At 61.1% G+C, this 57671-nt stretch carries 53 protein-coding genes (2 of these 53 cut by a window edge); 9 read left to right on the top strand and 44 right to left on the bottom strand.

From position 1 onward, the window contains the following. The 8 genes in view from AC0969_RS11260 to AC0969_RS11225 are tightly spaced (at most 59 nt apart) and all read right to left on the bottom strand, a layout consistent with a single transcriptional unit that may run on beyond the window. Positions 1-505 carry the 5' portion of a VOC family protein gene (locus AC0969_RS11260; RefSeq protein WP_479624234.1) on the bottom strand. Its footprint begins 437 nt before the window's first position, so the window shows 505 of its 942 coding nt (coding positions 1-505); its start codon is at positions 503-505; its stop codon lies off the left edge, out of view. Positions 506-564: 59 nt separating this feature from the next. Continuing rightward, on the bottom strand, positions 565-2877 hold the full coding sequence (locus AC0969_RS11255) for a beta-glucosidase (RefSeq protein ID WP_479624233.1): 2313 nt from the start codon (positions 2875-2877) through the stop codon (positions 565-567). A gap of 37 nt (positions 2878-2914) precedes the next feature. Further along, positions 2915-4072, bottom strand: coding sequence for an alpha/beta hydrolase family protein (locus tag AC0969_RS11250; RefSeq protein WP_479624232.1), 1158 nt, complete (start codon positions 4070-4072; stop codon positions 2915-2917). A 22-nt stretch (positions 4073-4094) separates the two neighbouring features. Next, on the bottom strand, positions 4095-5273 hold the full coding sequence (locus tag AC0969_RS11245; RefSeq protein WP_479624231.1) for an MFS transporter: 1179 nt from the start codon (positions 5271-5273) through the stop codon (positions 4095-4097). Then, on the bottom strand, positions 5270-7615 hold the full coding sequence (locus AC0969_RS11240; protein WP_479624230.1) for an efflux RND transporter permease subunit: 2346 nt from the start codon (positions 7613-7615) through the stop codon (positions 5270-5272). Before AC0969_RS11240 ends, AC0969_RS11245 begins: the two co-directional genes overlap by 4 nt. Before the next feature lie 41 nt (positions 7616-7656). Further along, positions 7657-8730 (bottom strand): WD40/YVTN/BNR-like repeat-containing protein, encoded by a 1074-nt coding sequence (locus tag AC0969_RS11235; RefSeq protein ID WP_479624229.1) that lies wholly within the window; start codon positions 8728-8730, stop codon positions 7657-7659. Between the two features lie 13 nt (positions 8731-8743). After that, the gene (locus tag AC0969_RS11230; protein ID WP_479624228.1) at positions 8744-10108 is read right to left on the bottom strand and encodes a DUF1329 domain-containing protein; all 1365 of its coding nucleotides are present in this window, start codon (positions 10106-10108) and stop codon (positions 8744-8746) included. 30 nt (positions 10109-10138) lie between these two features. Beyond that, positions 10139-11851 carry a DUF1302 domain-containing protein gene (locus AC0969_RS11225; protein ID WP_479624227.1) on the bottom strand — a complete coding sequence of 571 codons (1713 nt, stop codon included), beginning with the start codon at positions 11849-11851 and terminating at the stop codon, positions 10139-10141. Between the two features lie 150 nt (positions 11852-12001). Here AC0969_RS11225 and AC0969_RS11220 point away from each other — a divergent pair, with 150 nt between their 5' ends. Together AC0969_RS11220 and AC0969_RS11215 are read left to right on the top strand one after the other, a co-directional pair. After that, the gene (locus AC0969_RS11220; RefSeq protein ID WP_479624226.1) at positions 12002-12910 is read left to right on the top strand and encodes a LysR family transcriptional regulator; all 909 of its coding nucleotides are present in this window, start codon (positions 12002-12004) and stop codon (positions 12908-12910) included. A 74-nt stretch (positions 12911-12984) separates the two neighbouring features. Next, positions 12985-13470 carry an acyl-CoA thioesterase gene (locus AC0969_RS11215; protein ID WP_479624225.1) on the top strand — a complete coding sequence of 162 codons (486 nt, stop codon included), beginning with the start codon at positions 12985-12987 and terminating at the stop codon, positions 13468-13470. Positions 13471-13528: 58 nt separating this feature from the next. On the opposite strand, the gene AC0969_RS11210 is transcribed toward AC0969_RS11215, so the two are convergent. From AC0969_RS11210 to AC0969_RS11185, 6 genes are all read right to left on the bottom strand, one after another. Further along, complete coding sequence (locus AC0969_RS11210) at positions 13529-14068, bottom strand: NYN domain-containing protein (RefSeq protein WP_479624224.1); 540 nt, start codon at positions 14066-14068, stop codon at positions 13529-13531. Positions 14069-14079: 11 nt separating this feature from the next. Next, positions 14080-14472, bottom strand: coding sequence for an SMU1112c/YaeR family gloxylase I-like metalloprotein (gloA2, locus tag AC0969_RS11205; RefSeq protein ID WP_479624293.1), 393 nt, complete (start codon positions 14470-14472; stop codon positions 14080-14082). Beyond that, positions 14472-15869 (bottom strand): type II toxin-antitoxin system HipA family toxin, encoded by a 1398-nt coding sequence (locus AC0969_RS11200; protein WP_479624223.1) that lies wholly within the window; start codon positions 15867-15869, stop codon positions 14472-14474. Before AC0969_RS11200 ends, gloA2 begins: the two co-directional genes overlap by 1 nt. Then, entirely contained in the window at positions 15869-16177 is a 309-nt protein-coding gene (locus tag AC0969_RS11195; RefSeq protein ID WP_479624222.1) for a helix-turn-helix domain-containing protein, read from the bottom strand. Before AC0969_RS11195 ends, AC0969_RS11200 begins: the two co-directional genes overlap by 1 nt. Positions 16178-16258: 81 nt before the next feature. Next, entirely contained in the window at positions 16259-17002 is a 744-nt protein-coding gene (locus AC0969_RS11190) for a LytR/AlgR family response regulator transcription factor (protein WP_479624221.1), read from the bottom strand. Next, the gene (locus AC0969_RS11185; RefSeq protein ID WP_479624220.1) at positions 16999-18024 is read right to left on the bottom strand and encodes a sensor histidine kinase; all 1026 of its coding nucleotides are present in this window, start codon (positions 18022-18024) and stop codon (positions 16999-17001) included. Before AC0969_RS11185 ends, AC0969_RS11190 begins: the two co-directional genes overlap by 4 nt. A 65-nt stretch (positions 18025-18089) precedes the next feature. Between AC0969_RS11185 and argH the strand changes: the two genes are divergently transcribed. Continuing rightward, complete coding sequence (argH, locus tag AC0969_RS11180; RefSeq protein WP_479624219.1) at positions 18090-19508, top strand: argininosuccinate lyase; 1419 nt, start codon at positions 18090-18092, stop codon at positions 19506-19508. 29 nt (positions 19509-19537) lie between these two features. On the opposite strand, the gene AC0969_RS11175 is transcribed toward argH, so the two are convergent. Together AC0969_RS11175 and AC0969_RS11170 are read right to left on the bottom strand one after the other, a co-directional pair. Continuing rightward, positions 19538-20656, bottom strand: a complete 1119-nt coding sequence (locus tag AC0969_RS11175; RefSeq protein WP_479624218.1) for a J domain-containing protein — start codon at positions 20654-20656, stop codon at positions 19538-19540. 17 nt (positions 20657-20673) lie between these two features. After that, positions 20674-21912: a glycosyltransferase gene (locus AC0969_RS11170; protein ID WP_479624217.1), complete on the bottom strand. Its 1239-nt coding sequence runs from the start codon at positions 21910-21912 to the stop codon at positions 20674-20676. Positions 21913-21987: 75 nt separating this feature from the next. Between AC0969_RS11170 and AC0969_RS11165 the strand changes: the two genes are divergently transcribed. The 5 genes from AC0969_RS11165 to AC0969_RS11145 all read left to right on the top strand — a co-directional run bounded on the left by AC0969_RS11165 (position 21988) and on the right by AC0969_RS11145 (position 27742). Then, positions 21988-23118 carry a right-handed parallel beta-helix repeat-containing protein gene (locus AC0969_RS11165; protein WP_479624216.1) on the top strand — a complete coding sequence of 377 codons (1131 nt, stop codon included), beginning with the start codon at positions 21988-21990 and terminating at the stop codon, positions 23116-23118. 27 nt (positions 23119-23145) lie between these two features. Beyond that, complete coding sequence (locus AC0969_RS11160) at positions 23146-24825, top strand: asparagine synthetase B family protein (RefSeq protein WP_479624215.1); 1680 nt, start codon at positions 23146-23148, stop codon at positions 24823-24825. A gap of 708 nt (positions 24826-25533) precedes the next feature. Then, on the top strand, positions 25534-26292 hold the full coding sequence (locus AC0969_RS11155) for a HupE/UreJ family protein (protein WP_479624214.1): 759 nt from the start codon (positions 25534-25536) through the stop codon (positions 26290-26292). A 42-nt stretch (positions 26293-26334) separates the two neighbouring features. Continuing rightward, entirely contained in the window at positions 26335-26685 is a 351-nt protein-coding gene (locus tag AC0969_RS11150) for a DUF6488 family protein (RefSeq protein WP_479624213.1), read from the top strand. A gap of 16 nt (positions 26686-26701) precedes the next feature. Further along, positions 26702-27742, top strand: a complete 1041-nt coding sequence (locus tag AC0969_RS11145; RefSeq protein ID WP_479624212.1) for a DMT family transporter — start codon at positions 26702-26704, stop codon at positions 27740-27742. 450 nt (positions 27743-28192) lie between these two features. On the opposite strand, the gene hisD is transcribed toward AC0969_RS11145, so the two are convergent. The 28 genes from hisD to AC0969_RS11005 all read right to left on the bottom strand — a co-directional run bounded on the left by hisD (position 28193) and on the right by AC0969_RS11005 (position 56827). Then, complete coding sequence (gene hisD, locus AC0969_RS11140; protein WP_479624211.1) at positions 28193-29515, bottom strand: histidinol dehydrogenase; 1323 nt, start codon at positions 29513-29515, stop codon at positions 28193-28195. Between the two features lie 5 nt (positions 29516-29520). After that, complete coding sequence (gene hisG / locus AC0969_RS11135; protein ID WP_479624210.1) at positions 29521-30171, bottom strand: ATP phosphoribosyltransferase; 651 nt, start codon at positions 30169-30171, stop codon at positions 29521-29523. Then, on the bottom strand, positions 30168-31448 hold the full coding sequence (murA, locus tag AC0969_RS11130; protein ID WP_479624209.1) for a UDP-N-acetylglucosamine 1-carboxyvinyltransferase: 1281 nt from the start codon (positions 31446-31448) through the stop codon (positions 30168-30170). The genes hisG and murA overlap by 4 nt, the downstream gene beginning before the upstream one ends. Positions 31449-31492: 44 nt before the next feature. Next, positions 31493-31735, bottom strand: a complete 243-nt coding sequence (locus AC0969_RS11125) for a BolA family protein (protein ID WP_479624208.1) — start codon at positions 31733-31735, stop codon at positions 31493-31495. A gap of 6 nt (positions 31736-31741) precedes the next feature. Further along, positions 31742-32497, bottom strand: a complete 756-nt coding sequence (locus AC0969_RS11120; protein ID WP_479624207.1) for an ABC transporter permease — start codon at positions 32495-32497, stop codon at positions 31742-31744. Continuing rightward, positions 32494-33432, bottom strand: coding sequence for an ABC transporter ATP-binding protein (locus AC0969_RS11115; RefSeq protein WP_479624206.1), 939 nt, complete (start codon positions 33430-33432; stop codon positions 32494-32496). Before AC0969_RS11115 ends, AC0969_RS11120 begins: the two co-directional genes overlap by 4 nt. Positions 33433-33489: 57 nt before the next feature. Continuing rightward, positions 33490-33759 carry an STAS domain-containing protein gene (locus AC0969_RS11110; RefSeq protein WP_479624205.1) on the bottom strand — a complete coding sequence of 90 codons (270 nt, stop codon included), beginning with the start codon at positions 33757-33759 and terminating at the stop codon, positions 33490-33492. 3 nt (positions 33760-33762) lie between these two features. Continuing rightward, positions 33763-34395 (bottom strand): MlaC/ttg2D family ABC transporter substrate-binding protein, encoded by a 633-nt coding sequence (locus AC0969_RS11105; protein ID WP_479624204.1) that lies wholly within the window; start codon positions 34393-34395, stop codon positions 33763-33765. A 78-nt stretch (positions 34396-34473) separates the two neighbouring features. After that, positions 34474-35190 (bottom strand): MlaA family lipoprotein, encoded by a 717-nt coding sequence (locus AC0969_RS11100; protein WP_479624203.1) that lies wholly within the window; start codon positions 35188-35190, stop codon positions 34474-34476. A gap of 20 nt (positions 35191-35210) precedes the next feature. After that, a complete protein-coding gene (gene mlaD / locus AC0969_RS11095; protein WP_479624202.1) occupies positions 35211-35696 on the bottom strand; it encodes an outer membrane lipid asymmetry maintenance protein MlaD in 486 nt (161 codons plus the stop codon). A gap of 8 nt (positions 35697-35704) precedes the next feature. Continuing rightward, complete coding sequence (gene mlaE / locus AC0969_RS11090; protein ID WP_479624201.1) at positions 35705-36487, bottom strand: lipid asymmetry maintenance ABC transporter permease subunit MlaE; 783 nt, start codon at positions 36485-36487, stop codon at positions 35705-35707. Then, positions 36484-37320: an ABC transporter ATP-binding protein gene (locus tag AC0969_RS11085; protein WP_479624200.1), complete on the bottom strand. Its 837-nt coding sequence runs from the start codon at positions 37318-37320 to the stop codon at positions 36484-36486. The genes mlaE and AC0969_RS11085 overlap by 4 nt, the downstream gene beginning before the upstream one ends. Before the next feature lie 307 nt (positions 37321-37627). After that, positions 37628-39106, bottom strand: coding sequence for a glutamate synthase subunit beta (locus AC0969_RS11080; RefSeq protein WP_479624199.1), 1479 nt, complete (start codon positions 39104-39106; stop codon positions 37628-37630). Positions 39107-39121: 15 nt separating this feature from the next. Continuing rightward, positions 39122-43852, bottom strand: coding sequence for a glutamate synthase-related protein (locus tag AC0969_RS11075; protein ID WP_479624198.1), 4731 nt, complete (start codon positions 43850-43852; stop codon positions 39122-39124). A 180-nt stretch (positions 43853-44032) separates the two neighbouring features. After that, the gene (locus AC0969_RS11070; RefSeq protein ID WP_479624197.1) at positions 44033-44731 is read right to left on the bottom strand and encodes a transposase; all 699 of its coding nucleotides are present in this window, start codon (positions 44729-44731) and stop codon (positions 44033-44035) included. Between the two features lie 51 nt (positions 44732-44782). Then, the gene (locus AC0969_RS11065) at positions 44783-45649 is read right to left on the bottom strand and encodes a class I SAM-dependent methyltransferase (RefSeq protein ID WP_479624196.1); all 867 of its coding nucleotides are present in this window, start codon (positions 45647-45649) and stop codon (positions 44783-44785) included. Beyond that, the gene (locus AC0969_RS11060) at positions 45630-46196 is read right to left on the bottom strand and encodes a DUF1415 domain-containing protein (protein WP_479624195.1); all 567 of its coding nucleotides are present in this window, start codon (positions 46194-46196) and stop codon (positions 45630-45632) included. The genes AC0969_RS11065 and AC0969_RS11060 overlap by 20 nt, the downstream gene beginning before the upstream one ends. A 13-nt stretch (positions 46197-46209) precedes the next feature. Further along, positions 46210-47340: a deoxyguanosinetriphosphate triphosphohydrolase gene (locus AC0969_RS11055; protein ID WP_479624194.1), complete on the bottom strand. Its 1131-nt coding sequence runs from the start codon at positions 47338-47340 to the stop codon at positions 46210-46212. 80 nt (positions 47341-47420) lie between these two features. Further along, positions 47421-48542 (bottom strand): 3-dehydroquinate synthase, encoded by a 1122-nt coding sequence (aroB, locus tag AC0969_RS11050; protein ID WP_479624193.1) that lies wholly within the window; start codon positions 48540-48542, stop codon positions 47421-47423. Between the two features lie 219 nt (positions 48543-48761). Then, positions 48762-49058, bottom strand: coding sequence for a type II toxin-antitoxin system RelE/ParE family toxin (locus tag AC0969_RS11045; RefSeq protein ID WP_479624192.1), 297 nt, complete (start codon positions 49056-49058; stop codon positions 48762-48764). After that, positions 49055-49255 carry a type II toxin-antitoxin system RelB family antitoxin gene (relB, locus tag AC0969_RS11040; RefSeq protein ID WP_479624191.1) on the bottom strand — a complete coding sequence of 67 codons (201 nt, stop codon included), beginning with the start codon at positions 49253-49255 and terminating at the stop codon, positions 49055-49057. The genes AC0969_RS11045 and relB overlap by 4 nt, the downstream gene beginning before the upstream one ends. A gap of 40 nt (positions 49256-49295) precedes the next feature. Then, positions 49296-49808, bottom strand: coding sequence for a shikimate kinase (locus tag AC0969_RS11035; RefSeq protein WP_479624190.1), 513 nt, complete (start codon positions 49806-49808; stop codon positions 49296-49298). Between the two features lies 1 nt (position 49809). Next, positions 49810-51609: a hypothetical protein gene (locus AC0969_RS11030; RefSeq protein ID WP_479624189.1), complete on the bottom strand. Its 1800-nt coding sequence runs from the start codon at positions 51607-51609 to the stop codon at positions 49810-49812. A gap of 156 nt (positions 51610-51765) precedes the next feature. Continuing rightward, entirely contained in the window at positions 51766-53886 is a 2121-nt protein-coding gene (locus AC0969_RS11025) for a type IV pilus secretin PilQ (RefSeq protein ID WP_479624188.1), read from the bottom strand. A gap of 26 nt (positions 53887-53912) precedes the next feature. Then, entirely contained in the window at positions 53913-54458 is a 546-nt protein-coding gene (locus tag AC0969_RS11020; RefSeq protein WP_479624187.1) for a pilus assembly protein PilP, read from the bottom strand. Continuing rightward, positions 54455-55126, bottom strand: a complete 672-nt coding sequence (locus tag AC0969_RS11015; RefSeq protein ID WP_479624186.1) for a type IV pilus inner membrane component PilO — start codon at positions 55124-55126, stop codon at positions 54455-54457. Before AC0969_RS11015 ends, AC0969_RS11020 begins: the two co-directional genes overlap by 4 nt. A gap of 10 nt (positions 55127-55136) precedes the next feature. Beyond that, a complete protein-coding gene (locus AC0969_RS11010; protein WP_479624185.1) occupies positions 55137-55751 on the bottom strand; it encodes a PilN domain-containing protein in 615 nt (204 codons plus the stop codon). Then, positions 55748-56827, bottom strand: a complete 1080-nt coding sequence (locus AC0969_RS11005) for a pilus assembly protein PilM (RefSeq protein ID WP_479624184.1) — start codon at positions 56825-56827, stop codon at positions 55748-55750. Before AC0969_RS11005 ends, AC0969_RS11010 begins: the two co-directional genes overlap by 4 nt. Before the next feature lie 222 nt (positions 56828-57049). On the opposite strand from AC0969_RS11005, the gene AC0969_RS11000 reads away from it, so the two are divergent. Next, positions 57050-57671, top strand: partial view of a penicillin-binding protein 1A gene (locus AC0969_RS11000; protein ID WP_479624183.1) — the beginning only. It continues 1763 nt past the right edge of the window; 622 of the gene's 2385 nt are visible here — the first part of the coding sequence; its start codon is at positions 57050-57052; the stop codon falls past the right edge of the window.

Below are 57671 nucleotides of genomic sequence, written 5' to 3'. Positions count from 1 at the left end.
CGGCCTTGGCCGCGTCGGGCACAAAATAGACCACGTGCGACAAGGAGCGCGGCAAGGCCTGCATGGTCGGCGAAATACCCACCTGGTTGGCCGGGCGCTGCGGTGCCGCACCCGGTGCATTGACGGTTTCAGCGGGCAGCTGGATAGGCCGACGCACCGTGACCTGAAATGCCAGGGCGAAGCCCATGTCGTCGGTGCAGCGCAATACACCATCGCTGCGACGGACCGCTCGGTCACGGGACAGCTCGGCATCGATGGCATCCAGGGTAGCCGTATCGACAACGCCGTACACGGTTTCGCGTAGCTTGCTAGCGGTACCCAGCGCTGCGGGCAGGCTGGCATCGCTCTCGTGGCGCAATACGATGGCGGTGCCGTCCAGTGCCTCGAAGCGGCCACCTTGCTCCGTAAGGTCCACGGGTGTCAACCCGTAGTCCGTGAGGTATTGGCTACAGGAGGCGATGTCGTCCACTCCAAAAACGAGGGTGTCAGGTCCGATGATGTTCATGTTGATTGCGAGGTCCAGATTAAATGGGGAAAAGAGGTTCGGAAAAATGTGCCTGCCATTCAGCGGGCGTGATCGACCTTGATCGACTCGAGAGTCAGTGATGTCTTAACGGCATTGGCATCGCGCGACGAGCCACCCACGGTGATGGTGGCAACGCCTGCCGGCACGATCCAGCCTTGGTCCCAGATGGCGACACGCGATGGCGGCAGCGTCAGCGTCACGGGGGTCGAAGCACCCGCCGCCAGCGTCACACGCTTGAAACCGGCCAACCGCTGGGGCGGCGTCCCGGCAATGGGCGGCAGGGTCACGTACACCTGCGCAACTTCGCTGCCCTCGACACTGCCGGTGTTCTTCAGCGTGAAGTCCAGCGTTACCTCACCATTGCTCGCACGCTTCGCCGTCAGGCCGCTGTAGCTAAAACCGGTATACGACAGGCCGTGGCCGAAGGGGAACAAAGGCTCGATCGCCTTGGCATCAAACCATCGGTAACCCATCTTCAGGCCCTCGCTGTACACCACGTTGAGGTCGGTCTTAGAAATGGCCTTTTGCGGCAAGTCGGCTTCGGCTTTGGGGAAGGTGATAGGCAATTTACCGGACGGATTGACCGCACCGGTCAGCACATTGGCGATGGCTTCCCCTCCCTTCACCCCGGGGTACCAAGCTTGGAGCACGGCATGTGTATTGCCAAGCCAAGGCATGGTGACGGCCGTGCCGGTTTCGAGCACTACCACCGTACGCTTGGCAACACTGGCCACGGCGGCAATGAGCGCGTTCTGGTCGTAAGCCTGGTTCGCAGGGTCGGCTGCGTTGTTGGGCAATGAAAGGTCTGACAGGTCCACCGCTTCGAGCAGAAACTGTGTCCCGAACACAACCGCCACGTCAGCGGCTGCCGCAGCGGCCTTCGCTGCAGCGGTGTCGGTCCCATCGAGATAAGTAATGGTGGCACCTGGCAGACGTGCACGCAGAGCCAGTAGCGGCGAGGACTTCTGCCAGGGGGCACACAGGCTGAAAGTATGGATCACTGGGTCCAGTGCGCCGGGCGTCAGGCATGCAACGGCAGGCTGGCTATTGTCGTCACGCAACGGCGCTTTGGCCGAGCCACCACCGCCCATCACGGCGACATCCGCGTGGCCGCCAATCACCACCACTTTGGTAATGGCTGAGGACTTCAGGGGTAACACTGGCGTCGTATCACCGGTTGCTGTGGTATTTTTTAGCAGCACCATGCTGCGTTCAGCGGACTTCAGTGCAACCACGTCACCAGCAGCGGTGTCGATCGTGCCAGGAACATCCGACGGGGGGCTGTCCATCAAGCCGATCCGGTAAAGGGTGCGCAGCTTGCGGCGCACCATATCGTCGAGTCGGGCTTGGCTGACCGTCTTATCGGTCTCGATAGCCTTGAGGAGCAATTTGGCGAAGTAAGAGTTGCAGGGGAGAAAAGAGGGCAACGAGGCGCATTCATCGGCCGAGCCAGGCTGCTCTTCGTCGAGGCCCGCATTGGCGGCGGCCACGGTGTTGTTGACGGCGAAGAACCAGTCCGACTGCACCACGCCCTTGAACCCCCAATCGTCTTTCAAAGTATGGGTCAATAAGGTCTTGCTTTCGCAAGATTTCTCGTTGTTAAGCAGGTTGTAGGCACACATTACGCTGCCAGGTTGCGAACGCACCGTGGCCATCTCGAAACCCTGCAAGTAGAGCTCGTGCAGCGTGCGCTGGTCTATGACAGAGTTGGAAGTGAACCGATTGGCCTCCTGCTGGTTTCCCGCGAAGTGCTTTAGCGTCGAGATCACCTTCTGCGCTTGCGTGGCATCGGTTCGCGCCACCATGAGCTCGCCAGCCAGCACCGGGTCTTCACCGAGATACTCAAAAGTTCTGCCGTTACGCGGTTCGCGCGCCAGATTCAGGCCGCCACCTAATACGCCAGCAATACCCAACGTGCGCGCTTCCTTGGCAATCAGCGTGGAGAAGTCGGCCATCAGTTGTGTGTCCCAACTGGCCGCCATGCCCAAGGTACTCGGCAGCGCGGTAGCGTTGACACCATCAATACCGACCCCCGAACCGGAATCTTGGTATCTGACTTCGGGAATACCCAAGCGCGCGATGCCCGGAACCCGTCCTGATGCCGTTCCGCCAAAGAAGGCCGGTAAACCCGCGCCATGGACCAATTGAATTTTTTCCGCCAGTGTCATCTTGGCAAGTAGCGCGTCCGCCTTGTTTTCAAACTCCTGATCGGCGCTGGTTACAGCCGAGGTGTCGCCTCCTCCACCACAGGCGATCAATGTGGCGGCGGTCAGCAGGCTGATGGCGAGCAGGCCGACCAAGACAGGCTTACTGCGTGACGTTTCGTTATGGGTAGTTGTAGTTTTTTTCAAGTTTTTCTCCTAATGGTGAGGGCAGGCGGGGCGCCTTTCAGGCAACCCGCCCGCCGAGCGTCTCGGCCACCCAGTCGGCGATATAGGCACCAGCGTTGGCGCTGTTGTCGAAGCTGCTGTGCTGCACCCCGCCCTCGCGGTCGGTGAATATCTTGAGTTCGCGTTTGGGGCTGTTCACCAACTGGTCATAGGTGGCATGCGCCCACTTCAGCGGAATCTGCGAATCCTTTTCGCCATGGGTCACCAGGAATGGCACCTTGATACGGTCCAGGATGCCGTCCAGGTGCACGTCTTGTGCGATGCGCATGAAGTCGTCGGTGTCCTTGGCCCCCCAGACCCAGCAGACATGCGCCCAGTAGTGCGGAACCGGCAGATTGCCTTCCTTGTCCAGGCGCTTGGCCTGCACGTCGCGCCAATCATGGTTAGCGCCCCAGACCACGCCCATCGCAAAGCGCGGCTCGAAAGCCACGGCACGCGGGCAGTAGTAGCCGCCCAGCGACACGCCTTCCATGCCTATGCGTTTCGGGTCCACGTCAGGCCGGGTTTCTAGCCAGTCCACCACACGGCTGGCCCAATGTTCGCTATCAAAACGCGCGGTCAGCCCGCGCAAACGCAGTGCATCGCCGGTACCGGGTTGGTCGAGGATCAGCGAGGAAACACCCCGCTTGGCCAGCCAGCCCGGCAGGCCTACCATGTACTTCATCTCCTTGGTCGAATCCAGGCCGTTGACTTGCAATAGCAAGGGCGCCGGACCCGTGGTTTTTTCCGCACGCACCAGCAAGCCCGAGAGAAAACTGTCGCCGTAGGGGATTTGTACCCGCTCGCAGTTGTCGCCCGCCAGAGCAATGCCTTTGGCGAATATTTCCTCGAAGCGCTGGTACAGCGCAATCCGCCCTGGCGCGCCGTGGGCTTGCAGGCGTTCGCAGGTCAGCAGGTAATTGGCTGCGCGTTTGTACTTTTCCCCAGCGGAGAACATGCGGCCTGCGGCCTCGTCTTCTTCGGCCAAGCTGCACAGCTTCTCAGCCATGTTTTGCCAGGTCTCGCGGAAGGCGGCAGAGCCTGCGGCATCGGGTTGTTTGGCAGCCTCTTGCAGGGGCTTGCACATGACCTCGATTTCACCGATGCGCGCACCCATCTCCAGAGATAGGTTGACGGACAGATCCCAAACGTAATTGGTAGGAAAGTAACGGAACATAACTGCTTTCTCAGGGTAAAAATCAATGGACCGCAGCGGGGGTAGACACGGGCTGCACCACGCCGGCAGAAAGCCGGGCCGCACGGCGATAGCACAGCCAAGACATCGCGCACACCAGCAGTGCGGCCGTACCAATGGACGGTGTGCCAAAACCCGCCACCAGCACACCGCCCACCACCGGGCCAATCGCCGCGCCGCTCATCAGCATGGCGGGTGTCAACGCCACCGCACGGCCACTGGCATCGTGACGCGACAGCCAGCCGAAGACGAAGGTGTGGGTGAAGATCATCGGCGTCACAAACAAGGCGGTGGCCACCGCATACAGCGCAAAACCACTGCCCCAGGCCAGTGCCAGTGCCAGGGTGACCTGCACCAGTACGCCACTTGTGGCTGCTTTGAAAACCGGCCAGCGCCGCTCGGTCAGCGCCGCCAGCACCGGCGGCAGAAGGTTGACAAAACCCAGCACCACCAAGACCACCAGTACCCGGTCGCCAAAACCCCGCTCGGTGCCGATGCGCTCGGCAAAGCTAAACACCATCGACTGCGTAACGGCCATCAGCGTCAAGCCGGCAATCGCCCACCAGACCGGCGCGGCAATAGGCTGGACCTCTCGCGGCACGGGCTTGGCGCTACCGTCCGCCGTTGTGGGCCGGGGAAAAGCCAGCGCCGTGCCCAGCGTGGCACAGGCCATCAAGGCCGCAAACATGGCGAATAGGGCCACGCCGCCGTGCTGCGTCACCAGGCTCTGGGCCAGCCCAATGAACACGATGCCAGACACGCCCAGCCCCATGCTGACGATGGCAAACAGGCGGTGCGGCCGGGCGCTGCGGCCTATGGTGCCGTGCACAAAAGACAAGCCCATACCCGCGCCCAACCCGGCCACGGCGTGCAGCGCCGTCATCGCGCCCACATGGGTGGTCTGGGTGATTGCAGAAAAGGCTACAAAGGCGATCGCATAGCCCAGTGGCGCGGCCCGCCAGGGTGCATGCCGGTGAAAGCGTGGCGCAAACACCAGGCTGGCCAGCACCGCCGCCGCCAGATAGGCCGTGACCATCGCCCCTGCCTGCGGTGGACTCAGGTGGTACTGGCCTATCAATGCGGTACCCACCCACACGGGCAGCGCTACCAAGTCCACCATGCCGGCCACATGGGCCAATAGCAGAATGGCCCGGCCCTGCCAATGCTCGGTATTTGTTGTCATGCGGTTGTCTCCGTAGCTGCCGTCTGCGCGGCGGGTTTGAGTAGGAAGTGCGCCAGTGCGGGCAGCAGGATCAGCGCACCCAGCATGTTCCAGAGGAACATGAAGGCCAGCAGCAAACCCATGTCGGCCTGGAACTTGATGGGGCTGGCCACCCAGGTGATGACGCCAATCGCCAGCGTCACGCCGGTCAGCATCACCACCTTGCCGGTGAACAGCAGCGCCTGGTAATAGGCCTGCGACAGGCTGGCCCCGGCGCGCAACTGCGCGAGGGTGACGCTGAGGATGTACAGCGCGTAGTCCACGCCTATGCCCACGCCCAAGGCAATCACCGGCAGCGTGGCCACCTTGACCCCCATGCCGAAGGCCACCATCAAGGCTTCGGCCAGAAATGAGGTCAGCACCAGCGGCAGCACCGCCACCACCACCGCACGCCAGGAGCGAAAGGTGATGAAGCACAGCACCACCACAGCGCCATACACCATCAGCAGCATCTGGTGCCAGGCATGCTTGACCACGATGTTGGTCGCCGCCTCAATACCGGCATTGCCCGCAGCCAGCAGAAACTGCAGGTCCGGCGTGTCGTTTTCATGGGCGAAGGCAGCCACATGCCCAACCACGCGGGTCAGGGTGTCGGCCTTGTGGTCGCGTAGGTAGACGTACATCGTCAGCAGGCCGCAGCTGTCGTTGTACAGCCCGCGCGGTGCGCCAGCCGTTACGGTGTTGAGCATGTCCTGGTTGTTCAGGAACTCGTACCACTTGGGGTTGCCCTCGCTTAGCCCGGTCAGCACGCGGCGGTTCAGCAGCGCCAGGGTGTTGGTGGACTCCACGCCGTCCAACTGGCGCAGCTGCCATTCCAGCGCATCCACCTTGTTCAGCGTCTCGTACTGGGAGCACTGGCCTTCGGGCGTTTTGACCATCACCGCCAGCACGTCGCTGCCCGCGCCAAAGGCGCTGTTGATGAAGGCCACGTCGCGGTTGTAGCGGCTGTCGGCACGAAGCTCGGGGGCACCCGGGTCCAGGTCGCCAATCTTCAACTGCAACGACACCAGCGCACCGGCTACGCCCAGCAGCACGCCGCCCGCCACGGCCGCCGTAGCCCAGCGACGCTGGGTAAAGCGGTCCAGCCAGACCCAGAGCGGGCTGCGCGCCGCACCGCTGGCATCCGCCGATTCGGCCCGCAGGCTGCGCTGTGCGGCCGCAGGGCTGACGCCGGTGTAGCTAAGCAGAATCGGCAGCAAGATCAGGTTGGTGAAGATCAGCGCCGCCACACCCAAGCTGGCCGCCAAAGCCAGCTCGCGGATGGCCTGGATGTCAATCACAAGCAGCACTGCAAACCCCACGGCATCGGCCAGCAGGGCTGTCAGCCCGGCCAAAAACAGGCGGCGGAAGGTAAAGCGCGCAGCCACCAGGCTGGGCATGCCACGGCCTATGTCCTGCATGATGCCGTTCATCTTTTGTGCGCCGTGGCTCATGCCGATGGCAAACACCAGAAAGGGCACCAGGATGGAATACGGGTCCAGCTGCTGGCCCAGCAGCGGCAGCAGGCCCAGTTGCCACACCACCGCCACCATGGATGCGGCCACCACCAGCGCGGTGGAACGAACGCAGCGGGTGTAGGCAAACACCATCACGCTAGCAATCGCCACCGCCAAGGCAAAGAACACCAGCACCGCCTGCACGCCGTCGATCAGGTCGCCCACGATCTTGGCAAAGCCGGTGATGTGGACCGCCACCCCTTGTGCGCTGTACTTGGTACGAAGCACTTCCAGGCGCTGGGACAGCGCGCGGTAGTCGATTGCGTTGCCCTCGGCATCGCGCGCCAGCAGCGGCACAAACAGCACGCTTGAGCGCCGGTCCAGCGCCACGGTCTGGCCGATCTCGCCCGAGCGTTCGATATTCGCCTCCAGCCGTTGCAGGCTGGCCGCGCCGCCGTCATAGCCGTCGGGAATCACCGGGCCGCCCTCTAGGCCGTCTTCGGTTACACCAACCCAGCGGGTGGATGGCGTCCACAGCGACTTCATGCCCACGCGGTCCACGCCGGGCAGCAGAAATACCTCGTCGCTGATCTTGCGCAGGGTTTCCAGATAGGCCGCATCAAAAATACGGCCCTGGGGGTTGGCCACCGCAATGCGCACGGCGTTGCCCAGGCCGCGCAGCTCGCTCTGGTGTTGTAGGTAGTTTTGTACGTAAGGGTGGTGGCCGGGAATGGATTTCTCGAAACTGGCGTTCAACTCCAGCCGGGTCGCCTGCCAACCCAGCAGCAAGGTCACCAAGGCGCAGACGCAGACCACCCACACGCGGTGGTTGAACAGCAACCGCTCCACCAGCGAGCCAGACTGCATATCAAAGCCTGCCTGTGTGGGTGCTAAAGATGGAGGTGCCATCATGGTGCAGCCCCCACAGCGACGGCCATCGCCCCACGCACCGTGAGCGCCAGCAGGCGACCATCGGCCAGGGGCAATACGCCCGCTGGCGACGGAAGTGCCGCGCCAGGCAATAGGCTTAACACCCCGCCACGCAATGTAAATAGCTGCCCACTTTGGTTAGCCAACACAGCCCCCTGCCCCGGACGCAATGCCGACGCAGTGAATGAAATGGGCGCAGCCGCCGCCAGAGCCGACCAGGTAGCACCCGCGTCGGTGGAACGCCACGCATTTCCGCGCAGGCCAGCCAGCACGATCTCGCCAGGGCTGGGCAGTTCGGCTGTAAAGAAGCTGCCTTTGTAGGGCGTGGCCAGGCGCGTGAAGTGCTGACCAGCATCTTGCGATTGCAATACCAGGCCCTGCTCGCCCGCAATCACCACGGTGCTGCCCTGGGCGCGCACGGTGTACAGATGCAGAGCCTTGGGGTTGTCCAGTTGCTGGCCCCAGGGCTTCCAGCTGCGGCCGCCGTCTTCGGTGATGAAAGCCAGGTTGTAGGCACCCACCACGATGCCGCGCTGCACGTCAAAGAAATGTAGGTCCAGCAAAGGCTTGTCCGCGCCATCGGCCACCAGACGCTGCGCGTTCTTCACCGCCGCCGCGTTGCCACGTGCCTGGGCCTCGTCCAGCACCAACTGGGCCGCCTGCTTGCCGTCCAGCTGGCGCACCCAGGTCTCGCCACCGTCCACCGTTGCCAGCACCACGCCGCTGTGGCCCGTGGCCCAGCCGTGCTGCGCATCCACAAAGCGCACGGCGGTCAGGGTCACGCTGGTGGGAACCTGGACCTGGCGCCAGTGGGCTGCCGCGTCGTCCGACAGCAGCACAATGCCACGCTCGCCCACTGCCACCACGCGCGGGCCTGCCAGGGCCGCGCCCAACAGCACCGCGTGTGCTGCCTGCGGGCTGGCCAAGGCAGGACGGTCCAGCGCACTGCCTACCGGTGCGGCCCAGGCTGCGGGCAGTGCCAGCGCAGCAGCGCACACAAGCACGGCACGCAGCAAGCCCGATCCCGGTCGCTTCAAGGAAATAAAAAGCATGTTGTCCTGCACCTCAGCGAACGCTGTCGCCAGCCATAGCATCGGGCGAGAAGGTGGCGTCGGCGTAGCGCGGCTGTAGCGTGTATTGCGCCGACTTGCCGTTGTACAGGTCACCCACATAGGCGGTGCCCGATAGCAGATCGTTAAAGCCGAAAGCCCCGGTCACCGTGCCCGGCAGATCGGGCGCCACAAAGGTGGCGGTCCAGATGCTCTTCCACAACTGGCCGGTGGAGTCCCAGCGGTCGGCCAGCACACAGGCCCAGGTGTCTTCATCGCAGTAGTAGCGGCTCTTGGCGGCCGGGTGGCGCTGGCCGGTCCGCAGGCTGGCATCCACCACCCACACGCGGTGCAGTTCCCAGCGCATGAAGTCGGGGTTGACACCGTTTTTGCCCAGCACCTCGGCATCGGTCTTGGGTTGCAGCAGGCGATTGCCGTTGTAGGGGATGAACATCTCCTTCTTGCCTGCCAGCTTGAAGTCAAAGCGGTCCAGCTTGCCCGACCAGGTCTGCACCTCGTCAAAGCTCATCAGCCCGGCAGTAACCGGCGACGGTGTGTCGCAGCAGGGGTTGGGCAGCTTGCGTACGCGGCGCTGCCCGGTCAGGTAGACCCAGGACTGGGTTTTCGCCGGATCAATCTGGTCGCGGCCGACGATGGCTTCGCCCGCGCGTATCGGTGGCCCCACGTTGACCAAGCGGATCAGCTGGGTCTCAGGTGCCTTGGCGAACGACTCCAGCGTGACATCGGGGTAGTAGTACGGGATCTGGAAGTCGATGACACCATCGGTGGTCATCACCGGCTTGCCCTCGGCCGTGATCTGGTACTGGGTGACCTTGGACTGGAAGGAGGTGCCGCGCCAGCGCAGGATGTGGTTCCACATCACCTCGGCACCCAGCTTGGGCAGGGGAAATGGAATGCCGCCCACCACATCAGCCGGTACATCGCCCTGTAGCTTGCCACGGGTGGCGTTCTTTAACGTGTTGTCGTAGACCCACTGCGGGGCAGCGGCGGTGCGGTGCGTCTTGTAGACATCGACGCGGTAGTCGGGGTACTTCTTCAGCAAAGCCATGACACCGTCGCTGAGCTTGTCGGCGTATTGGTCGGCGTTCTTGCCGGTGATGCTGGTCAAGGGCTTTTCGTCCTTGAACGGATCGCCACGGCGACCGGCCGCCTTGTCACCGGCAATGGAGGTGGCTATACCGCCGGTCCAGGCGGGAATGCTGCCGTCCTTATTGGCAGATTTTTCAGCGCCCAGCGGGGTCAATTCGGTCTTCAGTTTTGCGGCTTCTTCTGCGCTAACGGCAGCCCAAGTGGGCAGGCTGGTGGCAGCGCCTATTAACAGCCCACAGGCAGCCAGCAGGTTATGGTGGGGGTTTTTCATGGTGTCTCCGGTAATTCCAATGCGCGGGGGTCAGAACGTGCGGCGCAGGTTCAATGAGATGAAGTCGCGGTCGCCCAGCGGGTTGCCGTCGCTGAACTGGCTGGTGCTGTAGTCGTGGAAGGGCTTGCTGGTGCCGATGTAGCGGGTGTAGTTCAGCCCGAACTGCCAGGTATTGCGCAAGTTGCCCTCGATGCCGATGTTGGCGCTGCCCGTGCCCTTGGGGCCCCAAGCGGTGACACTGGAACGGCCAGACACCGTGTAGCGCAGGCCCACGGGCACGCTGATGTCCACGCCGTCCAACACCTGCCGGTAGGCCGGGGTGTAGACCAGTTGCACGATGCTGGCATCGCGGGTGCGGCCCTTGTCCATCTCTTTGTCCGGGTCGTTCTTGTGCAGCACACGGTTCCAGGCCAACTCAGCCACCAGACCGCTTTCCTTGGCCACAAAGTTCGGGCCAAAGCTGGCAATGGTGGACAGGTTGATGTGCGCAGTACGCCCCGTGGGGTAGGCCGGCCGGGATGCACCGCTGGGGCCAAAGTACAGGGCGTTGTTCACGTTCAGCGGCATGTTGTCGCGCAGCGAGGCTTCGGCGGACAGGTTGAAGTCGCCCACAGAACGCGTCACGCTGGTACCCACCACATCGATATCACTGCCGAATACATAGAACCAGCGGCTGTCCGTGGTGGGCGCACCGGGGTTCAGGCGGGAGTAGAGCTGGCCGGTCTTGTCGTGGTACCGCGCGTAATAAAAGCCCAGGTCGGTCTCGTCCAGCCGCCACTTGGCCTGCAAGCCAAACTGCCCACTGTTGCGTGGTTTTTCGTCGCTACCCGGCGATGCCACATAGTTGCCACCCACGCCGGGCACCGACAGCGGTATGCCGACATATTCCGGCCCGGTGGCCCCCCAGGGAATGTTGGCGGTAGAAAAGTAGCTGCCGGCAGCCGGCACGCGAGTCTGCTTCCACTGGAACTGCACATAGCCGCCCAGGCTGAAGTTGGGCGCCACCTGCCACTGGCCCGACAGTTGCGGCACGGGAATGGCGATTTCCTTGAACTGCGCGTTCGGCGACGACAGCAGCTTGGACACGTCCATCGGCCCCTGCGCAGCGGCAATGCCGTTGTCGCCAAAGAACAGGCTTTCGCCGTACAGCAAGGTGTGCTGGCCCAACCTGCCGCTGAGCTTGCCGCCGTTGGCCAAGGTGGTGCTGCCAAACACAAACGCATCCATCAGCTCCGCCTTGCGGCCGGATTCCTTGCGGGTGTTGTCGGAAAACTGGTTGTAGGGCGACTGGCCATTGGTCCGATCGTTAGGCGCATCGGTGCCGCCCTGGTAGGCCCGGTCGTACCAGCCCGCAGCGCTCACCCGCATGCCAAAGCGGCCCTGGTACACGGCATCGAACTCGGACAGCAGATCCACCCGCTCCGACGCAAAGCCGCGCTTGCTGAAGTTCTGGTCGCCCGCATTGAAGTTCAAAGCCTGCGGCGCGCCCTGGGCACTGAAAGACTGTGCCAGCGCCGGGTCCGCATTGCGCAGCCGGTACATGGTGCTGGCCTTGACCGTGTTGTCAAAGCGCAGGCTCAGGTCCGGATTGCTGCTGTCCAGCTCCATCGCCTGGGCGCCAGACACAGCCACCAGCGCAGCGCAGGCTATGGCCGTAAGCGCCATCCGCTGGGTCTGAGAATAAGGGGAATAGGGGCGCGTGGCCCGGGCGGACGCAGTCCGGCTCCATAGACGTGGGTGCATTGTTTGTCTCCGTTTTATTGTCTTGCGGCGGCTGCACACTGCGGTGTGCCCCGACCTGGAAACGCAATGTACGCAGGGCTAAAGCATTCGTAAAATGGATTCTTTCGATTCCACACATCCACGCCACCAATACCAAGGGTTACCCCGAGCATGCGATTCAACAAACTCGACCTCAACCTGCTGGTGGCACTGAACGCCTTGCTGACCGAGCGCAACATCAGCCGTGCGGCTGTGCGCCTGCATCTCAGCCAGCCCGCCATGAGCAATGCGTTGGCACGCTTGCGGGCTTATTTCGAAGATGAATTGCTGGTGCCGTCGGGGCGCCAGCTGATCTGGACACCGCGCGCCGAAGCGCTGGTGGAGCCGGTACGCGAGGTACTGATGCGGATCGACAGCACGATTGCAGCGCAGCCCCGTTTTGACCCGGCCACCGCCTCGCGGGCCTTCACCCTGCTGGTGTCGGACTTCACCACCACGGTCTTCGTACCGGCTTTGCTGGAGCGGCTGTACCACGAGGCACCAGGCGTGCGCATTGACCTGCGTATGCAATACACCAACCCCGCTGAAATGCTGGAGCAAGGCGACGCCGACCTGCTGATCATTCCGGCCCAATACGCCTCGCCCGACCACCCATCCCAGCCCCTGTTCGAAGAGAACTACGTGTGCGTCACCTGGACCGGCAACCGGCATATCCAGGACAGCCTGAGCTTTGAAGACTACCTGGCCGCCGGCCATGTGCTGGCCAACTTTTCCGGTGCCGCGCAGACACCGGCATTTGACGGCTGGTTTCTGGAGCGCTTCGGCATCACCCGCCGGGTCGAAGTCACGGCCCCGACTCTGGCCGCCCTACCCAGCCTGGTGGTGGGCACCGACCGCATCGCCACCGTGCACCGCCGGCTGGCCGAGCGGGTGCGCCACCTGCTGCCCATCCGCATCTGGGAGCCGCCGCTGGAAATACCCAAGTTGGTCCAGATGCTGCAATGGCACAAATACCGCAACAACGACCTGGCGCTGGCCTGGCTGCGCACCTGCGCGCTCGAAGTGGGCGCGCAAATCTAGCTGCACCGGGCCAACTTGGTACGGCTAGTGCACCCGCTAAGATGTCAGACAACTTAAAAGAAAGAAAACCCCCGATGGACTTCCCCCTGCACCAACTCAGCATGACGGTCTTGATGACCCCCGACATGGCCAATTTCTCCGGCAATGTGCACGGCGGCGCGGTGCTCAAGCTGCTCGACCAGGTAGCCTACGCCTGCGCCAGCCGCTATGCCGGGCGCTACGTGGTGACGGTCAGCGTGGACCAGGTGATGTTTTTGCAGCCCATCCACGTGGGCGAGCTGGTGACGTTTTTGGCCAGCATCAACCATGCGGGCACCTCGTCGATGGAGGTAGGCATCAAGGTGGTGGCCGAAAACATCCGCGACCATGCGGTGCGCCATGTGAATAGCTGCTTTTTCACGATGGTGGCGGTAGACGACAACCGCAAGCCCGCCCCCGTGCCGCCCTTGCTACCCACCACGCCAGATGCAAAACGCCGCTTCGAGCAGGCCGTGCTGCGCAAGAACCTGCGCAACGAGTTGCGCAGCCGTTTCAAGGCCATCAAAGATAAATTTGAATGAAATAAGGCTATAGCGCATATACCACCTGCGCTAGAAGCTATTTATTTAATAGCAAATACTAGCGATCAATGCTGCTGCCCATATCGTCCAGCCACAGCACACGGTCGGCGTAGCACTGCAAGTCGGCCGACAAGGTGGCCTGCGCGCCGTTGATCCAGACCTCTTTGCGCAGGTCGGACTTGAGGTAGGAGATGGCGTCTTCAAAGTCGCCATCGCCCGCCGACAAAATGACCCGGTCGTAAATGCCCTGGGCGGCCAGCTTGATCATCAGGGTGGCAATGGCCACGTCCACACCTTTTTGCACCGTGCGGTCAAACCGCGTGCCGCAGGACGGGCACTGGTTGTGCTGCTCTTTGAGCTTGTACAGCTGCACGCGCATCTGCGGGCCCTTGGGCGGGGCGGACTTGATCCAGGTGTGGAAGGCGTTTTGCGCCTCGGCGTTGGGGTCGCCGGTGGAGTTGAGGTAGTAGCTCTCGTACAGCGGGCCGCCGTTGGCCCGCACCAGCTCGTTCTTCAGCTTCAGGTAGTCAAAGCCGTTGGGGCGCGAGCGGCCAAAGTTGTACAGGTAGGCGGCATCAACGATCCAGACAGTTTTCATGGGGGTAGGGGTCAAGAGGTCACTTCATAGAGTTCTAAAGGCAAGCCGTCGGGGTCGGCAAAAAAGGTGAAGCGGCCGCCGGTAAATGCATCTATCCGCACGGGTTCTACCGCCACGCCATCGGCTTGCAAGCTGGCAATATTGGCATCCAGATCGGCCACCGCAAACGCCAAATGGCGCAAGCCGCAGGCTTCGGGCCGGGACGGGCGCGGCGGCGGTGTAGGGAACGAAAACAACTCGATCTGCGAGCCATCTGCCAGTGCCAAGTCCAGCTTGTAAGACTGGCGTTCCACCCGCAGATTTTCAGCGATCACCCGCAGGCCCAGGATGCGGGTGTAGAAATCTTTGGAGCGGGCGTAATCGGCGCAGATGATGGCTGCATGGTGGAGGCGGGCGAGGTGCATCATGGCTTGGAGCTTACCGCGCCTGCATCTACTTCACGCAAAAACTGGGTGGCGTGCTTGCGCACCCCGGCCTGCACTGCGTCCCACACGCGCGGGGAGAAGTCGGGGGGCAACAGTGTTTGCACCTGCGCCAGGGCCGCATCCACGCGCCGCACCATGCCTTGCATCTGCGGCCACACCCTCGGCGCGCCACAGCTTTGCGCCAGGGCGTACCAATGCCGCACGCGGATTTCACCCAGCTTGTAGTGCTTGGTTTTGGCCCGTAGCGCCATCGCCAGCGTGGCTTTGTGCTCGGACACTAAATTCGGCCCCTCACCGAGGATGGGCCAGGCAGACAGCACGTCGTACAGCGCGGTCAGGCCAAACGTGCCACCTCGGCGGTGCGACAGCGAAAAGTTTTTAGCATGCCCGTCGGTGGCGGCCAGCAGCCAGAAGGCGAGCTGGGTTAACGCGAAATGGGCGCAGTCGTCTGCCGCTTCAGCACTGCCCGCCAGCACGTCCAAGCAGTTGCGCATTGAGGGGCCACCGTCGGATTCGTACTTCCTCAAAGGCGATGTTCCAGTAGCCTGGCACATATCTTCCTGGGGCAGCCGGGCGATCCAAGCGCCTGCGGGCGGGGTAAAACCGGGGCGGTTGTGCTGGTTATCTCCCAGGTTTTTCCCCAAGTTTTGCCAGCGCCGGTCAAAGCGCTCGACCACCAAGGCTTTTTGGGTGCCAAACCGGGCCATCTCGGTGGTGGCCACGCGCAAACCCAGCGCCGCCACGATCTGCGCGCACAGCCATTCGTTCTCTATCGAATCGCGCATGTCGGCCTGCATATTGCCCACCAGGCCCAGGGGCAGTTTCAGGATATGGGTGGTGGGCGTGGCGCCCAGCGGGCGCTGCCATATTCCGCCAAATCGCAGCAAGGCGGTTTTCTCCTGCGCCCCGGCAATGGAGATGCGAAAGTCGCCATCGTCCTGGTGCTGGCCCAGAGGTGCATCGGTGGTGGCGGTACGCAAGATACGTTCGACATCGGACTCGGTGAGCGGCTCGCACTCCACCCGGTTCCAATCCTGGGGCTGCACGCCCTCGGGCAATATTTGCACCGCCCCCACGCAGTCGCGGCCAATGGCGGCCAGCAGGTCAAAGGCCTGGGTAGACTTGGTTTTGAAGCGCGACACCAGGCGCTTGCGGATGTCCTGGCTGTCGGGCAGCAGATTCTCAAAGTAATTGGCTACCGCCGCGCCCCGATGCTCGCCATTGCCCTCGGTAAACGGCAGCGACAAGGACAGGGCCCGCCCCCAGACGGTGCGGGGCCAGAGGTCGTCGTACTGGAAGGTCTGCACCCCGTTGCGCGAGGTGGACCACACGCCTACATAGCGGCCATTCATCCAAATGTGCAGAGCGGCGGCCATTACCAGTCGCCGTCTTGGGTCGGCACGATAGATTGAGGCAGCGCCTCACCGACAAAAAGCGCTTTCGCTACCAAAGCATCGCTAGCCGCCAAAGGCATTTCTTCCAACCCCATGCGCACACCCAGGGCGGAAAAAACCCGCAGCAGCTGCTCGACGCTGATGGACAGCGGGTCCCCTTCTATGCGGGCCACGCGGGCCTGGCTCAAGCCCAGCTGAGCGCCCAGATCTGCCTGGCTAAACCCTTTGGCACGGCGAAGTGCCCGCAGGTGGGTCGATAGCTGTGAAGGGGTTTGGATTGCATAGGCCATTCCGCAGCATATGCCATATCAGGCATTTATTCAATATATGCCGAATTACGCATAAAGGCACAAAATGCTTGATTTGGCATATTACGCTGCCATCGCCTCCCGCACCGCCGCCAATTGCCGCCGCGACACCATCAGCGGCTCGTCCAGGCCTTGCAGGCGCACCGCCCAACCTTCGCCTTCCTCGGGGTCAAAGTGTTTTTCCAATGCCCGCAAGGCCCGCCGGGATACCAGCGCGTTGCGGTGGATGCGGATAAGCACGTTTGCAAAACGCTGCTCCAAATCGCCCAAGGCACCGTCCAGGATGTAGTTTTTAGTGGCGGTGCGCACAGTGATGTACTTCAGCTCGGCCTTCAGGTACAGCACGCTGGGCAGCGGCACGCGTTCGGTACGGCCCCGGTCGTGGATCAGCAAAAATTCAGCAGTCAAATCGGTCTCTAGCGCAATATTAGTATGCACATTCCGCTCTACTTTTTGTAGCGATTGCTGCAACCGCTCCAGCCGCACGGGTTTGGTCAAATAGTCCACCGCCTCCACCTCGAACGCCTGCAACGCATACCCGGCATGGGCGGTCACAAACACCACAGCGGGCGGGGGGGTTAGGCCGCGCAGCAGTTGGGCCAGGTGCACGCCGTCCATGCCGGGCATGTGGATGTCGAGCAGCACCACGTCAAAGCGTTGGGTGTGCAGCAGCGCCAGTGCTTGCTCGGCATTGGCGGCCTCCCCCGCAACGATGGCCGCTGGGGCCGTGCAGTCGCCCAGCAAGGTGCGCAGGCGGGAGCGAGCCAGGGCCTCGTCGTCCACCACCAGCACGCGCAAGGTCTTCATGCCGGCACCTCGATACGGACGTGGAAACTGCCGTTTTTCAACCCGGCCTGGAACTGGCTTTGCATGTCGTGCAGCAACTTCAGGCGGTCGCGCACGTTGTCTAGCGCCAAGCCGTGGCCGGGTGCGCCCTGGCCGCCGGGCACGGTGTTGGTGATTTTGATGACCACGGTGCTGCCCCGGCGCTCGGTAGAAATATGCAAATCTGCCCCGCTGGCACTGGGCTCCACGCCGTGCTTCACCGCGTTTTCAACCAGCGGCTGCAACAGTAGCGGTGGCAACTGGGCCGTGGCCGCGCGCGGGTCCAGCGCCCAGTGAATCCGCAGGCGCTCGCCAAAGCGCACCTGCTCGATGGACAGGTAGCGCTCGGCCAGCGTGGTCTCTTGGGCCAGCGTGACGGACTCGCCCTGGTCTACCAGCGCGTGGCGAAACAGGTCGCTCAAATCCTCCAGCAAAGCCTCGGCCTTGGCCGGTTCGGCGCGCACCAGGGCGATGGCGCTGTTCAAGGTGTTAAACAAAAAATGCGGGCGGATGCGGGCCTGCAATTCGCCCAGCCGGGCCGTGGTGGCTGCCGGGGTGCGGGCCTGGGCACGCAGCACCAGGCCCGCCACCACCAGGGCCGACAACCAAGCCCCCGCTGCCGCGCTGGCCAGCCAGGGCACGGGGTCGAGCAAACCAATCAAGGCCAGCATGGCGCACCCATACACGCCCGCCAAGCCGCCCAGCACCACACCGCACACGTTTTGCAGCCGCAGCGAAAGGCGCGCCAGCGGCTGCTTCAAGCTGCACGCCGCCAGCAACCACACCAGCACGGCAGGCAGAGCACCACCGGTCCACAGCGCCAGCCGGGTCAGCCAGTCCCAGGTGTTTTGCGCGCCAAACAGCGCCGCCACGGCCACCGCCACCTCCACAAACAGCACCGCGCGCAGGATCACCCCCGCCTGGCAGGCATCAAACACCAGCGCAGCGCGGGACGGCGGGGCGGCCAAAGGATGGAAGCCCGATAAAATTTGCGACTCTTGCATACCGGCCGATTATTGGGGAAGTTCATCCCCGCTGGTATGCCACTCCTTTTCCCATCTGGTATCCCATGACTTCCTCCTCCATCGCCCATAACCAACTCGACAAAAAATCCGAAGCCTGGTCGGCGCTGTTCTCCGAGCCCATGAGCGACCTGGTCAAGCGCTACACCTCCAGCGTGTTTTTTGACAAGCGCCTGTGGCAGGCCGACATCGCCGGCAGCCTGGCCCACGCCGAAATGCTGGCCGCACAAAACATCATTGCCGCGCAGGACCACGCCGATATCCAACGCGGCCTGGCGCAGATCAGCGCAGACATTGCATCCGGCAACTTCGAGTGGAAGCTGGACTTGGAAGACGTACATCTGAATATCGAAGCCCGCCTGACCCAACTGGTGGGCGATGCGGGCAAGCGCCTGCACACCGGCCGCAGCCGCAACGACCAGGTGGCCACCGACGTGCGCCTGTGGCTGCGCAGCGAAATGGACCTAATCCAAGGGCTGTTGACCGACTTGCAACTGGCGCTGGTCAGCTTGGCCGACAAAAACGTGGAAGTGGTGATGCCCGGCTTCACCCACCTGCAAGTGGCCCAACCGGTGAGCTTTGGCCACCACATGCTGGCCTATGTGGAAATGTTCGCCCGCGATGCCGAGCGCATGCTGGACGTACGCAAACGCGTCAACCGCCTGCCGCTGGGCAGTGCCGCCCTGGCTGGCACCAGCTACCCGCTGGACCGCGAGCGCGTGGCCGCCACTTTGGGCATGGAGGGCGTTTGCCAAAACAGCCTGGATGCCGTCAGCGACCGCGACTTCGCCATCGAATTCACCGCCGCCGCCAGCATCGCCATGGTGCACATCAGCCGCCTGAGCGAAGAGCTGGTGCTGTGGATGAGCCAGAGCTTTGGTTTCATCGACATTGCCGACCGCTTTTGCACCGGCTCCAGCATCATGCCGCAGAAGAAAAACCCCGACGTGCCCGAACTGGCGCGTGGCAAAACCGGCCGCGTGGTCGGCCACCTGATGGGCCTGATCACCCTGATGAAGGGCCAGCCCCTGGCCTACAACAAGGACAACCAGGAGGACAAAGAGCCGCTGTTCGACACCGTGGACACGCTCAAAGACACGCTGCGCATCTTTGCCGAAATGGTCGGTGGCATCACCGTCAAGCCCGAGGCGATGGAACGCGCCGCGCTGCGCGGCTACGCCACCGCCACCGATCTGGCCGATTACATGGTCAAGAAAGGCCTGCCCTTCCGCGACGCGCACGAGGTGGTGGCCCACGCGGTGAAAACCGCCATCGTCAAAGGTGTGGACCTGTCCGAGCTGCCGCTGGAGGTGCTGCAAGGCTTCAACGCCAAGATCGAGCCAGACGTGTACGAGTGCTTGAGCCTGCGCGGCTCCATGAACGCCCGCAACATCTTGGGCGGCACAGCACCGGCCCAGGTGCGGGCACAAATTGCGCGGCACACGGCGCGTTTAAGCGCGGGCTGATCCATAGACCGAGCCGCACCCCGGCCGGTTCAAAAAAACGGGAAGTCGTCTTCCTCGTCCATCTCGCGCCGCATGGCTTTGAGCTCACGGCGGTACTGTTTGATCCATGCCTTCAGCGCCTTGGAGTCGTCCAGCATCGCGGTATCCGCACGTACCTGCGCCACATTGCGTTGCAGCCGGGCCACATCGGTATGGATGCGGGGCATCACGCTGGGCAGGGTCAGCGCCTCATAGGGGTGCATCTGAAAACCTGCCCGCAACGGCATTTGCACACTCAGTACCTCAGCCTCCAGCTCGCGCAACTGCTCTTTGAGCACCTTGTTGTAGTGCTTTAACCGGTCTTCCGACAGGCTGGCGATGGTGCTGGCGTCGATGTGCTCCAACTCTAGTTGCAGCTCCAGCAGTTTGAGTAAGTCCTTTTTGTCATACGCCTGGTTGACGCGCTGCATCAGCTCGGTTTTGCGCTGGCGCTCATCTACATCGGGCTCGCGGTCAGGGTGCAGGGCGCTGGCCAGCTTGCGGTAGACCTCGCGGATCGACAGGCTGGTTTGGTCGTCTTCGGCCTTTTGCTTGGCCTGTTGTTTGGCGGTGGGCTTGCGCGGCGGCTGGTTGCCCATTTGCGCCAACAATTTTTGCAGCAGCTCCTCGGGCGTTTGCGGCACTGCGCCCTCCGGGTCATCCGCGGTTGGCGCGCCATAAACGGCCTCCATCGTCGCCTTGAAGTGCGCATCTTCCTCCTGCGCCTCGGCAAGGGCGGCCTCTTCTTCTGCATCAAAGTCGCCACCGCTGTACTTGGCGTAGAGGGGTTTGAGCGACTCGTCATCGGTCTCCCCAAGCAGGTGCTCCACCATAGAGAGGATGACCATTTCCAGCGTCTCGCGCTCGGTTTTGGTCAGGCCTGGTTTGTCCAGCTTCTGGTCCAAGGCCCACGCAAACACCACCTGCTGCACCTGAAACTCTCGGTACAAAGGCTGGTATTCGCTGGCAACTTTGGTTTTGCACGCCTCTGCGGCCACCTGCCACTGGGCCAGCACATCGCGCTGTTTGGCAATTTTCTCTACCAGGGTGTTAAAGGTTTTTTGCCCCTTGGACAAGGTGGCAGTAGCCTGCTGGGCCACGATGCGAACGGATTTCTTGGAAACGGTCATCGGTCAAACTTGAAAAATTAGCGAACCACGCCCTGCAGCAACGCGGCAAACGCCTGCGACCGGCCCTGGCGCGAAGCGTTCTTTACCGCCGCCGCATCCGGCAACCGCACCGCATGTGCCCGTACGGCGGCCACAAACTGCGGCAACAGGGCCGCAATCTCGTCTGCCGAATCAATGCGCGCCATCGCCTCCAGCCCGGCACCGCGCAGCACCCCGGCGGTGTCGCCCGCCGGGTCGGTCAGGCCGAGGATGGGGCGGCCTGCGCGCAGGTATTCGTAAATTTTGGCGGGAATCTGGGCATTGCAGTTGCTGGCCTGCATTACCAGCAAGGCATCCACCGACAGCATTTCAGCCAGCGCTTCGCGGTAGGGCACGGCGGGGCTGAGCTCAATGAAGTCCTGCACGCCGTACTGGCTGGCCAGCTGGGTCAGCATGCCGTCATGGGCCGAGGCGCGGAAGCGGATTTGCAGCTGCCGGGCCGTTAAACCACCGCTGGCTTTGAGGCGTTGCAGGGCCTGGAACAACTGGGTCGGGTCGCGCTCCGACGGATACACGATGCCACTATGTAACAGCACCACGGGCTGGTCATCGGTCAGCACCCGCACCGGGGCGCGGGGCGCATTGGCAAAGCTTTCTTCGTCATAGCCGTTTTCCAGCACGGTGATGCGGCCAGCGGCCTGGGGGTAGCGCTCGCGGTACATCTGCGCCGCGCCGGGGGTGGTGAAGACGCTGCGGCTGGCCTGCTCCATCGCCTCTTGCTCGATGCGCTGGTAGCTGCGCCAGGTGACGGGGTCGGCGGGGTAGCCATCTTGGGCCATCGGGTCGCGGAAATCAGCCACCCAGGGCAGGCCGGTCTTCTGGTGCAGTTGCTGGGCAATCACGTGGGCGGTGGCGATGGGGTAGGTAGACCAAATCGCATCGGGCTTGAACTCTTTGATCAGTTGCAGGCCCTGGCGCACCGCGTCAAAGCGCCAGCTGATCCAGCGGTCGGGCCGGGCCATCCAGCCCATGTAGCGGCCCTGGATGTTCAGGTGCCGGGCGGTGTCGAGGGCGAAGGCGCGGCGCACCACGGTGCCATCGGGCACGTCGTGCAACAAATCGGGACTGGTGCGCTCATAGGCACGCGGGTCGGCAGTCAGTACCACCGGCTTCCAGCCCAGGGCGGGCAGGTGCTGCACAAAGCGCAAGGTCCGCTGGATACCACTGCTACCCGCCAGCGGAGGGAAGTGGTAGGCGATCATCAAAACTGTTTTCACACGGGGGCCTTGGGTTGTTTGCGGCGCGGCAATCATACGGTCTAAGCCACAGCCATCCGGCAAAATGCCCGCACCATGCGACATCTTTTCCTACGCTTTAGCCTGCTTGTGCTGGCCCTTTGGGTGGGCGCAAGCAGTGCCGCCACGGTGTTGCAAGTCGGCCCGCAGCGCACTATCAAAACAATAGCTGCTGCCGCACGTATAGCAAGCGCCAACACCATTATTGACGTAGATGCGGGTGACTACGTGGGCGACGTGGCGGTGTGGACCCAGCCCCACCTCACCCTGCGCGCCGTGGGCGGCCGTGTGCGGCTGCGGGCCAACGGCATGGCGGCAGAAAACAAGGCCATCTGGGTGGTGCGCAGCACCAAGTTCACCGTGGAGGGATTTGACTTTGAAGGCGCGCAGGTGCCGGGCCGCAACGGCGCGGGCATCCGCTTTGAATCGGGCTGGCTGGTGGTGCGCAACTGCACCTTCATGTACAACGAAATGGGCCTACTGACCAGCAACGACCCCCAAGCCGTGCTGGAGGTGGAAAACAGCGAATTCGCCTACAACATGCGCCCCGACGGGCACAACCACAACCTCTACATCGGCCAAATCGCCCGCGCCACCGTCACCGGCAGCTACCTGCACCACGCCCGCACAGGCCACTTGCTAAAAAGCCGCGCCGCCGTGAGCCACATTCTGTACAACCGCCTCACCGACGACGGCGGCAGCGCTAGCTACGAACTAGAGTTTCCCAATGGTGGCGAGGCGCTGGTGCTGGGCAACACCATCCAGCAAGGCCCACTGACCGAGAACCCCGCCCTCATCTCCTTCGGGGCCGAGGGCTACACCTGGCCGGTCAACCGCCTCACGTTGGCCTACAACACCCTGGTGGACGATCTACCCGGCGGCGGCATTTGGTTGAAAATCAAACCCGGTGCCGATACGGTGCTGGTGGTCAACAACCTGCTGGTGGGCCCCACGCCGCTGCAAGCCACCCCGCCGGGCGACTTCCGCAACAACCTGCGCACCGACCGCAGCAGCCTGACCAGCGACTACCGGCTACCGCCCCGCTCGCCCCTGCTGGGCCAGGCCATTGCCCTGGATGCAGCGCTGCAACCCCAGCGCGAATACACCCACCCGGTCAAAAGCATTCTGCTCGACATTGCCCCGCATAATCCCGGAGCCATGCAGCGCCTGCAAGCGCCCCGGCCCTGATATTTTTGCTTTTTACGCCCCCTACCCATGCCCTCACACACCCCCTCTCTGGTTCTTGGTAGCCCCCGCTTTGCCGATGCCAGCCTAGCCGCAATCGCCAGCACCGAAGGCCCGCTGGCCGCCTGGCAAGCCGCCATTGCCACCGATGCCGCCAGCGCCGCGCTACAGGCCACGGGCGACTTTGCGGTGGGGCTGCAAGAGCCCTCGGGCCGCACGTTTTTGGCGGTAGACCGCTTTGCCATCCGCAGCCTGTGCTACCGGGTGGTGGACGGGCAGCTGCGCTTTGCGGGCCGTGCCGATGCGCTGGCCGATGGTGCCGATATCGACCCGCAGGCCATCTTCGACTACCTGTACTTCCACGCCATCCCCTCGCCGCGCACCATCTTCAAAGGCGTGTTCCGCCTGCCGCCTGGCCATTACGCGCTGTTTGAACACGGCCAACTCACCGTCGCGCCCTACTGGGTGCCCAGCTTCATCGAGCCGCGCAGCGCGTCATTCGACGACCTGCGCGAAGAGTTTCGCGGCCTGCTGCGCAACGCCGTCAGCACCCAGCTCGACGGCGGCAAGGCGGCCTGCTTCTTGAGCGGCGGCACCGACAGCTCCACCGTGGCCGGCATGCTCAGCGAAATCGTCGGCAAACAAGAGCAAAAAGCCGCCACCTACTCCATCGGCTTCGATGCCGAGGGCTACGACGAGATGGAATACGCCCGGCTGGCCTCGCGCCACTTCAACACCGAGCACCACGAGTACTACGTCACCCCCGACGACCTGGTGCGCAGCATTGCCGACGTGGCCCGCTCCTACGACCAGCCGTTTGGCAACTCGTCCGCCCTGCCCTCGTACTACTGCGCCCGCAAGGCCAAAGACGACGGCGTGACCAAAATTTTGGCCGGGGACGGCGGCGACGAACTCTTTGGCGGCAACAGCCGCTACGCCAAGCAGCGCGTGTTTGGCTGGTACGACATGCTGCCCAGCGGCATCCGCAGTGGCCTGATGGAGCCGCTGCTGGCCAAAACCGCTGACAGCCGGATCCCCCTGCTCAGCAAAGCCTCCAGCTACGTGGAACAGGCCAAGGTGCCGCTGCCCGACCGCTTGCAGATGTACAACCTGCTGCTGCGCCTGGGCGTGAACGATGTGCTGACCCCGGCGTTTCTGGCCCAGGTCAACATCCAGGGCCCGGCCGAGCAGCAGCGCGGCATCTGGAGCCAGGCCACCACCGGCAGCCAGCTCAACCGCATGCTGGCCTTCGACTGGCGCTATACCCTGGCCGAAAGCGACCTGCCCAAGGTCTGCGGCACCACCCAGTTAGCGGGTCTGGGCGTGGGCTTCCCGATGCTGAACGAGGCGCTGCTGGACTTCTCGCTCAAGCTGCCGCTGGAATACAAGCTCAAGGGCCTGAAGCTGCGCTGGTTCTTCAAGGAAGCCCTGCGCGGCTTCCTGCCCGACGAAATTCTGACCAAGAAGAAGCAAGGCTTCGGCCTGCCCTTCGGCGTGTGGGCCACCCGCCACGACGGCCTGCGCGCCGTAGCCACCGACAGCCTGAACAGCCTGGCCACCCGCAACATCGTGCGCCCCGAGTTCATCCGCAGCCTGCTCACCGAGCGGTTGCAAGAGCACCCCGGCTACTTTGGCGAAATGGTGTGGATCTTGATGATGCTGGAGCAGTGGCTGCAGGCACATGCGCCCGAGTACAAGATGGCGGGTTGAGCCTAGATTCGGTACTTGCTATTAATTTTTACTTCAAAATAGATAGCTTATTGCGCAGACAAAATATGCGCTAGAACCCTATTTAATGCCTGAAAATTACCGCCCTTTCTCAAGCCGAATTCAACCACCCCACCACCGTCCGTCTATGGGTGCTGAAGCCATTTGCAAGGCCGGGATGGGCATGAGCCACTAAAATCGACCCCAATGCTCCAAAGTTCCCGCGCGCTCTTGCTTCTGGCTGTCCTTGTGTGGCAATCCTTATCTATGCTCGGGTCGTGGTCGGTAGCGCAAAGGGTTGGCGAGTTGGAGCACTTGATAGTGCACTCTCAAGATGCAAACCACCACCATCACGCTGACAACGCGCTACACATGGATGATGATGGCCCGGTACAGCACATGCATGCAGACTCTGGTGCCAGCCCTTCTGGGCTATTGAGCTCACAGCAACCCGCATGGGTGGAGGTTCGGTCTATGTCTCCCCCTGAGATACGCCATTCGGCACGACTTTCCCCCACTCTTGAAGGCCCTTTGCGGCCCCCGATGCAACGCGCATAGCCAAAGATCGGCCCCGACATAGCGGGCCGATTCCTCTCGCATTTCAATTGCCCGTTTGATGCCTTTGGACTTTTGTCCGAAAGTCGTCCTGCGGATACGCGCAACCAACCTAGGTTTAACTATTTGATGAAAAAACTCACTCTTGGCCGATGCATGGCCTTGCTGCTGCTGGCGCTGCCACTTTTGGCACTTGCCCACGGCATTTCCGAAGCTGACCGGCAAAGCATGCTGGATGGTGGCTATATCCGTTACATCGGGCTGGGAGCCAGCCACATGCTCACCGGATATGACCATTTGTTATTCCTCTTTGGCGTAGTGTTTTTCCTTACCAGTTTCAAGGACGTGGCGAAGTTCGTCACGGTCTTTACGCTGGGGCACTGCATCACCCTGGTTTTTGCAACCTACTACAAGATCACCTGGAACTACTATTTGGTGGATGCCATCATTGCCATCAGCGTCATCTACAAGGGCTTTGACAACAACGGCGGCTTTCAACGTGTCTTTGGCATGCAGTCGCCCAACCTGTTGGCGGCTGTCTTTGGCTTTGGCTTGTTGCATGGCTTTGGACTGTCCACACGCCTTCAACAGTTGCCGCTGGGTGACGACAGCACGTCCATGCTGCTGCGCATTCTGAGCTTCAATGTGGGAGTGGAAATTGGCCAGATTGCAGCACTGACCGTGATGGTCGGCCTGCTGGCGCTCTGGCGGCACAGACCTTCATTCAATCGCTTCAGCTTTGCAGCCAACTTGGGCCTCATCTACGCAGGTGTGTATTTGCTATTCACGCAACTCCACGGCTACCAGCACGATGCCAACCCGGACAGCTTCCGCTTCCCTGCGCAAGAGCACAGGCACATCCATGAAGACATGGATATTGACAAAACAGTTGACCCTAGCCGCAACACACTTTGACCCCCTTTTTTACTTCAACTCTTTCACACCAAGGAAATCACCATGAAAAAAATTGCTTCAATCGCTAGTATGGTTGCCACGCTTGCTTTTGCACCTGCCGCTTTTGCCGGTGGTGATAGTGGCTGCCATTTCCATGGGCATGCGCCAATCAAGGAATCCATCCTCACGGGTTGCGCCAATGCGCAAAAAAACGCCTTAATCAGCAACGGAAAAATCGATGCATCATGGAAGCCAGTCGCACTGGACAAAGCAGAAACCATTGAAGGTAAGCGCATGAAGGAATGGAAATTCACGTTCAAAAATCCCGCAGAGAAAGACACCTCCAAGCAGGTGCTTTACATGTTTTACACCCTGACAGGCAACTTCATTGGTGCCAACTTCACAGGAAAGTAATATTTTGAAAACCCGAATGTCTGCACCGGCCCTCAAAGGAGGTCTACTTGCCCTTTTGGCAGCGGCACTGTTTGGCCTTAGCACGCCTTTGGTGCAGCATTTCGGGCAGGGGTTGGGCGCTTTCACGACCGCCGCACTGCTATATGCAGGGGCGGCTGTGGTTGCGCTCTTGATGCGCCACCCCCCCGAACGAGAGGCAGCTTTGAGGCGCTCAGACCTTCCACGCATCGCTGCGATGGCGGGATTTGGCGCTGTCATCGGCCCAGTCGCTTTGGCGTGGGGCTTGCAGCGTACCAGTGGGTCGAGTGCATCACTGATGCTGACTTTGGAAGCACTCTTTACGGCCGTATTGGCGTGGCGACTCTATGGCGAAACCATGGACAAGCGTGTGGGTACGGCCATGCTCTTTTTGCTGGCAGGTGGCGTGGCACTGGTTATGGAACAAGGCCTTGCGGGTGACACCCAATTGTCAGGTCTGCTGGCTGTCTTGGTAGCTACCGCAGCTTGGGGCGTAGACAACACATTGTCCCGGGGTGTAGCCGATCGCGATCCCGGTCAGGTTGTATTGGCAAAAGCAGGTTTAGGCGCAACCGCAACCGTGGGTCTTGCGCTGCTCTTTGGCGAGCCTATGCCCGGTTTGGTTGCCGCAGGTGCCTTGCTTGCTATTGGTGCCACGGGCTATGGGCTGAGTTTACGTTTGTACCTGTTAGCGCAGCGGGAGTTTGGTGCGGGGCGAACGGGTTCGGTGTTCGCGTTCGCACCATTTATCGGGGCCTTAGGTGCATTCGCATTAGGCAACCGCTCTGGCACCTGGATATTGGTCACCGGTGGTGTGTTGATGTTGGTCGGTGTGGTGCTGCATCTATTTGAATCGCACGGCCATGCGCATAACCACGAGGCACTTGAACACGAGCACACCCATTCACATGACGATGGGCACCACTTGCACGGGCACGCAGACATGCCAGCCGGGCAACACAGCCACCCGCATTGCCACGAGCCCATGCGCCATATGCATCCACACGTGCCAGATGCACATCACCTGCACGCGCACTGACACTTTGGTATGGCGACATCTTTACACCCTGCCTCCTACACACCGCACATGGGGTTTTGATCCCCTTTATATGGAAATACTGATACTTATCGCCCTTATCCTGATAAATGGCGTGTTTTCTATGACAAAGATTGCGCTGGTCACCGCCCGCAAGACCCGGCTTTAAAAGTATATCGACGAGGCGGTTCGCCGTGACGATGGCAGTTGGTTGCGGGATGGCCACATTCCGGTGCCGGAATTCAAAGACCGTCTGTAGCTGGAGATCATGGACATGGGAGGCCGAACCATTGACAAAGGTTCTTGCCAGACGTGAAGAGATTCATCCCCTGACACAGGACGCTGGTCTATGGCGGCAATAGATAAATCACACGCTTTGTACCAGCATCGGCCTACAGGTCGATACGGCATCTTCGCTTGCAACACCATTTTTGGTGCCGCCTACTCAGTTGCTCAAACTGCGTCCAGCCGCATTTCGGCCGCCCGGGCATGGGCTTGCAAACCTTCTCCATGGGCCAATTCGGCGGCAATCTTGCCCAACGCCTGCGCGCCCACCTGGCTGACTTCAATGATGCTGCTGCGCTTCTGGAAGTCGTAGACCCCCAGCGGGCTGGAGAAACGTGCCGTACCGGACGTGGGCAGCACGTGGTTGGGTCCGGCGCAGTAGTCGCCCAGGCTCTCCGAGGTGTAGGCCCCCAAAAAGATGGCTCCGGCGTGCTTGAGCAGCGGCTCCCAGCGGTGCGGGTCGGTACTACTGACTTCCAAATGCTCGGGGGCGATGCGGTTGCTGATCTCGCAGGCTTCTTCCATGCTGCGCGTATGGATCAGCGCACCCCGGCCATTGAGCGACTTGGCGATGATTTCGGCGCGGGGCATTTCATTGAGAAGGCGGTCGATGCTGGCCTGCACCTGGTCGATGTAGGTGGCGTCGGGGCACAGCAGAATGCTCTGCGCCAGCTCGTCGTGCTCGGCCTGGCTGAACAGGTCCATCGCCACCCAATCGGGCGGGGTGCTGCCATCGGCCAGCACCAAAATTTCGCTCGGCCCGGCAATCATGTCGATGCCCACCGTGCCAAACACGCGGCGCTTGGCGGCGGCCACATAGGCGTTGCCGGGGCCGGTAATTTTGTGCACGGCGGGGATGCTGGCCGTGCCATAGGCCAGCGCGGCCACGGCCTGCGCACCGCCGATGGTGTAGGCGCGGGTGACACCGGCCACATAGGCGGCGGCCAGCACCAGGGCATTCTTTTCGCCCCGGGGTGTGGGCACGACCATGATGATTTCCGCCACGCCCGCCACGTGGGCGGGGATGGCGTTCATCAAAACGCTGCTCGGGTAGGCCGCCTTGCCACCGGGCACGTAGATGCCCACGCGGTCCAGCGGCGTGACCTTTTGGCCCAGCAGGGTGCCGTCTGCATCCCGGTAGCTCCAGCTCTCGCCCGAGGCCTTTTTCTGCGCCTCGTGGTAGCTGCGCACGCGGGCGGCTGCGGCTTGCAGGGCTTCGCGCTGGGCAGGGGGAATGGTGTCGAAGGCGGCTTTGAGTTCGGCCTGGGTCAGCTCCAGCGCGGCCAGCGTGTTTGCTTGCAGGCCGTCAAAGCGATTCGTGTACTCCAGCACCGCTGCGTCGCCGCGCTGCTGCACGTCGGCCAGGATGTCGGCCACGACTTTTTCGATCGCCGTGTCCGCCTCGGCCGACCAATGCAAGCGGGCCTTGAATTCAGCCTCAAAAGTGCTGCTAGCGCTAGATAGACGGGCGGGAGTAGCTACAAATTTCATAGTATTTATGCTTTAGCCTGTGCTGCTACTGCCGCAGCAAACGCGTCGATCATGGCGCGGATGGGGGCTTGCTTGAGCTTGAGCGCGGCTTGGTTCACCACCAGCCGCGAGCTGATGTCCATGATGCGCTCCACCTCGACCAAATGGTTGGCCCGCAGCGTGTTGCCGGTGGACACCAGATCGACGATGGCATCGGCCAGCCCGGTCAACGGGGCCAGTTCCATGCTGCCGTAGAGCTTGATCAGATCGACGTGTACGCCCTTGGTGGCGAAGAATTCGCGCGCAATCGCGACGTATTTGGTAGCGACACGCAGGCGCGAGCCCTGCTTGACGGCGCGTTCGTAGTCAAAGTCGTTGCGCACCGCCACGCTGATGCGGCATTTGGCGATTTGCAAATCCAGCGGTTGGTACATGCCCTGGCCGCCGTGTTCAATCAGCGTGTCTTTGCCGGTGATGCCCAGATCGGCACCGCCGTTTTCCACATAGGTGGGCACGTCCGAGGCCCGCACGATCAGCACGCGTACGCCAGGCTGGTTGGTGTCGAGGATCAGCTTGCGGGATTTTTCAGGGTCGTCCAGCACCTCGATGCCGGCGGCGCGCAACAGCGGCAGCGTGTCGTCAAAGATGCGGCCTTTGGAGAGAGCTAGGGTGATCATGCTTTCACTCTTTCGATGTCCGCACCGATGCCGCGCAGTTTGGCTTCCATCTGGTCGTAACCCCGGTCCAGGTGGTAGATGCGGTCCACAACGGTTTCGCCTTCGGCGACCAGCCCGGCAATCACCAAACTGGCGGAGGCACGCAGGTCGGTGGCCATCACGGTGGCACCGGAGAGTTTGGCAATACCTTCAAGCACGGCAACTTTGCCGTCGATCTGGATGTGCGCGCCCAGGCGCACCAGCTCGTTGACGTGCATGAAGCGGTTTTCAAAAATCGTCTCGGTCACCTTGCTGGGGCCCTGGGCCACGCAGTTCAGCACCATGAACTGGGCCTGCATGTCGGTGGGAAAACCGGGGTATTCGGTGGTGCGAAAGCTCTGCGCCTTGAGGTGCGTGTGGGCCGGGCCGGCCGACTGCACGCGGATGCCGTCGGCCTCGGGGGTCACGGTGACACCGGCGGTGCGCAGCTTGTCGATCACCGCGTCGAGGTGGTCGGCACGGCCATGTTGCAGCAGCACGTCGCCACCGGTAGCAGCCACAGCGCACAGGAAGGTACCGGTCTCGATGCGGTCAGCAACCACCTGGTGGGTGCAGCCGTGCAGCTTGTCCACGCCCTGGATGCGAATGCGGTGGGTGCCGTGGCCTTCGATCTTGGCGCCCATCTTGATCAGCATTTCGGCCAGGTCGCTGATTTCCGGCTCTTGGGCGGCGTTTTCCAGAATGGTTTCGCCCTCGGCCAGGGTGGCGGCCATCAGGAAGTTCTCGGTGCCGGTCACGGTGACCATGTCGGTGGTGATGTGGCAGCCCTTGAGGCGGGTGCGGCCTGCGGGCAGCTTGGCGATCATGTAGCCGTGTTCGACCACAATCTCCGCGCCCATCGCCTGCATGCCCAGGATGTGCTGGTCCACCGGGCGCGAGCCAATCGCGCAGCCGCCGGGCAGCGACACGGTGGCCTCGCCAAAGCGGGCCAGCAACGGGCCCAAGGCCAGCACCGAAGCGCGCATGGTTTTGACCAGCTCGTAAGGCGCTTCGGGGGTGGACAAAGCGCCCGCGTTCAAAGTGACGCTGCCCGCGTCCGTGCGCTCGGCTGTCACGCCCATGTTGCGGATCAGCGTGAGCATGGTGGACACGTCTTGCAGGCGCGGCACATTGGTGAGGGTGACCGGCTCGGCCGTCAGCAGCGCAGCGCAGAGTTCGGGCAGGGCGGCATTTTTGGCACCAGAAATGCGCACCGTGCCTTGCAGAGTGCGGCCACCGCGAATGAGGAGTTTGTCCATGGGGAATTCTTCTAAAAATTTAACGGGGCACGAAAGTGAAAGCACTACCGAGGTAGTGCGGCCCATTCGGCGGGGGTGTAGGTCTTCATTGACAGCGCATGCACCTCGTCGGTGTGCATCTTGGCACCCAGCGTGGCGTACACCCGCTGGTGCCGCTGGATGGCGCGGCGGCCTTCAAACTCGGCTGAGACGATGGTGGCGTACCAGTGGCGGCCATCGCCTTCCAGGGTGATGTGCTCGCAGGGCAGGTGCGCCTGGATGATGGTTTGGAGTTCGTCAGCAGTCATTTTTTGTTATCCACGGATTTTGTAGCCGATGCGCAAGAGATTCACCGTGATGGCGCTCACCACCAGCAGGGCCGAGCCGACGATGCCCAGGCTGAGCCACGGCGACACGTCGCTCACACCAAAGAAGCCGTAGCGGAAGCCGTCGATCATGTAGAAAAACGGGTTCAGGTGGCTCACGGTTTGCCAGAAAGGCGGCAGGGAATGGATGGAATAGAACACGCCGCTCAAAAACGTCATGGGCATGATGACGAAGTTCTGAAACGCCGCCATCTGGTCGAATTTCTCGGCCCACAGGCCCGCAATGATGCCCAGCGTGCCCATCAAGGCCGCACCTAGCACCGCGAACACGATGATCCACAGCGGGGCCTCAAAGTGGGCTCCGGTGAAGATGGCGGTGACCGCAAACACCCCCACGCCCACCAGCAGGCCACGCGCAATGGCGGAGCCCACATAGGCCCAGAACCAGTCCCAGTGCGACAGGGGCGAGAGCAGCACAAACACCAGGCTGCCCATGATCTTGCTTTGGATGAGGGACGACGAGCTATTGGCAAAGGCGTTTTGCAGCACGCTCATCATCACCAGGCCGGGCACCAGAAAGGCGGTGTAGCTGATCGTGCCGTAGACCACGGCCTTACCTTCGAGCACATGGCCGAAGATCAGCAGGTAGAGCACAGCGGTGAGCACCGGTGCGCCCACGGTCTGAAAGCCCACCTTCCAGAAGCGCAGCGATTCTTTATAGAGCAGGGTTTGCCAGCCGGTCATGCTTGTGCCCCTGTGGCGGTGTAGCCGTTGGTCATCACGTCCAAGAAAACATCCTCTAGATCGGCCTTGCGGATTTCGACATCTTCGGCGGTCAGCCCGGCTTCGCGCACCGCCGCCAAATAGCGTTCAATCTCGGCCGCGTTGTTCGCCGGAAACTGCACGATGCGGCCTGTAATCCGGGCCTGCTGCGCCAGGGCTGTAGGAAGTTCGCTATCGACTTTGAAGCGCAGCACATTGCTGGCAGCGTTTTTCAGCAGCGCGCTGGTGTGGTCCAGTGCCACGACTTTGCCCTGTTTGAGCATGGCGATGCGCGAGCACAGGGCCTCGGCTTCTTCCAGGTAATGGGTGGTGAGCAGCACCGTGTGGCCTTGTTTGTTGAGTTTGGCGATGAACTGCCACAGGGTTTGGCGCAGTTCCACATCGACCCCGGCGGTGGGCTCGTCGAGCACGATGACCGGCGGTTTGTGCACCAGGGCTTGGGCCACCAGCACGCGGCGCTTCATGCCGCCGGAGAGCTGGCGCATGTTGGCGTTGGCCTTGTCGGCCAGGCCCAGGCTGTCCAGCAGTTCGTCGATCCAGGCATCGTTGTTCTTCACGCCAAAGTAGCCGGACTGGATGCGCAGCGCCTCGCGGACGTTGAAGAATGGGTCGAACACCAGCTCTTGCGGCACCACGCCGAGCTGGCGGCGGGCCTGGGCGTAGTCTTTGGCCACATCATGGCCGTGCACCAGCACTTTGCCGCCGGTGGCGCGGTTCAAGCCCGCCAGAATACTGATCAATGTGGTTTTACCCGCACCGTTGGGGCCGAGCAGGCCAAAAAACTCCCCTTGCGCGATGTCGAAGCTGACGCTATCGAGGGCGGTGAGAGAGGGTTTTTGGGAGCCGCGTGGGCTGGGATAGGTCTTGGAGACCTGCTGGAAGGATATGGCGGGCATGGGGCAACGATTTTAACGGCTGGCCCTGTGCCCTGCCGGGTAAGGTTTTCAGGCGGCTTATGCAGCGGAAGGCAACAACTCGGCCACGCCGTACAAACCCGCCAGGGCGGCCAGCCGTGTCGGCAGGCCGCGTACCGCAAACGTGCGGCCCAGGCCAAAGCTTGCGCGGCGGCATTCCAGCAGCACCGCCAGGGCGGAAGAATCAAACCGGGCCAGCGCCGTGGCATCCACCACCACGTCGCCAGACTGGGCACGCAGGCCTTGCAGCAGCATGCGCAGCGCGGCGGTGGCCTGGGCGTGGGTTAGCTCAGCGGGCAGCACCAGCATGGGTCAGTTCTTTTTAGCGTTGGTTTGGTTGCGGGTGGTCAGCGTGGCGATCAGGCCGTCGATGCCCTTGGCGTTGATCTCGCTGGCGAACTGGCTGCGGTAGGTTTCCACCAGCCACACGCCCAGCACGTTCAGGTTGTAAATCTTCCAGCCCGCACCCTCGCCGGGGGTTTTCTCCAGCCGGTAGTCGAGCTGGATGGGGTCGCCCTTGCCCTTGACTTCGGAGCGCACCAGCACCTCCTTGTCGTCCGGGCTAGCGCGGAAGGGTTTCATGCTGACCTCTTGGTCGCTAATCTGCGCCAACGCGCCCGAATAAGTGCGCACCAGCAGGGTTTTGAACTCGTCTTGCAGGCGCTTTTGCTGCTCAGGCGTGGCCTGGCGCCAGCCGGGGCCAACTGCCGAGGCGGTCATGCGCTGAAAATTGACGTTGGGCATGATCTTGGCATCCACCAAGGCCATGACTTTGCCCACACCGCCCTGTTGCAGGGTTTTGTCGGCCTTGATGGTCTCCAGCACATCGGTGGAGATGCGTTTGACCAGCGCGTCAGGCGCTTCATCGGCCGCCTGTGCGCCCATAGACGTGGCTACCACCAACACAACACCAGCGGCCCATTGGCCTAGCAAACGACGTTTCATACCAACTTTCTCTGCGCGGAACATCCGCAATACCGTAATGGAAATGTGCCCCCAGCGGTTGACGCGGGAGCGTTGTACTTATTTGGGCTCGGGCGGATTGCCGTCATAGACCTCGTTGTCGCGCACTTGCAGGTAGAAGTCGCGGGTAAAGGTGTATTTGTCCAGCGCTGCTTCTTCCAGCGCTTCGGTGGCGCGCAGCAGGTTGGCGCGGGTATCGATCAGGTTCAGGCCCGTCAACCGGTCGCGGACTCCCGCATCGGGGAAAACCTTCAACGGATTGCCGTAAGCGTTGACCGACCAGGCTGAAATATCCCGCACGGTGGACGGCCCCAGCAAAGGCAGCACGAGGTACGGCCCGGCCGGCACGCCCCACCAGCCCAGGGTTTGGCCAAAGTCTTCGCGCTGCCGCTCCAGGCCCATGTCGGTGGCCAGGTCGAAAATACCCGCTATGCCAAATACGCTGTTGATGCTGAAGCGCATCCAGCTCTCGGCCGCCGCCCGGCCTTTGAGTTGAAAAGCGTTGTTGGCCGTGTTCCAGACCTCGCCCAGGTTGGAGAAGAAGTTGGTCACGCCTTGGCGCGCCAGCGAGGGCACGGCATAGATATACGCCTTGGCCACTGGTTTGACCACGGCCTTGTCCACCACATCGTTAAAGCTGGCCACCTTGCGGTTCAGCGGTTCCAGCGGGTCGCGGGGGTTTGCCTGCGGGCCTGTGGCACAACCAGAAATAATAGAAAAAGCGCCTATTACGCAGACGGTTCTTGCGCTGGCAGCTATATTTTTAAGAGTCATCATGGCGAGGGTTTTCCCCTGGGTTATTTCGCAGCGGGGGTCTCGGCTGCGGGGCCATCGGCGGCTTTGCTGTACAGAAACTGGCTGATTAGATTCTCCAGCACCACCGCAGACTGGGTGGCCGAAATCGTGTCACCTGCTGCCAGATTCTTGGCGTCGGCACCGGCTTCGATACCGATGTACTGCTCGCCCAGCAGGCCGCTGGTCAAAATTTTCAGCGAGCTGTCTTTGGGGAAAGCGTAGCGCGGGTCCATCGCCAGCGCCACCCGGGCCTGGAAGCTTTTGTCATCAAAAGTGATGCTCTCCACCCGGCCCACCACCACCCCGGCGCTTTTCACGGCCGCCTTGGGTTTGAGGCCGCCGATGTTGTCGAACTTGGCCGTCACGGCATAACCGGTCTGGAAGTTCAGGGTCAGCAAATTGGCCGACTGCAAGGCCAGAAACAGCAGCGCGGCAGCCCCCAGCAGCACAAACAAACCCACCCAGATATCGTTTTTAGAACGTGGCATACAGAACCTTAAATTGTGAACATGGTGGCGGTGAGCAAAAAGTCCAACGCCAGCACTGCCAGTGAGGCCACCACCACGGTGCGCGTGGTTGCCCGCGACACGCCTTCGGGCGTGGGCTGGGCCTCATAGCCTTGCAGCAGGGCTACAAAGCTCACCGTAAAACCAAAGACGATGCTTTTGATGACCCCGTTGCCGACATCGCGCCACACGTCCACGCCGCCCTGCATCTGGCTCCAGAACGCGCCGGAATCCACCCCGATCATCAGCACCCCGACCACCCAGCCGCCCACGATGCCCACCGCGCTGAACAGCGCCGCCAGCAGGGGCAAGGTGATTACACCGGCCCAAAAGCGCGGCGCCAGAATGCGCTGCACCGGGTCCACGGCCATGATCTCCATCGCGCTCAGTTGCTCGCCCGCCTTCATCAAGCCAATGCCCGCTGTGAGCGAGGTGCCCGCCCGCCCGGCAAACAGCAAGGCCGCAACCACCGGGCCCAGTTCGCGCACCAGGCTCAAGGCCACCAGCAGGCCCAGCGCCTCGCTGGAGCCGTAGCGCTGCAAGGTGTAGTAGCCCTGCAAGCCCAGCACAAAGCCGACAAACAGGCCCGACACGCCAATCAGCGCCAGCGAATAATTGCCCAAGAAATGGATCTGGTCGCGCACCAGACCGAAGCGTTTGAGCGTAGGCCCCAGCAGGGTGACCAAGCGCACAAACAGGCGCGTGGCGCGGCCGATGTCGGCTAATTGGGTGCGCAACGCAAAGCCTACGTCCGCAGGGTTAAACCAGCTCATGCCGCGCCTCCTGGGGGTGGCTGCAGGCCTGCGCCAAAGTCTTGCGCCACGCTGGGGCCGGGGTAGTGGAAGCGCACCGGGCCATCGGGCAGCGCGTGGATGAACTGGTGCACCAGCGGGTCGGTGCTGCTGCGCACCTCGTCGGGCGTGCCTTGGGCGACGATTTTGCCGTTGGCCAAAATCACCACCTTGTCGGCAATGTGGAAGGTTTCGTCCAGATCGTGCGACACCACCACGCTGGTCAGGCCCATGGTGTCGTTCAGCTCGCGGATCAGCCGGGCGGCGGTGCCCAGCGAGATCGGGTCCAGCCCGGCAAAGGGTTCGTCATACATCACCAGCTCGGGGTCGAGCGCGATGGTGCGGGCCAAGGCCACGCGCCGCGCCATGCCGCCCGAGACCTCACTGGGCATCAGGTCGCGTGCGCCACGCAGGCCCACGGCGCCCAGCTTCATCAGTACGATGTCGCGCACCAGCGCCTCGGACAAATCGGTGTGCTCGCGCAGCGGAAACGCCACGTTGTCGAACACGCTCATGTCGGTAAACAAAGCCCCAAACTGGAACAGCATGCCCATGCGGCGACGGGCGGCATACCAACCGGCTTGGTCGAACTTGGCCACGTTCTGGCCGTCCAGCAGCAACTCGCCCTTTTGCGCCGTGATCTGCCCGCCAATCAGGCGCAGCACTGTGGTCTTGCCGCCCCCCGATGCGCCCATCAGCGCCGTCACCTTACCGCGTGGAATGGCCAGCGTGATGCCGTCCAGCACGGGGCGATCGCCGTAGCCGAAGCTCAGCTGGCGAATTTCAACAAGATTGTCAGTAGGCGCAGTGGTCATATAAAAGCAAAAGCCGGAGGCGTTCCGGCTTTTGCATGATAAGGGATTGTCCTAGTATTTAGCCACTGCCGCCGCAAAAAACATACATACCCGAATGTATGTAAATAAGTGCAAACTAAATGCTACGAATTAAATAGCTGCCTGCGCATATGGAGTAAGCGCCAGCAGCCTAAAAAACCCACAATCCAACGCACAGACACCTATTTCCAAAAACAGCGCAGAACCGGCTCCGCCGGGCTGCTACTGTTGCCCCCGGCAAGGGGGTTGGCGAAAAGCGCTTGCGCTGTAGCCTGGGTGTGTACAACAGTTACCTGGGAAGATCGCTAAAGCCCATCAGGAACTCATCCACCGCCCGCGCTGCCTGGCGGCCTTCGCGGATGGCCCAGACCACCAGGCTCTGGCCCCGGCGGATGTCGCCAGCGGCAAACACCTTAGGCACGTTGGTGGCATAGCCGCCGGTGAACTCGGTGTGGGCGCGGGCGTTGCCACGGGCATCTTTGTCGATACCAAAGGCATCCAGTATGTTGGCCACCGGGCTAACGAAGCCCATCGCCAACAGCACCAGGTCGGCCGGCATCACCACTTCGGTGCCGGGGATTTCCACCAGCTTGCCGTCTTTGAACTCGACGCGCACGGTTTTAAGGCCGGTGAGCTTGCCGTTTTCGCCAATGAACTCTTTGGTGGAGATGGCGAACTCGCGGTCGCAACCTTCGACGTGGCTGGAGCTGGTGCGCAACTTGATCGGCCAGTAGGGCCAGGTCATGGGGCGGTTTTCTTCCTCGGGCGGCTGGGGCATCACCTCGAACTGGGTGACGCTGACGGCGCCGTGGCGGTTGCTGGTGCCCACGCAATCAGAGCCGGTGTCGCCGCCGCCAATGACGATGACTTTTTTGCCGTCGGCACGCAGTTGGGCCTTGAGCTTGTCGCCCGCGTTGACCTTGTTTTGCTGGGGCAGGAATTCCATCGCGAAATGGATGCCGTCGAGCTCGCGGCCGGGCACAGGCAGATCGCGCGATTGCTCGGCACCGCCGGTGAGGACCACTGCGTCAAAGTCTTTTTGCAGCTGCTCAGGGCTGATGGTTTCCTTGGCCCAGTTGGTCACCTTGGAGCCCTTGCCCAGGGGGTCTTTGGCCGCGCCCACCATGACGCCGGTGCGCACGGTCACGCCCTCGGCCTTCATTTGTTCAACACGGCGGTCGATGTGGTGCTTCTCCATCTTGAAGTCGGGGATACCGTAACGCAGCAGGCCGCCAACGCGGTCGTTCTTCTCGAACAGCGTGACATCGTGGCCAACCCGGGCCAGCTGCTGGGCCGCTGCCATGCCCGCAGGGCCGGAGCCCACCACGGCGACTTTTTTACCGGTCTTGTGCTTGGCAGGACGGGGAACAACCCAGCCTTCGTCCCAGGCGCGGTCGATGATGGCGTGCTCGATGGACTTGATGCCCACCGCGTCATCGCTCACGTTCAGCGTGCAGGCCGCCTCGCAGGGTGCGGGGCAGATGCGGCCGGTGAACTCGGGGAAGTTGTTGGTGCTGTGCAGCACCTCGATGGCGCTTTTCCAGTCGCCCCGGTACACCAGATCGTTGAAGTCGGGAATGATGTTATTGACCGGGCAACCGTTGTTGCAGAACGGAATACCGCAGTCCATGCAGCGCGCGCTCTGCACCTTGGCCTGCGACGCATCGAGGCCGACGACGAATTCCTTGTAGTGTTTCAACCGCTCGGTGGCGGGCTTGTAGCCCTCTTCCAGCCGGCCGTATTCCATGAAGCCTGTGACTTTTCCCATGATGATTCCTATTCTTTACTTGGCTGCAACTGCTTCAGTTTTTGTAGCTGCCTGCGTAGATACTACCTGCGCTAGAGCCACTTTGCGCGCATGAAGTTCGCCCAAGGCACGCTGGTATTCCAGCGGGAATACCTTGACGAACTTGCCACGCGACTCGGCCCAGGTGTCGAGCAGGTCGCGGGCACGCTTGCTGCCGGTCCAGCGGTTGTGGTCTTCCAACAGCTTCTTGAGCTGGGCTTCGTCGGTCAGGCCGTTGTGCCATTGGTCGGACACACCCAGGCCTTGCTGCTCACCCGCAGGCAGCACTTTTTCAAGCGACACCATTGCCATATTGCAGCGCTTGGCGAACTGGCCGTCTTCGTCATAGACATAGGCCACGCCGCCGCTCATGCCGGCCGCAAAGTTGCGCCCGGTTTTACCCAGAATCAGCGCGGTGCCGCCGGTCATGTACTCGCAACCGTGGTCGCCCGTGCCTTCGACCACCGTGGTGGCCCCCGATAGGCGCACCGCAAATCGCTCCCCGGCCACGCCGCTGAAGAAGGATTCGCCGCTGGTTGCGCCGTACATCACCGTGTTGCCCACGATGGTGTTCTGGCTAGACACGCCCCGGAAGTCGATGCTGGGGCGCACCACGATACGGCCGCCGCTTAGGCCCTTGCCGGTGTAGTCGTTGGCATCGCCAATCAGGTACAGCGTGATGCCGTTGGCCAGGAACGCGCCAAACGACTGGCCGCCCGTGCCTTCGAGCTGGATGCGGATGGTGTCGTCGGGCAGCCCCTCGGGGCGGGCCTTGGTCAACGCGCCGGAGAGCATGGCCCCCAGCGAACGGTTGACGTTGCGGGCCACTTCCATGAACTTGACCTTCTCGCCGCGCAGGATGGCGGGCTGCGATTTCTCGATCAGCACGTTGTCCAGCGACTTCTCCAGGCCGTGGTCTTGGTTTTGCACGTGGAAACGCGGCACGTCGGCAGGCACATTGGGCTGGGCAAACAGGCGGCTGAAGTCCAGGCCGCTGGCCTTCCAGTGGGCAATGCCTTTGCGCATGTCCAGCAGGTCGGCACGGCCAATCAGGTCGTCAAACTTGCGGATGCCCAGCTGGGCCATGATCTGGCGCACTTCTTCGGCGATGAAGAAGAAGAAGTTCACCACGTGCTCGGGCTTGCCCTGGAATTTCTTACGCAACACCGGGTCTTGCGTGGCCACGCCCACCGGGCAGGTGTTCAGGTGGCACTTGCGCATCATGATGCAGCCTTCGACTACCAGCGGAGCGGTAGCGAAGCCGAATTCATCGGCACCCAGCAGCGCGCCGATGGCGACATCGCGGCCGGTCTTCATCTGGCCGTCGGCCTGCACCCGCACGCGGCCGCGCAGGCGGTTCAGCACCAGGGTTTGCTGGGTTTCGGCCAGGCCGATTTCCCACGGACCACCGGCATGCTTGATGGACGACCAGGGCGATGCGCCCGTGCCGCCGTCGTGCCCGGCGATCACGATGTGGTCGCTCTTGCACTTGGTCACGCCTGCGGCGATGGTGCCCACACCCACTTCGGACACCAGCTTGGTGCTGATGGAGGCGTGTGGTGCCACGTTTTTCAGGTCGTGGATCAGCTGGGCCAGATCTTCGATCGAATAAATGTCGTGGTGCGGCGGGGGCGAAATCAGGCCCACGCCCGGCACCGAGTGGCGCAGCTTGCCGATGTATTCAGACACCTTGCCGCCGGGCAGTTGGCCGCCCTCGCCCGGCTTGGCACCCTGGGCCATCTTGATCTGGATCTGGTCGGCCGACACCAGGTATTCGGCGGTCACACCAAAGCGGCCCGATGCCACCTGCTTGATGCGGCTGCGCAGCGAGTCGCCGTCTTGCAGCGGGTAGTTGGTGGCTTCCACCACTTCAGGGCCAATGATCTCGCGCAGGGTCTGGCCTTGCTTGATCGGGATGCCTTTGAGCTCTTGGCGGTACCGGGCCGGATCTTCGCCGCCTTCGCCGGTGTTGCTCTTGCCGCCAATGCGGTTCATGGCCACGGCCAGGGTGGTGTGCGCCTCGGTGGAGATCGAGCCCATCGACATCGCGCCGGTGGCGAAGCGCTTGACGATTTCTTTCGCCGACTCGACTTCTTCCACCGGAATGGCCTTGGCCGGGTCGATCTTGAACTCGAACAGGCCGCGCAGCGTCAGGTGGCGGCGGCTTTGGTCGTTGATAAGCTGGGCGTACTCTTTGTAGGTGTTCCAGTTGTTGGCGCGGGTGCTGTGCTGCAGCTTGGCGATGGCATCCGGGGTCCACATGTGCTCTTCGCCACGGGCGCGCCAAGCGTATTCACCGCCTGCATCGAGCATGCTGGCCAGCACCGGATCGTCACCAAACGCGGCCTTGTGCATGCGCAGGGCTTCTTCGGCAATGGAGAACACGCCAATGCCCTGCACCCGGCTGGCGGTGCCGGTGAAGTATTTGTCCACCGTGTCTTGGTTCAGACCGATCACCTCGAACAGCTGCGCACCGCAGTAGCTCATATAGGTAGACACGCCCATCTTGGACATGATCTTGGACAAGCCCTTGCCAATCGCCTTGACGTAGTTGTAGATGGCTTTCTCGGCAGACAGGTCGCCCGACAGATCCTTGTGCAGATCGGCCAGGGTTTCCATCGCCAGATACGGATGGATAGCCTCGGCACCGTAGCCGGCCAGCACGGCAAAGTTGTGCACCTCGCGGGCGGTGCCGGTTTCCACCACCAAGCCCGCCGTGGTGCGCAGGCCCAGGGTCACCAGATGCTGGTGGATAGCGCTGCTGGCCAGCAAAGCAGGAATGGCGATTTGCGTCGCGCTGACGTTGCGGTCGCTGACGATCAGGATGTTTTTACCGCCCTTGATCGCGTCCACGGCTTCGGCGCACAGCGATGCCAGCTTGGCTTCCACGCCCTCGCGGCCCCAGGCCACGGGGTAGGTGATGTCCAGCGTGTAGCTGCGGAACTTGCCATGCGTGTGGCGCTCGATGTCGCGCAGCTTGGCCATGTCGGCAAAGTCGAGAATCGGCTGCGCTACTTCCAGCCGCATGGGTGGATTCACCTGGTTGATGTCCAGCAGGTTGGGCTTGGGGCCGATGAAGGACACCAGCGACATGACGATGGCTTCGCGGATCGGGTCGATCGGCGGGTTCGTCACCTGGGCGAACATCTGGCGGAAGTAGTTGTACAGCGGCTTGTTTTTGTCGGACAGCACGGCCAGCGGGCTGTCGTTGCCCATCGAACCAATAGCTTCTTCACCGTTCAGCGCCATCGGGGCCAGCAGGAACTTGATGTCTTCTTGCGTGTAACCGAAGGCTTGCTGGCGGTCTAGCAAGGCGGAGCTGCTGGCAGCGGGCAGGGCGGCGTCGGCAGGCACGCTGTCGAGCTTGATGCGCAGGTTGTCGATCCACTGCTTGTAGGGCTTGGTGTTGACGATGTTGGCCTTGAGCTCGTCGTCGTCGATCATGCGGCCCTGTTCCAGGTCGATCATGAACATCTTGCCGGGCTGCAAACGCCATTTGCGGACGATCTTGTGCTCGGGCACCGGCAGCACACCGGACTCGGAGGCCATGATGACCAGGTCGTCGTCCGTCACGCAGTAGCGCGAGGGACGCAGGCCGTTGCGGTCCAGCGTGGCACCGATCTGGCGGCCATCGGTGAAGACGATAGAGGCAGGGCCGTCCCACGGCTCCATCATTGCGGCGTGGTATTCGTAGAAAGCGCGGCGGCGCTCGTCCATCTGGGTGTGCTGCTCCCACGGCTCGGGGATCATCATCATCACCGCCTGGCTGATGGGGTAACCCGCCATCGTCAGCAGTTCCAGGCAGTTGTCAAAGGTGGCGGTGTCCGACTGGCCGGGGAAGCTGATCGGGTAGAGCTTGGCCAGATCGGCAGCCAGCACCGGCGAGGCCATCACGCCTTCGCGGGCCTTCATCCAGTTGTAGTTGCCCTTGACGGTATTGATCTCGCCGTTGTGCGCCACATAGCGGTACGGGTGGGCGAGAGGCCACTCGGGGAAAGTATTGGTCGAGAAGCGCTGGTGCACCAGGCCAATAGCCGAGATGCAGCGCTCGTCGGACAAATCCTTGTAGTACACGCCGACCTGGTCGGCCAGCAACAGGCCCTTGTAGATGACCGTGCGGCTCGACATGCTGGGCACGTAATACTCTTTGCTGTGCTTGAGCTTCAGGTTCTGGATGTTGGCGCTGGCGGTCTTGCGGATCACGTACAGCTTGCGCTCCAGCGCGTCTTGCACGATCACGTCGTCGCCCCGGCCAATGAAAACCTGCTTCAACAGCGGCTCGGTTTTGCGCACGGTGGGGGACATGGGCATGTCTTTGTCTACCGGCACATCGCGCCAGCCCAGAAACACCTGGCCTTCGGCCTTGATGGCGCGTTCCATCTCTTGCTCGCAGGCCTGGCGCGAGGCGTGCTCTTTGGGCAAGAAGATCATGCCTACGCCGTATTCACCGGCGGCGGGCAACGTGACCCCCTGTTTGGCCATTTCTTCACGGTACAGCGCATCGGGAATCTGGATCAGAATGCCCGCGCCGTCGCCCATCAGCGGGTCGGCACCGACCGCGCCCCGGTGGTCGATGTTTTCTAAAATCTTCAGCGCCTGGGTGACGATATCGTGGCGCTTCTCGCCCTTGATATGGGCCACAAAACCCAAGCCGCAAGCGTCATGCTCGTTGCTGGATGCATACAAACCGTGGTCTTTGAGATATTGGATCTCGGCAGCCGTTGTCATGGCGCTCTCCTGTAATGTTTCGTGGGGATGCAGAGCATAGTGCAGTGCAACAAAGATGCCAAGCAGATTAATAGGGGTCAGATTCCAATTAATTGTTGACTAAATTATTAAGTGATTAAATAGGGACACATCAAAAATAAGAGCTACTAGCGCTCATCCCATATGCGTTAGAAGCAGTTTTTATTCAGATTTTTGTTTTAAAACTGGCCGCCCCGCAGCCGCCTTGCTTACGCGGCGCTCGGTTCTTTTTTGTAAATCCGCCACAAAGTCACCATCGCCCAGCGCCCAGCCACTGAGCGCCGACTGGGTGATCTGCTGTTGCTGCTCCGCCGTGATGCCCGCCTGCACCAACATGGCGTAGGCCATCTCACGGGCAAACGGCGTGTTGCCCAGCGCCCACCACAGCGGGTGCGGGGTAACCAGTTTGTCGGCCCGCTGCCCCGTGTGGTGGCCGTAGCTGGACCACGCATACTCGTTTGGTGCGGTCACCATGCCCGCCCGCACCGGGTTCAGGTCGATGTAGGCCATGCAGGCCAGCAGGTAGCGGTCGGTTTGCACCAGGGTGGATTTGTAGCGCCCCTCCCACAGCGTACCGCTGCGGCCCTGCGCATCGTTGAAGTAGCGCACATAGCTGCGGCCCACGGCTTGCATCATCTGTGGCAAGCCCTCTGCGGTGCCGGGCGTGGCCAGCAGGTGGAAGTGGTTGGTCATCAGCACGTAGGCATGCACGGCCACGCCGAATTTTTTGGCGTTTTCGGTCAGCAGGCCCAGTAGCAAACCGTAGTCGCCGGGGCTGGCAAAGATGGGCTGGTGGTTGTTACCGCGCTGGATGACGTGGTGGGGGTAGCCGGGAACGGTGAGCCGGGGTAATCGGGCCATAAAGCGCAACCTGGGAGTGGATGCGCCATATTAATCGGGTTCTGACCCCTATTAATCTGCGGGCAGCTTGAAGCGTGTGGTTAGCAGGGCAGATAAGCCGAATTCGGCCAGCAGGCTGGTCAGTCGCTCGGCGGCGGCGCGCTTCTTTTGGCCGGTGTGCTTGGCGATGATGAGTTCGTTTTTCATGCTGTGCTCCCAGCCGACCAGTTCAGTCACGGTGACTTGGTAGCCCCAGGCTTCTAGGTACAGGCAGCGCAGTACGTTGGTGATCTGGCTGCCCATTTCGCGGGTGTGCAGGGGGTGCCGCCAGAGTTCAGACAAGGGGGTTTTGCTGCCGTTCAGGGCTTTGTTTTGGCGCAAGCAGGCAGCCACTTCGGCTTGGCAGCAGGGTACGAGCACCATTGCGCGGGCGTTTTTTTGCAGGCCAAAGGCAATCGCATCGTCGGTGGCGGTGTCGCAGGCGTGCAGGGCCGTCACCACGTCAATGCGCTCGGGCAGCAGGGCCGACTGGGTGGATTCGGCCACGCTCAGGTTCAGGAAGGACATGCGGCCAAAGCCCAGCCGTGCCGCCAGTTCTTGCGACTTGGTGACCAGCTCGGCGCGGGTTTCGATGCCGTAGATGTGACCCGCACTCAAGGCTTTGAAATACAGGTCGTAGACGATGAAACCCAGGTAGGACTTGCCCGCGCCGTGGTCGGCCAGCGTCAGGCCATTGCTGTTGGCAGGCAGTTCGCTCAGCAGCTTTTCGATGAACTGGAACAGGTGGTAGACCTGCTTGAGTTTGCGGCGGGAGTCTTGGTTGAGCTTGCCGTCCCGGGTGAGGATGTGCAGCTCTTTGAGCAGCTCGACGGACTGGGCGGGGTCGATCTCGGGCGGCAGCGCGGGGGCCACCGGAGGCTTATTTTTGGGAATCTTCATCGGTTGATTTTCCCACGCCTAAAGCGTTCCAACCGCCCTGCCCTAGCGCCTCCAAAGTAGCCATGTTGCGCTCGAAGATCATCTCGGCCTCGGGAAATGCCGCCACGGCGCGGTCAATGCTGGCCTCGCGCAGCAGGTGCAGGCAGGGGTACGGGGCGCGGTTGGTGTAGTTGGTGATGTCGTTGGCATCGGTGCCGCCGAACTGGAACTGTGGGTGGAAGCTGGCGATTTGCACAGTGCCTTCCAGCTGCATCTTGCGCAGCACGCGGTCGGCAACGCCCAGAAAGTCGTTGTAGTCCAAGAAATCAGCCAGCACCTTCGGCGCTATCAAAAGCGTAGTATCTCGTGCAGATGGCTCCTGCGCTAACAGGCTATTTAGTTCATAAATTAGGTCTTGGCGCAAGGCTTCCGTGTCGATGGCGGCGCTGACGGCGTAGTGGATCTGGCCCTTGGTGTGCACGGCTTTGGCGAAGGGGCACAGGTTCAGGCCGATCACGGCGCGCTCCAGCCAGCGGCGCATGTCTTGGACGACGGTGGTGTCGGTCATGGGTAGAGAGGCTTTAGCCGAGTAGTTTTTGTCCGGTCAACCGCTCATGCTCACGGGCGGCGAAGCGGTCAGTCATGCCGGCGATGTAGTCGGCCACGGCACGCGGTGCCCCGGCGGCTGTGCGGGCGGCTCTTTGGGTATATGCGGGGGCCATCTCGTGCGGCGCAGCCAGGTAGGCAGTAAACAGTTCGTGCACCATGGTTTGGGCCTGCTCGGTCATGGCCATTACCTGCGGGTGGCGGTACAGGTTTTTCATCAAAAACCGCTTTAGCTCAAGCGACTGCGCGCGCATGGCCGGGCTGAAACACAGCAGCGGCGGGCACTGGCGCACGGCATCCACGCCCTGCGGCTGGGCGGCTTGCACCGCTGCCTGGGTAGCGGCAATCACGTCGTATACCTGGGCACTGAGCATGCGACGGATAGTTTCGTACAGCACGCGCCGGCCCGTGAGCTGGGGGTGGTCGACCAGGGTTTGTTGGTAAAAATGGGCCACCAACGGCACGTTTTGTAGCTGCTCTAGGGTGATGAGGCCGGAGCGCACGCCGTCGTCGATGTCGTGGGCGTTGTAGGCGATTTCGTCGGCCAGGTTGCACAGCTGCGCCTCCAGGCTGGGCTGGGTGCGGTCCAGAAAGCGCTGGCCCACGTCGCCTAACTGTTCGGCGTTGGCACGGGAGCAGTGCTTGAGGATGCCTTCGCGGGTTTCAAACGTGAGGTTCAGGCCGTCGAACAGCGGGTAGCGCTCTTCCAGCGCATCCACCACACGCAGGCTTTGCAGGTTGTGCTCGAAGCCCCCAAACTCGGCCATGCAGGCGTTGAGCGCGTCTTGCCCGGCGTGGCCAAACGGGGTGTGGCCCAGGTCGTGGGCCAGGGCGATGGCTTCGACCAAATCTTCGTTCAGGTCCAGCGCCCGGGCAATGGAGCGGCCCAGTTGCGCCACCTCCAGCGAATGGGTGAGCCGGGTGCGAAACAGGTCGCCTTCGTGGTTCAAGAACACCTGGGTTTTGTAGACCAGGCGGCGGAACGCGGTGGAGTGGACGATGCGGTCGCGGTCGCGCTGGAACTCGGTGCGGGTGGGCGCGGGCGCTTCAAAGATGCGGCGGCCCCGGCTGTGGGCCGGGTCGCAGGCGTAGGTGGCTAAAGACATGGATTTATAAGAAACAGGCCTCTAGCGCAGGTACTACCTGCGCAAGCAGCTACTATTTCAATAGCAATCATTCAAATGGGTTACAGGCAGCACGCATCCACCACCGAGCGCACCAGCGCATCGGGTGCGCCGCGCACGGTGGCGCTGCCGGGGGGGCCGATCAGCACGAATTTGATCTCGCCCGCCTCGGACTTTTTGTCTACCCGCATCAGTTGCAGGTAGCGCCCAGCGTTGTCGGCGGCATCCAGCATTGCGCCCTGCGTGGGCAAACCCGCACGCTGGATGAGTTGCGTGAGGCGCTCTACCAGTGCCCTATCGATCAACCCCAACTGCTGCGACAAATGCGCTGCCATCACCATACCGCTGCCCACACCTTCGCCGTGCAGCCATGCGCCGTAGCCCATGCCCGCCTCGATGGCGTGACCAAAGGTGTGGCCAAAATTCAGAATCGCGCGCAGCCCGGCTTCGCGCTCGTCCTGGCCCACCACGTGGGCTTTGATCTCGCAGCTGCGGCGCACCGCATGGGCCAAGGCGACCACATCGCTCGCGCGCAGGGCATCCATGTTGGCGTCCAGCCAATCCAGTAAGGACATGTCGGCAATGGGGCCGTATTTAATCACCTCGGCCAGCCCGGCGCTGAGTTCACGCGGGGGCAGCGTGGCCAGCGTGTCCAGGTCGCAGACTACTTTGCAGGGCTGGTAGAACGCGCCCACCATGTTTTTGCCCAGCGGGTGGTTGATGGCGGTTTTGCCGCCCACGGACGAGTCCACCTGCGCCAGCAGCGTAGTGGGCACTTGCACAAACGGCACGCCACGCATGTAGCTGGCGGCGGCAAAGCCGGTCATGTCGCCCACCACGCCGCCGCCCAGGGCAAACAGCACAGTTTTGCGGTCGCAGCCGTGGCCCAGCAGCGCATCAAAAATCAGGTTCAGGGTTTCCCAAGTTTTGAACGCCTCGCCATCGGGCAGCACCACGGTGTGGATGGTGGGGTAATGGCTTTGCAACGCCGCCTGTAAGCGCTGCGCGTACAGGGGGCCGACGGTGGTGTTGGTGACGATCAGCGCTGTGGCGGCACGGGGCAGGTCGGCCCAGGTGGCCGGGTTGTCCAGCAGTCGCGTGCCGATGACGATGGGGTAGCTGCGCTCGCCCAGGGCGATGTGGACGGCGTGCAGAGGCAAGGGGGACGGAATAGTGGCTGGCATAGCCACACAGTTTAATCGGCAGTGCTCAATATTTTGGGTGAAAACGGCTACTTGCCGCGTCGGCTTGGTTGCCAAACTCCCCCATGACCAACGCATCATCGCCAAGCCGGGCAATCTTCTTGGCCGCATCTGCCCAACCTATGCGCACAGGGGGTTTAGATGGCGTCCGCTCATTGATCGGAACCATTTCTTGAGCCGTAGCAGGCAATCGCTGGGCCTTCACGTTGGCAGCCCATTCGGGAACTCGCGTCTGGCATGCACCACATTCACCACCTCAATGCACGACATTGCGACACGGTAATACACGACGTAATTGGGGTGTGCCACGATCTCACGAAGCCCCGGCACCAGCTCGCTCTGGCGGTACAAATACGGGTGCTCGGAAACGGGGAGTACAGAATCCATCAAGCGCTTGCGCAGACGGCGTGCAGCCATCGGATTGACATTGGCGACGTAGCGAATAATTTCAGCCAAATCACCCTGGGCGCTGCGCCGCCAAATAATCGGCAGGGTCATGTCTGCGAACGCAGACGCTGCTGACTTTCGGCTTCGGCAATGATGGCATCCATTTCAGCCTCCACTTGGTCATGCGGAACGCCGGGGCGAGGATCTTGCAAACTGGCTTGAATTTTTGCGGTTAACCACGCCGCATAGCTACTCGCCTGCTCTTCGGTGTCAAATTCTGAAACGATGGGGGATAAGACTGCGCTCATAGGTGCAGATTAGCAGAAATGAGAAACCTCAGGGTCGAAATTAAGCCGCCCCGCCCAGTTCCAGCTGCATCACGATCATATTGACCAGCGTAGAAACCGAGGGTCGCCCGGTTTCGATCACAAAGTGCGCGGTCTCCACATACAGCGGATCGCGGATGGCGAACAGGTCGCGCAAGCGGGTCAGGGGGTCGGCCACTTGCAGCAAAGGCCGGTTCACATCATGGCGTACGCGGCGAAAGACCTCTTCAGGAGAAGAGCGCAAATACACCACCTGGCCACGGGAGTGCAGCGCCTCCCGGTTGGCAAGCCGCAATACCGTACCACCGCCGGTGGCCAACACACCAGGACCGTTTTGGGTCAAGGCCTCTATCACCTCGGCCTCCACATCCCGGAAACGCGGCTCCCCCTCGCGCTCGAAGAACTCCCGGATCGAGCAGCCAATGCGCTGCTCGATCACGTGGTCTGAGTCGATGAAAGGAACCTGTAGCCGCCGGGCAAGCTGGCGGCCTACAGTGGATTTACCGGAGCCGGGGAGGCCGACGAGGGAGATCAAATCAAAATGGGGTTCTGGAAATGGAACCCTTAGGCGTTGTGACAGTCACCGTCACGGTCACCGTGGTGCAGTCTGCCGCACTGTCCAGAGCAATTTTATGTGCTGTCGTTGTCACGCTGCTTGCCAGCACCGTACTGGGGGTTACCGATTGCACCTTACAGGTCGGTGAAGTAGACGTAATAACCGCCGCCACCGTAGAACCACTGGGCATGGCATTGCCACGCCCAGTGGAGTCTTGAATCAGTACGGTAAACCCGGATGCAGTTCGTGACCCACTGAGCGTCATGATTGCATCTGAGCCACCAACCCAAGAAATGGTCGTCTGCTTGCGTACCTTAATGGCGCTACTCCATACGCCGTCGCAAGTATTGATCACCGAGGGGTAAGTGGTCGCATCATAAGCACAAGTGGATGCGCCCGTGGCACCACCCGAAACCAACTCATCCCCCGTTGTAAATGTCTGACTACCATCCACATCCTTGTAAACCGACCCGGTGTCCGTAAAAGTTTCACCGGAGTTATACACACCATTGCCATTGGTATCCACGAAGCTCTCTTCCCCATCCAGGTACGCCAACACAATATCCCGTCCATTGCTTGGAGCCGTACCATTGGCCGTATAGGTCACCGTGCAGGTAGAACTGGCCAACGTGCAATTCCCTGTCACATTACCAGAGGCCGCCACAAATGTAACGGCCGTCCCATCGGGCACGTTATTGCCAGAGCGGTCACTTACAGAAAACGTCAGTGTCGTAGTCAAGCCCGTAAACGACAAGGCCTCAAGACTATGGGCAGCAGGTTCCAATTGAGCCTTCACCTGAGAGGGCATACCAGAAGTCACGACCAAACTATTGGAAGATGCCGTGATTGTGCTATCGGAATCCAGCGTGGCTACCACTACCACCGGAACGGGAATGGTGCCCGATGCCACGGTGATAGACACATAACCGCTGCTGTCGGTTGTCACGCCGGTGGTCGTGCTACTGGCAAAGGTGACGCCTGCAGCCGAGACCGTACTAGGCAAAGTGAAACTTACCGCCTGCGATGCCAAGCCCGTAGTGCCACTGCTGTCCACAACCCGAAATTTAACCGTCGCATTTTTCACGCCGGTCGCAGCGGAAGAGACATAAATTTTTCCTGTTGTCGGTGATGTGACCTCACTAAAGAGAATATTGGTTGCCTTGGCTGCTGCAACCGCAATCGTCTTGGTCAGATCCGTTGCTCCAGACGCGGAAGCCGTAACCGTTACCGAAGTGCCGCCACATCCTGATAGCGACTGGTAGGTTGAACTCGCTACGCCACTGCTAGGTGTTGTCACACTGCCAGGGCTAAAGCTGCCGCAACTAGCGGTAAAGCCCACCACCACACCGGATGTGGCAGCTCCATCGACCATCCCCACCACCGATACGGCAGAAGTACCTAGCGCCGCAATACTGGTGGGAGAAGCCGTCAAACTACCCAAGGTAACGTTCGCAGCCGTGGTACTGAAATTCAAACTGGACGACACAGATGCGCTACCGATGGTGGCAGTAGCGGTTAAAGTCGCCGCGCCCGTCGTCGTCAAGGTCAAGGGACTAATCAATACTTTCGCAACCCCGCTGCTGTCGGTCAACGCGGTGGCATCTGCAGCACTCCCGGCTAAAGTTGCAATGGTGTACGCAGTAGAAAAAGTCACTAACTGATTAGACAACACGGTTCCACTGGCATCCTTCACCACGGCCTTGGCGTAGTAGTTGGCGCTTTTGCTAATAGCATTTGTACTCACGGTCGTCCCCGCAGCATTCACCAGGGATAAGGTCAAAGTTGGGGTGATGGTCGTGGTCGTTCCGCCAGACGAAGATGTCGTCCCCGGATTCCCTCCGCCCCCACAAGCAACCAAGACCATCGTGACAACAGCCAACACCCACAACTTTAGATAACGCATTTTTTAAGTCCCTGATTCCAGTTTCAATCTGTATTACCGTGCCGCCGAACGTTCAACAATCATTTTCGGCGTAATGAATACCAGCATTTCCTTCTTGGTACTGGCCGAAGTTTTGGTCTTGAACAAGTTACCCAAATAAGGAATATCGCCGAGCAAGGGGACCTTGGTGACGCTGTCGGTCTCGTCCAGTGTGAAGATGCCGCCAATCACGACCGTGCCGCCGTTTTCCACCAGCACCTGGGTTTTGATGTGCTTGGTGTCGATGGCGATACCGGCCGAGGTGGTTTCGCCGCGACTGTCTTTGTTGATGTCCAGATCCAGGATGATGTTGCCTTCGGGGGTGATCTGGGGCGTGACCTCCAGCTTCAGATTAGCCTTACGGAAAGCCACCGAAGTAGCGCCGCTGGAAGTGGCCTGCTGGTAGGGGAACTCGGTGCCTTGTTCGATCAACGCCTTGGTCTGGTCGGCGGTGACGATGCGTGGGCTGGAAACCAGCTTGCCTTTACCGTCATTTTCCAACGCTGAGATTTCCAGGTTCAAGAAGCGGTTTGCGGCGCTGCTAAAAATAGACAGGGCAAAGGTTGCGGCGTCATAGCCGCCCTCGCCCACGGCAGACAGGTTGACCGAGTTGCTGGAGGTGTCCACCGCCGAGCCACTAGAGCCATTGCTGGCGGTGACGTTGCTATAGCTGGAGCCCACGGTGAATCGTGTGCCCCCCGTTAGACCATAGCTGCCAGCCGCCGTGCCCGAAGTGGTAGAGCTGCCCGCTGTGGTGCCCAGCTTGACACCCAAAGATTTGCCCCAGCTGTCAGAGGCCTCGACGATGCGGGCTTCAATAAGCACTTGGCGTACGGCAATGTCGAGCTTTTTAATCAGGTCTTGCACGGCAGCAAGTCGGCTGGGAATGTCGTTGACAAAAATCTGGTTGGTGCGGGGCTCAGAAATGACCGTGCCACGGGAGCTAAGGAAGCGCGGAGCACTGCCCGTGGTGGCACCCGTGCCGCCTAATTGGGCCACGATGTCGACTGCCTTGGCGTAATTGAGCTGGAAGGATTGGGTTTGCAATGGCTCAAGTGCCTGCATGGATGCCGCAGATTCCATGTCTTTTTTGGTACGGGCATCAATCTCGTCTTTGGGCGCAATCCACAGGACCGAGCCCGATTTGCGCATGCCCAGACCTTTGGAGTCCATGATGATTTGCAGGGCTTGGTCCCAGGGTACATCTTTGAGGCGCAGGGTAACGGAGCCGGTCACGGAGTCGGAGGTAACCACATTGAAGTTGGTGAAGTCGGCAATGACTTGCAACAGCGCACGGACTTCGATGTTCTGGAAATTCAGCGACAACTTTTCACCGGCATAGCCCGGACCTTGAACCAATTTGGTGGGGTCCACTTTTTGCTGCCGCACTTCGACCACAAACTGGCCATCGCTTTGGTAGGCGCTGTGGTCCCACGCGCCTTTGGGCTCAATGAGCATACGCACGCGGTCACCGACTTGGGCAACGGTGATGTTTTGCACAGGGGTGCCAAAGTCGCTGACATCCAGACGGCGGCGCAAGCCTTCTGGCAAGGTGGAACTTAAAAATTCGACCACCAAATTCTGACCTTGTTGGCGCACATCCACACCGACTTGGCTGTTCTTCAACGAGACGATGACACGGCCTACGTTGTCATCACCCCGGCGAAAATCGATATCTTTGAGTGGAGACTTGTCGCGGCTTCCGCTGTCGGCAAAAGTCGGCATGGCACTGGCGATAGGTGCGGCGACTGCCACTGCGTCGAGCACCACCAGGATAGATTTGCCTTTTAGTTCGGCTTTATACGAGGTGGCTTGTTTGAGGTTGAGCACGATCCGCGAACGGTCACCCACCTGCACCACATTCACAGAACGCAGATTGCCTTGGTTGACCTCGATGGATGAACGGCCAATGCCGTTGGACACGCCCGGAAAATCAAGCGCAATACGCGCGGGCGACTGGATGGATACCCCTGCCGGTAGTGCCGCCAAAGGTTCACTGAGGTCGATGCGGATGACCTCGGCCCCTCCTTGGATAGAGCCCGTGACGGACTCAATAGTGGCTTGCGCCTGCGCGGCTACCGAAGTCAAGACCAATACCAGCGCAGCGGCAAACTTCTCCAGCTTATGGTCTAGCATGTGCCACCCCATTCGATTCTGCTTATTCATTTCGCTCCCTCTTGTAGCACCAAACTAGCCGACCGCTCAACCCAGTCTCCGGTCGAGTCCTGTACGATTTCTCGCAATGTGACTTCTGATTCATCAATTTTTGTGACCCGTCCATAGTTCAGGCCCAGATAGTTGCCGACACGGACTTGGTACAACAGGTTGTCAATCTTGACCAAGGCAACCGGTTGACCTGCTTTTCTAAGGCTGCCGACCATCTGCATGGAGTCCACCGGATAGGCCTCCAGGGCTTCTTTGCGCCGCGCCAACTCGGGCGCTATCAGCGCAGTATTGGCAACGCTTTGGGTGGAGTCGCGCTTGAGCGCCTGTGTCAGCTTTTGTAGACTAAACGGGTCCACCATGCCATCTTGAGTATAGGCTTGGGGAATGAATTTTTTAGGTTCAACCAGGGGTGTTACCCGGGGGTGAACCTGGTTGCGTTGGTCGTTCATCCACTGGCGTAACTCATCTTCTCCAGAAATACTGCAACCTGCCAGCACGGCCACCGCCATGACACCAGCAACGACACAAAGAGCCTTTTTCATTTCTTGGCTCCTGGCTTCTGTGCGGCAATTTCTTCGGCATCGAGGTAGCGGAAAGTCCGGGCCGTCACCTCCATAGACAGCATGCCGTCCTGGGTGGCATTGACGGGGTTGATGGACAAATTATTCAAGGTCACGATGCGGGACAAATTGGCGACATCCGAGGCAAAAGCCCCAATGTCGTGGTACTTACCGGTCACCTTGACCGAGATAGGCAGTTCAGCGTAATAGTCCTTCACCACGACCTGGCCCGGACGGAACAATTCAAACTGCAAGCTTCGACCCAAGCCGGCCTGGTTCACATCCGACAACAAGGCGGCCATTTCAGCTTTGCTGGGCAACTGTTTCTCTAGCTGCGTGACGTATTGCATCACTTGTTCCCGCTGCTTTTTAAGCGCCTCGAGGTTGACGGCCTTGGTTAACCGCGCCGTGTAGGTTTCGCGCAGTTGGACTTCTTTGGTCTGCTCCGCTACGAGCTCTTCCTCGTAGCTACTGAGCCAGGAGTACCAAAGCCCTGCCACCACAGCCAGTACCACCACAAAAAACAACAAATACCGTGGCACCACTGGCCACACCGAGGGGTCGTTGGGATTGAGATCTCGAAATTGCTTTTGCAGGTTGTCCTGCAAAGTTTTGAAATCTATATTTAATGAAGGTTTTTTAGTTGCCATGACGCTTTTGCTATGGGCTGACGACCGCAGCAGATGCCGCCGATTCAACGGTTTTTTGCACTTCGCTGGAACGCATGAGCCGTACCCGCAAATTAAATTTAGCTACCCGCCGCTGGTCACGCGGACTCAAGGTCACGGTACTGGCCACGATCTCGACCAAATCAGGCTTCGATAACCACGGTGTATTACTGGCCAAATTGCGCAGCAACTCAGACACTCGCTCATTGGACTGTGCGACCCCCTGGATCGTAATGCTCTGATTTTCCTGCTTTAAGCTGGTGATGTAAGTTCCATCTGGCAGCTGCTTCACCAGTTCATTGAGCAAATGAACCGGCAGATTACGGTCTGCTTGCAGGTCTTCTACGGCTTTTTGGCGTTCGCGCAAAGCTTTGATTTCAGATTCGATGTTGGCAATTTCTTTGATTTGGCCATCGAGCACCGCGATCTCTTGGGTCAGGATGCCATTGCGCTCCTGCTGACCCGATATCTGGGTCTCAAACCACAAGAACCCCGCACCAATGAGCGCGGCCCCCAACAACACGGAAACCCCGAGCATGACTTGGAAAGTTTCGCGCCTACGCGCCCGTGCCGCCTCCCGGTGCGGCAATAAGTTAATCAGGATCACTGCAAAAACCTCCGCATGGCCAACCCACACGATGTGAGGTAGGAGGGTGCTTCACGCAGCACTTTTTTCAGCCGGACATCGTTACCCATTTCCATGCCTTCAAAAGGATTGACCAGGCTACAAGCAAACGCTGCATGCTGGGTGACGGCTTCGGTCAGACCGGGCAACGCAGCCGAGCCGCCCGCCAGCAGCACATGGTCCACTTTGTTATGCGGCGTGCTGGTAAAGAAGAACTGCAACGCACGGCCAATTTCTTGCGCCAAGCTTTCAACAAACGGCTGCAACACAACGCTTGCATAGTCTTCTGGCAGGTCGCCATTGCGTTTTTTGGTTTCTGCTTCTTCTTGCGAAAACCCATACTGGCGCACGATCAACTGGGTGAGTTGCGCGCCGCCAAAAGCCTGGTCGCGCTCGTACAGCACCTCATCGTTACAAATAACCTGCATGCTGGTGGCCAAGGCACCCACTTCAAAAAGCGCCACCATCGCATCCACACCCTTGTTGGCCATGCGCTCTATCAACCGCGAAGTAGCCAACCGTGCCGAATAGGACTCGATATCAAGGATTACAGGATTCAGCCCGGCGGCTTCGGCCAGGCCTTGGCGATCCTGTACTTTTTCTTTGCGCGATGCAGCAATCAAGACATCCACATCGCCAGCCGAACTGGCACTGGGCCCCATCACACAAAAGTCAAGACTGACTTCGTCCAATGAAAATGGAATGTACTGGTTGGCCTCAGACTCCACTTGCACTTCCAGCTCCATATCCGACAAACCACCCGGCAAAATAATGCGCTTGGTAATCACCGCAGATGGAGGCAGAGCCATCGCCACATTTTTAGTGCGGGTGCCGCTTTTCTTGACCAACCGGCGCATGGCTTCGGCCACTTCGTCGAATTTTTCAATATTGCCGTCGGTAATCCAGCCACGTTCCAGAGGCTCAATCGCACAGCGTTTGAGCACCAGGTTCCCGACCACGTCATGGTCTAGCTCAACCAGCTTCAAACTGGATGAACTGATGTCGAGACCCAGCAATGGCTGGGGTTTGCGACTGAATAACGATCCCAATGAGATCAAATCTTTCTCCTGGTGCTGAGCAGAATGCTACAAAAATTAACATTTGCCGGGGATGCTATCAGCAACACTACACCCCGGCAAAGCATATTTCCAAACGTAAATCTACAGAGCGTTGCCAAAAGCACACGCAAGCCTTCTGCAAACAGCCCCGAGGGTAAGGGCAAAATAGCGACGATCTACCCACCATCCCTATCGTTTTTTCTTTTCTGCTTGCTGTGACCTATGCCTTCAAAATTTCCGTCTGACACCCCCGCCGCAGCCCCACGCCCCTTGATTCTGGTCTGGTTGCTACGCCTGCTGGGATGGGGATTGGGACTGGCAGCGGCAGGTGCTCTGGCACTGGCCATGGTGATCGGCTTGGCACTGGCCGTGGCGTACCCCAATTTGCCGGACATCTCTGAACTGTCGGACTACCGCCCCAAGCTGCCGCTGCGGGTCTTCTCATCCGAAGGCATTTTGTTGGGCGAATTCGGCGAAGAGCGGCGCAGCCTGACGCCTATTAAAGACATCCCGCAGGTGATGAAAGATGCCGTACTGGCAATTGAAGATGCCCGCTTTTACCAGCATGGCGGTGTGGACTACAAAGGCATGGTGCGTGCCGCGCTGGCCAACCTGGGCCGCGTGAAGAGCCAGGGCGCATCCACCATCACCATGCAGGTGGCGCGCAACGTGTATTTGTCTGCCGAAAAAAGCTACACCCGAAAAATTTACGAAATATTGCTGACCTTCAAGCTAGAGCACGCACTGAGTAAAGACCAGATTCTGGAAATCTATATGAACCAGATCTTCTTGGGCAACCGTGCCTATGGCTTTGCCTCTGCCGCTGAGACCTACTTTGGCAAGC

It is taken from the genome of Rhodoferax sp. LB1P47, assembly GCF_056521445.1.
The sequence above is the reverse complement of the archived record's forward strand: the minus strand, read 5'-3'. Positions and strand labels throughout refer to the sequence as shown.

Excerpts from the sequence above, each read along its gene's own strand:
- AC0969_RS11250 (WP_479624232.1), bottom strand. The coding sequence starts at position 4,072 with ATGTTCCGTTACTTTCCTACCAATTACGTTTGGGATCTGTCCGTCAAC.
- AC0969_RS11245 (WP_479624231.1), bottom strand. The coding sequence starts at position 5,273 with ATGACAACAAATACCGAGCATTGGCAGGGCCGGGCCATTCTGCTATTG.
- AC0969_RS11240 (WP_479624230.1), bottom strand. The coding sequence starts at position 7,615 with ATGCAGTCTGGCTCGCTGGTGGAGCGGTTGCTGTTCAACCACCGCGTG.
- AC0969_RS11235 (WP_479624229.1), bottom strand. The coding sequence starts at position 8,730 with ATGCTTTTTATTTCCTTGAAGCGACCGGGATCGGGCTTGCTGCGTGCC.
- AC0969_RS11230 (WP_479624228.1), bottom strand. The coding sequence starts at position 10,108 with ATGAAAAACCCCCACCATAACCTGCTGGCTGCCTGTGGGCTGTTAATA.
- AC0969_RS11225 (WP_479624227.1), bottom strand. The coding sequence starts at position 11,851 with ATGCACCCACGTCTATGGAGCCGGACTGCGTCCGCCCGGGCCACGCGC.
- AC0969_RS11220 (WP_479624226.1), top strand. The coding sequence starts at position 12,002 with ATGCGATTCAACAAACTCGACCTCAACCTGCTGGTGGCACTGAACGCC.
- AC0969_RS11215 (WP_479624225.1), top strand. The coding sequence starts at position 12,985 with ATGGACTTCCCCCTGCACCAACTCAGCATGACGGTCTTGATGACCCCC.
- AC0969_RS11210 (WP_479624224.1), bottom strand. The coding sequence starts at position 14,068 with ATGAAAACTGTCTGGATCGTTGATGCCGCCTACCTGTACAACTTTGGC.
- gloA2 (WP_479624293.1), bottom strand. The coding sequence starts at position 14,472 with ATGCACCTCGCCCGCCTCCACCATGCAGCCATCATCTGCGCCGATTAC.
- AC0969_RS11200 (WP_479624223.1), bottom strand. The coding sequence starts at position 15,869 with ATGGCCGCCGCTCTGCACATTTGGATGAATGGCCGCTATGTAGGCGTG.
- AC0969_RS11195 (WP_479624222.1), bottom strand. The coding sequence starts at position 16,177 with ATGGCCTATGCAATCCAAACCCCTTCACAGCTATCGACCCACCTGCGG.
- AC0969_RS11190 (WP_479624221.1), bottom strand. The coding sequence starts at position 17,002 with ATGAAGACCTTGCGCGTGCTGGTGGTGGACGACGAGGCCCTGGCTCGC.
- AC0969_RS11185 (WP_479624220.1), bottom strand. The coding sequence starts at position 18,024 with ATGCAAGAGTCGCAAATTTTATCGGGCTTCCATCCTTTGGCCGCCCCG.
- argH (WP_479624219.1), top strand. The coding sequence starts at position 18,090 with ATGACTTCCTCCTCCATCGCCCATAACCAACTCGACAAAAAATCCGAA.
- AC0969_RS11175 (WP_479624218.1), bottom strand. The coding sequence starts at position 20,656 with ATGACCGTTTCCAAGAAATCCGTTCGCATCGTGGCCCAGCAGGCTACT.
- AC0969_RS11165 (WP_479624216.1), top strand. The coding sequence starts at position 21,988 with ATGCGACATCTTTTCCTACGCTTTAGCCTGCTTGTGCTGGCCCTTTGG.
- AC0969_RS11160 (WP_479624215.1), top strand. The coding sequence starts at position 23,146 with ATGCCCTCACACACCCCCTCTCTGGTTCTTGGTAGCCCCCGCTTTGCC.
- AC0969_RS11155 (WP_479624214.1), top strand. The coding sequence starts at position 25,534 with ATGGCCTTGCTGCTGCTGGCGCTGCCACTTTTGGCACTTGCCCACGGC.
- AC0969_RS11150 (WP_479624213.1), top strand. The coding sequence starts at position 26,335 with ATGAAAAAAATTGCTTCAATCGCTAGTATGGTTGCCACGCTTGCTTTT.
- AC0969_RS11145 (WP_479624212.1), top strand. The coding sequence starts at position 26,702 with ATGTCTGCACCGGCCCTCAAAGGAGGTCTACTTGCCCTTTTGGCAGCG.
- hisD (WP_479624211.1), bottom strand. The coding sequence starts at position 29,515 with ATGAAATTTGTAGCTACTCCCGCCCGTCTATCTAGCGCTAGCAGCACT.
- hisG (WP_479624210.1), bottom strand. The coding sequence starts at position 30,171 with ATGATCACCCTAGCTCTCTCCAAAGGCCGCATCTTTGACGACACGCTG.
- murA (WP_479624209.1), bottom strand. The coding sequence starts at position 31,448 with ATGGACAAACTCCTCATTCGCGGTGGCCGCACTCTGCAAGGCACGGTG.
- AC0969_RS11125 (WP_479624208.1), bottom strand. The coding sequence starts at position 31,735 with ATGACTGCTGACGAACTCCAAACCATCATCCAGGCGCACCTGCCCTGC.
- AC0969_RS11120 (WP_479624207.1), bottom strand. The coding sequence starts at position 32,497 with ATGACCGGCTGGCAAACCCTGCTCTATAAAGAATCGCTGCGCTTCTGG.
- AC0969_RS11115 (WP_479624206.1), bottom strand. The coding sequence starts at position 33,432 with ATGCCCGCCATATCCTTCCAGCAGGTCTCCAAGACCTATCCCAGCCCA.
- AC0969_RS11110 (WP_479624205.1), bottom strand. The coding sequence starts at position 33,759 with ATGCTGGTGCTGCCCGCTGAGCTAACCCACGCCCAGGCCACCGCCGCG.
- AC0969_RS11105 (WP_479624204.1), bottom strand. The coding sequence starts at position 34,395 with ATGAAACGTCGTTTGCTAGGCCAATGGGCCGCTGGTGTTGTGTTGGTG.
- AC0969_RS11100 (WP_479624203.1), bottom strand. The coding sequence starts at position 35,190 with ATGATGACTCTTAAAAATATAGCTGCCAGCGCAAGAACCGTCTGCGTA.
- mlaD (WP_479624202.1), bottom strand. The coding sequence starts at position 35,696 with ATGCCACGTTCTAAAAACGATATCTGGGTGGGTTTGTTTGTGCTGCTG.
- mlaE (WP_479624201.1), bottom strand. The coding sequence starts at position 36,487 with ATGAGCTGGTTTAACCCTGCGGACGTAGGCTTTGCGTTGCGCACCCAA.
- AC0969_RS11085 (WP_479624200.1), bottom strand. The coding sequence starts at position 37,320 with ATGACCACTGCGCCTACTGACAATCTTGTTGAAATTCGCCAGCTGAGC.
- AC0969_RS11080 (WP_479624199.1), bottom strand. The coding sequence starts at position 39,106 with ATGGGAAAAGTCACAGGCTTCATGGAATACGGCCGGCTGGAAGAGGGC.
- AC0969_RS11075 (WP_479624198.1), bottom strand. The coding sequence starts at position 43,852 with ATGACAACGGCTGCCGAGATCCAATATCTCAAAGACCACGGTTTGTAT.
- AC0969_RS11070 (WP_479624197.1), bottom strand. The coding sequence starts at position 44,731 with ATGGCCCGATTACCCCGGCTCACCGTTCCCGGCTACCCCCACCACGTC.
- AC0969_RS11065 (WP_479624196.1), bottom strand. The coding sequence starts at position 45,649 with ATGAAGATTCCCAAAAATAAGCCTCCGGTGGCCCCCGCGCTGCCGCCC.
- AC0969_RS11060 (WP_479624195.1), bottom strand. The coding sequence starts at position 46,196 with ATGACCGACACCACCGTCGTCCAAGACATGCGCCGCTGGCTGGAGCGC.
- AC0969_RS11055 (WP_479624194.1), bottom strand. The coding sequence starts at position 47,340 with ATGTCTTTAGCCACCTACGCCTGCGACCCGGCCCACAGCCGGGGCCGC.
- aroB (WP_479624193.1), bottom strand. The coding sequence starts at position 48,542 with ATGCCAGCCACTATTCCGTCCCCCTTGCCTCTGCACGCCGTCCACATC.
- AC0969_RS11045 (WP_479624192.1), bottom strand. The coding sequence starts at position 49,058 with ATGACCCTGCCGATTATTTGGCGGCGCAGCGCCCAGGGTGATTTGGCT.
- relB (WP_479624191.1), bottom strand. The coding sequence starts at position 49,255 with ATGAGCGCAGTCTTATCCCCCATCGTTTCAGAATTTGACACCGAAGAG.
- AC0969_RS11025 (WP_479624188.1), bottom strand. The coding sequence starts at position 53,886 with ATGCTAGACCATAAGCTGGAGAAGTTTGCCGCTGCGCTGGTATTGGTC.
- AC0969_RS11020 (WP_479624187.1), bottom strand. The coding sequence starts at position 54,458 with ATGAAAAAGGCTCTTTGTGTCGTTGCTGGTGTCATGGCGGTGGCCGTG.
- AC0969_RS11015 (WP_479624186.1), bottom strand. The coding sequence starts at position 55,126 with ATGGCAACTAAAAAACCTTCATTAAATATAGATTTCAAAACTTTGCAG.